Raw genomic sequence first — 57,671 nt, 5'->3', positions numbered from 1 at the left:
TGCCGGCACTGGAAGCATATTTCAGGCTGGTCCTGTTTAACTACCTTTTCTCCAACGGAGATGCCCATTTGAAAAACTTCTCCATTACGAGGACTCCATATGGTGATTATGGGCTGACACCTGCTTATGATCTTATGTGCACGGTGTTGCACACCGAGGGTGAAAGTGATACAGCTTTGGAACTTTACCAGGATGATATGGAAGATCCTTTCTATCAGAGCTATGGATTTTACGGGAGACCGCATTTTGAAGAACTGGCGAGGCGTATTGGTATTTTGCCCAGAAGAGCGGCTGCTATTATAGACCACTTGCTGAGCAAGACGGATAAAGTCATGGAGATGATTGAAGGATCTTATTTATCAGCATCACCGAAAGAGCGGTATACCCATTATTATTTGGATAAGGTAAGGCGGTTTGAGGTAGAAAAAGGAATTATGTAGCAGAAATTCTTTAATTTAAGGAAGTGCTTGCCTATTTTTTCATCAACACCAAATTCAACCCTTATGACCATTACCTTAAAAACCAAGGAAGTAAAAGATATTATATTCGATAAACCTTCTTTACTGATTAGTGCCAATACCATTTTAGAAAAGGCTAAAGAGATCATTGTTGAAGAGATCAACCCGATCAAGGTGGAAGTATTACTTGAGGAAAATGACTATGTTAATGAGACCGTAACCATCTATATTACTTGTGAAATCGGCAAAGAGGGATGGATCGACCTTGAAATGATCGTGCTGCCTAAGCATATCGAGATCTAAAAAGTTATAACGCCCGCCTAGTATCTTTCAGAGAAGAGGCGGAGCGGCTGAAGACAAAGTCCTTTTCGGAGCTTGATTTGTCCAGTATACGGGCTAAAGTTGCATTTACGGTCGCTTTATCGTCGTCAAAACTTCCATGTGACCGGCAGGTAGATTGGCGGGCAGAGCCTTCGGCGGCTGTATTCGGAGCCAATACCAGGTCTATCTTTTTATCTTTGATGAGTGCTGATAAGTCCTTGTCTTTCCTGATGAACTTTTCCATGCCTAATATGGGTATTCCGTCTTCCCGGAAGATGGGAATGCGCTGCTTTTCTTCGAAGGCGTTAGAGACCAAATACAGGAGTGATTTGTTATAGATCTTTGCGCAGTTATCGTCCCGCTCTGCTTTGTCGGTCAAGGTAAAGAGCGTGCACCGTTCTATCGTATTGTTTTTAATAGCAGGCAGGTAGGCTTGTTTGAACAAATCAACTGTACAGGCTGGCGCCCAAAGGGTGCAAGAACTGATCTTCAGTCCATAGCCCTTCGAGCCTTTTGCAGTGAGCAAGTTAACGAGCGGCGCATGGAAAATACTCCCTGCACTATGTCCTACGACATGGATCTCCAATGCATTTTTAAACTTTTTGGCCAAAGCTGCCAGGTAGTCCAGGGCCAAACGGGCACCGCCATTTTGCATTTCGGTGGCCAGCATGGCATTTTCTTTCATTTCATCCCACTGCAGTTTTCCTGTCAAGGTCCTGGCCAGGGGCTCCAGCGCGTCGTCCAGGCGGTCCAGCATAAAATCCTTGGTCGCATCCAGGAAGCCTTCCGGGCGTCTTCTTTTAATGGCATCCTGCAGTATGTTCGTGATCGTTGTCCATGCATCACTATGCCAAATAAACGAAACAGGATAGACCTCTGCTTCCAGCAGTGCCTCCCTGTAGTCTGCCAGTCGCTGTACCGCAGCCGTTTCTGACACCAGGCCTCCATGAGCATACAACAGGATCCGCTTTGTCTTCCAGTCCTGAGTCACGCGCGGAATGTCTTCTTCAAAAATGGTTCTCACCTCATCGGCTGTTGTACCAAAGTCGCCACCTGCGTTGAGTTGGCCGTTATTACCGAGGCTAATGATGTGAGGGCGCAAATCTGCATAAGCATAGGCATCGGATTGACCGGCAGCTGCGGAATGACTGATGGCCGCTGACTGCACTTTGCGCATGGTAACGGGAGCGCCTAGCCGGGCCACCCAGACATCTGTTCCATTTTGCAGCCAATCGTCGTAGGTGATCAATGCGTAGCCATCCATGCCCCAGTCCGGCCCCCAGGAGTTCTGGATCCAGAAGCCCTGGCTGTCATAGGCTACAATTGCAAAAGCATGTCCTCCCAGGAAAGTTTCTTCCAGTGGAATAAGTCCGTCTTTGCCTATTTTCTGCCAACCCGAATGTACCATTCCAGTGACGTATAAGATGCCCACTTCGGCCATAGCGCTGTGCATGGCCACCAGGTCTTTATGATTGACGCGGTAGTAAGCACCCAATGGACGACGCAGTGCATCTGATGTTCTTTCATCCGTGAGTCTCCGGTCCTTTTTTTTGAAGTCATATGGCCAACACTCATGCCCGCATACGCCGTGTTTGTGCCAGCCCTTCATGGCGCCCCGGGCACTGGATCCACTGTAGGTTTCTCCAGGCCATTCGTCATAACGCTTTGCCATTTCATAGAGCATGCGCGGGCTGACCGGTTTGGGATCGGGCACGACCTTTCTCCGGCGGAGCAAATAATTGGCTACGGTGGCCAAGCCAAAGCCGGTACAAGCGCCTTCCTGCCCTTGGTCGAGGATGGGCACTTCCCATTGTCTATACTCGTCAAGGCTGATCATTGATGGGACTTCGAAAAGGGTCGCTTCGTACATCCTGTCCCTGAAGTCCAGAGTATCCGGGCGGGCGTCGAGGGTGCGCTGGGGTCTCCTGGTATTCTTTGCCATTTGATTCGTTAATTGGTTATGGGAGGAATACAAATTGAAGGTGTTTTCAAGTGTTGTAGATTAAAGAAAGGAGATATCAATAATCAATTGATAATGTGATCATCATTCTGTTATTATGAAGTTAAGCAGGTGGTTTTTAAAAAACAATAGTAATTCTACGTTCCAGCCATCGTATATTATTCACGACCAGTAAGATGTGCCGGTTGTATTTAAAAATTATTATGGTTGTTTTTTGGTTATTTCAATAAAAAATCATAAGCTTTATATACGAATATTGTTCCCCGTTTATTAACGGTTGCATTTCATACAACTCTTTAGATCCTGCCTATTACATCCTTATTCCTGCCCTGTTTACAGAAGAGAACATTTAAACAAATAAACTATGCCTAATTGGAAAGGAATTATCGGAACAGGATTCTTGCCGAAGGATTTTGACAGCTATTGTCATGAGCTTGCATGGACTGCCTGGCGGCCTTCTTTCATTGTTTTGCACAATACTGCAGTGCCTTCTTTAGCACAAAGGCCTAACGGGTTTACACAACAACATATGAAGAACCTGGAGCGGTTCTACAGGGACACCCAGCGGTGGAAGGCTGGTCCTCATCTTTTTATTGACGATAAACTGATCTGGGTGTTTACTCCGCTCACTGTTTCGGGTACGCATTCTCCCTCCTGGAACAAAGTTTCTTTCGGTGTTGAAATGCTTGGTGATTATGAAAGGGAAGATTTTGACAGGGGCCGGGGTTTGAAAGTGTTTAAGAACACGGTGGCTGCACTGGCCACTTTATCGGCGATTCTTGGATTGGATCCTAATACGCTTAAGCTACACCGGGAGGACCCGTTGACAACTCATGCTTGTCCCGGAAGCAGTGTCCGTAAACTAGAGGTGATTCAAGCAGTACAGGATTTGCTTGTTGATCGGCATGCAGGGGAGCATTCTATGGGACCGGGTGGTTGATCGATGGGTGGGTTGGTACCGATAAGCTTGTGTAAGCTGGTCATTATAAAGCGTTTATTTATGATTAATTTTTGTTATTAAATTTGGAAATCAGGCTCGGAAAACCATAGCTTTGTGGTATCTTACTAGAAAGGACAAACGATGTGAACCTTACTTTATTTATTCATCTAAAAACCGTCTTTGGTTCTCTATCCGGATAGAGTTTATAATTTCTTTAAATCATCTACCCTTCCCGGCATAATCGAGTGCATTATGCCTTTTCACCCTGTCAAGACTATTGTTGCCCTGTACAAGGGCCGGGGATCCTATTACCCTGTAAAATCGTCATCTACTCTTTGGAAATGCAGAAATTCTAAATATTCAACCACAAAAAAGGAGGCTAAAATGGCTGATCCAGTTGGACCTGTCTTTACAGGAGGATTTGAAGAATTCGTTATTAATGACGAAACCGGGCAGCAATACACTATTCTGTACTTGCCTGACCGCAATAATGACAAATTACAACAAGAAGGTAAAGCACCTCACTATTACTGGGTACCAGGAAGTGTACGGCTTGCCCGTTTTGGTGATACGGGTGACTTTAAGTTCCGCCACATTCATTTTGTAGGGGTATTTGATGAAGACATTCATGTTGGTATTGAAGGGAAGTCTGAAGTGGTGGGAGGCCTGCTTTCGTTCACCACTACGTCGCGTTATCCCACAGCAGTACTGAAGCAGGCAGAAGAGCAGCTGCTGAATAAGTTCAGGGGGGATAACGACCGTTATTGGGGTTGGCGAACCCCTGCAGCACCTATGTTCAGTATGATCCCGATCCGCAGTAACCAGATGGTGGTGACCAACCTGGCACCTGGCCGTAACGGGACGGCCCCTGTAGAAAACATACCTACAGGCGGCGGCGCAGCCGGAGGAGGAGGCGCTCCTGGAGGTGGGGCTCCGGGTGGTGCTCCCCGCAACCTGGTGCGCAGGGCCAACCTGAATCGTACCGTTATACATGGCCGTGATAACAATGTATCCAACCTGGATGCCTGGGCCTGGGAGTTGCAGGGCCAGGGACCGGGCTCTGTAACCGGAGGGGAAAATGCTTTCTCCGGGTTGATGGGGGCTTTACCCAGCGAACTGATCTGGGCCGGCTTCCAGGGAGGCGCCAGTCCTATTACGGTTGCACAGAACCTGATGATGCCTGTATGGAGCCAGGAACTTTACCTGAAGATCACCGGCAACTGGGACCGGATCTTCCAGCACTTCTCTGCTCATGCCAATGCCCAATACCTTTGGTTTTCTGCAGACATCAAGGCTGAATTCAACAACCTGCGTATTAGTGGTGGTATCAAGGTAGAGATCGCCATCGACGGCACCATACCTGGTGCAGATAAGATGGAACAGGAAATCAACAAGCGGATAGATGCTATTACCAAGGTGTTTACCGATCAAGCTGCTCAACGCATTTTTGCGCCACCTACCCCGGATGTAAAACCAGCCGAGGCGCCCAGTGGTGGTATCCTAAGCAGTCTCTTCGGTGGTAGCGGTGGCTTGGCGCTTAAATACAGGCGTGATGAAGCCCACCTGAACCTGGCTTACGAAGAAACCCAATACATCCGCTATTTACAACCCAATACGATCAGTTCTTCCTTTGAAGGGTTCTATAACGTGTTGAAAGCAGACCCGGATGCCATGAAGAAATACTTCATCCGCCTGGTGATGGGTGATATCAGCCGCAAGATCACCAGGATCGTGAAGCCGGTGGTGAACTGGCCTAAGCCTGAACAAAGCTGGGTGGGAGAACCGGTGGCTTTTCTTTCCGCAGAAGTTGGATATCCCAGTGAGAATGGCAGCATTGTATGGGACATGAATGCCTTTCAAAGTACGGACACCACGGAAGAAAGCAACTGGCGGCCTGCTTTTGCAAGGCGGGAGGAAGATGAGGTAGAAAATGCTCCTTCCGGTTGGGAACCCGATGTGACCTTTGTACGGCGAAGGGTACACCTTACCGAGCCAATAGGTATGACCGACAACCTATATGTGAAAGTAGATGTAGAAAAGAATGTCATAGACCTGGATCCTGAAGGCGGTACGCCTTCTACCGATAACGTGATCGAGGTACGTGCAGATTCAGCAGGTAAGTTGGAAGTAGGGCCTATTGATGTTGACGTTATGCTACAGGATGCTACCCAGGTAGTGACCGTTGAATTCAAGGCTTTAGGACGGAAGCATGATGGCAGTGAGCGAGGCATCGTTAGTTTGCAGTGGCGTTCCAATGATATGGACCAGCCCCGGTTCTGGGAAATCTTTACCGGCCAGTTGGACTATGTGCCGGAATACCAGTACAGGGTTACGGTTTCCGTGAAGGGAACTCTATTCAGTGCCGGTATGTCGTGGACAGGTCCATGGATGGACGGACAGGGTAATGGTCCACTGATGGTGCATGTGCCACGCCAGGACGAAACTGGTGTAATCACCCGTCGTATGACACCGCGTGAAATTGCATTGGAAGCATCGGATGGCAAGCCTGTCGGTGAAGAAAGCAGGCCGCCGGTACCAGTGCCTCCAGGTAGTGTTCCGATTCCAACGCCCAAGCCACAGGTTTCTACCCCTCCGGGCGGACGTACCACTAAAGACAAGCCTATGGCAGGGAGCATGGAAAATGAACCCGGCGCCACAGGACGTTATGTAAGCGGTTATGGCCTCGAAGCGCCAAAGCCAAAAGCACCGCCCAAACATTATGAAGAAGTGGTGCCTGCTTCCGGACCCAAAGGAAAAGCCAAAAAGAGCGAGTCCAGGCAAGAGCGATCAAGGCGGATGAGTAACGACCAAGGGTGGGTAAAATTATAAGACCTTTTATAAGCCTTTTGTCAGCACAGTACAACCAGGCAGCAGGCTGCGGGTATTAACACCTGTGCCTGCCGGCCTGCGCTGTAGTATTGCCAGTGTTCAACCTACTTAATCGCTTCGTTATGGCACAGATACAAACTTCCGAGGATGTAAAAAAATCCCGTAGCGATCTTATTTCCCCTCCCCCGGTAACCAAACCGGATAAAGGACCTCCCAAAACTACCAACCGGGAAGCCGCATGGGTATCACAAACTATTACACTTACAGATGGCAGTACCGAGACGGTACTCATCAACGACCAAATTGAGGCTGGGGTTACTTACGTATTGCCACAAGTGCCGCGGCTGGTTTATGGCAGCGGCGGCGGTCCCATACTAAACTTATCGCTTATTCTCAACAAGGCGCCGGCACCCAGTGAAACCAATATACAGCCGCTGATCGAGGGCGGTATGCTGGTGATAGAGCTGCAGACCGGTGTAGACAAGGCTGTATTGGACAGCCTGGCATTAGGAAGTAACAGGAACTACCAGCGTCTTTTTGCCCGCAAGGTTGTTTATAGCGTGAGCTGGAGCGGAGGCATTCGACCAGAACAACTCGCCCAGGCGGAAGGGCAGGGAACTGAAGCCAGGGCTGCGCTCAACATCCGGCTGAGCAGGGAACAGACCCTGGAAGTTCTGGATGCCCTGGATCAAAATCCTTCACGCCTGCGGTGTTCGGCCCAAATCTCTTACCGGATAGCCATAGCCGCACAAACTGTTCATCTTTCCGGATCGTGGGCGGCTATACACCGATTTCTCAGCCGCTACCAGGATGCGGAGGGGCAGCTTACAGAAGCAGACCTGTACCGGCTGATCCCTCAACTGGCTGCGGAGGGCATTGTACTGGTAGAGGCGGAAGGCGGTAGTACGGAGGCCATAGCCCCGGAAACGCTGGCACGCCTCTTTATGCGGCAGTCGTCCGTGATCCTGCAGCAGGCCCCTTCCTTTAGTGGGGCTGAAACTGTTTATACGCTACGCCCGGAGCCTCATGAAAGCTTTCACCTTGATTATACCGAAAAGGTCAGTGGATGGGGCCTGAAAACCGTTGAATTGGGTATCTCCTTCAGCCAGCTCCTTGGCGGCGTTCTTGTACACCAGAACTGGGACGATTATGTACACCTGGTTGCCCAGCAGCCGGGTAATCCAGCTGTTACTGCTCCTGTAGCCCGGCGGGTACGTGCTGAACAAAGCCGGCGTGCTCCGGGTAACAACAACCTGGAGGTGGTTGCCAGCGGCAACAAGATCACTTCTGTTTCACTGGCATCAAAGCCCAACGCCACGGCCTCCATTGCTGTGCGGCCCTATGTGAAGCCCCAGGTGGAAACGGCGGTTATGCTTGATGATGTCTATATAGCAGTGGGGGAAAAGGAGCCTTTGCGGCACCTTCCTGTTGTCGTCGACATTAATGCACCTTACTGGCCAGACCGGATCGCCCGTCTTGAGCATTGCTGGTATGCGCCGGAGTTTACCCTGGTGACACCTGCTGCTGATGTAGCTACAGACAGCAGTCCTTTTCATTTTTCCTTTGAACGTACCGGCGTCACCAGCAGCGGTAAGCCAGCGCTTAAGGGTACCATCCGTTTTACCCTGCAGCCGGATAAAAGCAGCCAGACTGCTGAAGCGCTTAGCAATAATGGCATTGCTACAGCCAGCGCGGTACCGGTGATCAGGATGGTGGTTTTCCTGACGATCCCCTTTGTAGACGAGAGCGACGGAACGGTGAAGCAGCATGCCTTTTCCACAACCATGAGCAGAAGCGGTGAAGCTGTCATTTGCGAAGTGGAATTGCTCAATGATTGGGTACGCCTGGCCTATGGGGCCTTGTCGGTAGCAGGCTTCCAGTCCGAAAAGGTTGGTGTACAAATCACTTATGCATTTACGGCTTATGTGCCTGTGCAGAAAGATGACCTTGTCTTTACTTTCGGGGGCAAGGCCCTTTATACGCCCATTGTCTATTCCAATGAAGAAAGAGAAAAACGCCGTGGCACATCCTACCTGGATGCCACCACGATGACCTATGTGCAGCCGGGAGCTGAATTGCGCTACCGGGCGCTTAGCGCAGAGGAAGAACAAGCCCGTGCTCCGGGCCGCAGGGCACGGTTTCCAAAAGCTATTCCCCTGCATGCCGCTACCACTGCCGCAACCAGTGTTGCGGTTTCCACAGTAAGGCCGCATGAGACCATAGTCACTGCCAGGCCAGAAGTGGCAGTGGCGGTTCATGAGCAGCTGACCCTTAATGCCAGTATTGCTGCCCTGGTTGCGCAAGTGGAATATGGTATCTGCACCCAGGTACGCCGGCAGGCACAGGAGCTTTTTTTTCCCTGCAACCTTTTCGGCCGTTTTTACCAGGAGGTACAGAACGGTACTGCTACGTCCATAGGCTGCCAGGAGGCCCTGACCCTGGGGCAAACGAGGTACCGCCTTTATGAAGAAATCACTGAAATTCAGGATCCGGACTATAAAGTATACCGGTCCCTGCCGCAACCAGGGCAGTTCCTGGTAGTACCAGACCAGTTCTGTATCAGCCGGCGGGAAAAAGGGCAGGAGGATGCATACAGGCCATTAATTTTCCTGAACGCCCTGCTTGATGTTGACACACCGGCCAATAACCGTGTGGAATTACGGGCCACCCTGCAGCCTGACTTCCCTGAATTTAAGCGGGCAGCGTTGCTGGAACGATTAAAAGCCTTTGACTCTGCACCCAGCTTACATTACCTCACTGACCTGGCGGCAGAATCGGTCACCTTCAACTGGGCATTGGATCCCGGTATGGCTGCCAACAGCCAGGCCAGCGTGCTGGACACCGAGGGACCTTTTATCAGTACCTATTTCGGGATGGACCTTGCCTCCTGGCAGCTGATGAAGAAAGTGCTGGAGACGCCTGGTCTTTCCGGGAGTGTTTCTTTTACCCTGGCAGATGAGAGTGTATTTCATTCCAATTTGCTGTTGAAGTTGGACAGGATCCTGGGGCCCTGGGAAAATGGTCCCCTGGACACGCAAGCTGCCGATGGGCAGGTAAAAATTACCAATTGCATCGACCGTGCCATTGAGGTCAGTGACCTTGTGCGCTATGCCGGATCTGCGGTAGCTGAACGGGTACCTGTGGAAGCTTCCATAGCAGCCGGCGGGACCTACCAGGTGAGTACCGGAAGCACCGGCCTGTTGCCGGTTTACAGCCTGCCCCCTGGTGACCCGGTGGCGATCGAGGAAGTCCGCAGCTTTGTGGAAGAGATCTACAGGAATGTTGTTTTTATCAACCTGCTCAACTTTTCCAATCACCAGCTTCTGCGCTTGGATGTAGAAGCAAGGGTTCAGGGTGTAGAAGGCACCTATACCGGACAGCTCACAGAACAAGCAAGAATATTTGATATCGAGATCATACTGCCGCTTACTACCTACCTGGAGCGGCACACACTGGAAGTCCGTGTCACGAAGCTATTCAGTGACCGGGCGGCCGAAACCTCTGACTGGTTCCTTTGGGAATTGGATCAATCCGGGCCTGTGAGTTTAACGAAAGAGATACTAAACCTTTAAAAAGTGTATCATGAAAAATGTAATTGCGCCTCCTGCAAACACTACCAACAGAACTTCTGGCAACCAGGAAGACAAAAATTCCTATTACTACACCAATGGCCAGAGGATCCCCCTGGTGAAGGATCCTTCTGTTTTTGCGGTGCGCTATAAAGTTGGCCGGGATTCGCGAGATGGCTCCTTATCACAAGAAGCTTCCCGGTTGTTGCATGAAGTTTCTGAGAATATTGGATTTATTCCTTACTACGCTTTACAGGTATACCGTGCAGACCATAGCCGGCTAGGTGCCAGTTTACCAGCTTATGGCAATGGGGAGCGGACTTTGACTGCTGCCGTCAGGAACCTGAAGTCAGAATCCCCTGTTGAATATGCCGCCATTGCCTTCCGGCGTAACAAGGATGTTCCTGTACGCAACCTTGACGACCTGATGTTCATTACCAGGGAGTTTGCCGTTCAATTCAAGGAGAACATCAGTCGCAGGGAGATCGATGAATTAAACAGCCGCTACAGGGTGGAAATCGTGAAAGAGCTGGATTATGCTCCTAATGGTTACGTGTTGCGGGCACCGGAAGCTGAAGGCGATAACGGGCCGGTAGTGCTTGCGAATCTTTATTATGAATCAGGTATGGCGGTATTTGCCCATCCTAATTTTGTACAGCGCCACCACTTACGGCAAGGCATCCTCGAAAAAGAAAAGAGCAAGGTCAAGAAAATTGTCACGCCCCTGGCTGTGCGGGAAGTGCAGCCGCGTACAGAATTTTTATCGCAGCAGTGGCACCTGCAAACTGCAAAAGTGACGGATGCCTGGAATATCACCAAGGGCAGTAACACGATCAAGGTGGCCATCCTGGATGATGGCGTTGATACCGGGCACCCTGAATTTGATGGAAAGGTGGTTGTCCAGTTTGACTTTGCTACCGGTGATTCGGATGGCAATCCCAATTTGAGCAGTGAAAATCATGGTACTGCCTGTGCCGGTGTGGCGGTGGCCAAAGGTGTCAAGGCTTCCGGTGCTGCACCTGACTGTTCTCTCATTGCCATACACACGCCTGACTTCCTGGGTACAGTAGAAGAAGCCGAAATGTTCCAGTGGGTGGCCGACCAGGGTGCAGATGTGATCAGTTGTAGTTGGGGGCCTGCCGATGGTACGGGGGCTGTAGATCCGTTGCCTGATAACGTGCGGGCTGCCATTCACTATTGTGTGACCAAGGGAAGGGGCGGAAAGGGTATTCCTGTGTTCTGGGCTGCAGGTAATGGTAATGAATCTGTGAGCAATGATGGTTATGCTGCCAATCCTGAAGTGTTTGCCGTAGGAGCCTCTACCAACAACGAGCGCCGTGCGTGGTACAGTGATTTTGGGCCTGAGGTCTTTATCTGTGCGCCTTCGAGTGGAGACAGGAGTGAGCGCCGGATCTTTACAGTAGACAGGCGTGGCAATAACGGCTATAATCCTGACCCGGATACGGGCGTATCCCACCCGGCAGGTGATAACGATTATACCGATGATTTTGGTGGTACCTCTTCAGCCACACCACTGGTGGCAGGTATTACAGGGCTAATCCTTTCTGTAAAACCAGAACTGACGGTTCAGCAGGTACGGGAGATCCTGCGGGATACAACCGATAAAATTGACCAGGCCAATGGCAATTACGACAGTAATGGTCACAGTAACCTCTATGGCTATGGTCGTGTGAATGCCCTCAAGGCTGTCGAAAAGGCTAGGGGAACCAGTGGTGGAGGCGGCGGTGGTGGGCAACCCACAGGTCAACTCTTTATCACCGGACCTAGTAGTATCAGCAGGCAGGATGCCGCCCCAACGTTCCAAATCGGCATGGGTGGAAGGGCGATGTACGCTGTGGAAGTAGCCACACGCTCTGACCTGTTTGACTTTGATGGACATGGCAGCGAACGCAATGACGGTAACTTCTATGCCTCCTGGCAGGAAGCCATGTTGACGCAGACTCCATTCACCTTACCGAGTGCTGCCTGGGATCAATTGAAGCAGGCCAACCAATTGTTCTATCGTTTGCACGTGGCTGATGATAACAACTGGAGCAATCATGCCGCAACGGTCAATGACAGTGATGCCAGCAGTGCTCCGAGCATGCAAATTACCGGAGGTGGTGGAGGCGGCGGTGAGCAGCCCAATACCGGCCAGTTGTTTATCACCGGCCCATCCAGCATCAGCAGGGAGGATCCAGCCCCCACTTTCCAAATCGGTATGGGAGGAAGGGCGATGTATGCCGTAGAGGTGGCCATACGGGCCGACTTGTTTGATTTTGACGGACATGGCAGCGAACGCAATGACGGTAACTTCTATGCCTCCTGGCAGGATGCTATGCTGACGCAGACTCCATTCACCTTACCGAGTGCTGCCTGGGATCAATTGAAGCAGGCCAACCAATTGTTCTATCGTTTGCACGTGGCTGATGATAACAACTGGAGCAATCATGCCGCAACGGTCAATGACAGTGATGCCAGCAGTGCTCCGAGCATGCAAATTACGGATGGCACCAGGTTGGGACGGAGGGAGATGGGTACTCCAGCACCGAGGAAAGAAGGCTCACTTACTTATTTTAACATCTGGAGTGCCAAAAAAGAAGATGAATTATTATGGCGTGGGCAACCGCTTTACCAGTAAGTATGATGTAGTCGATGTCTAAACTGTCCTACTGCGATGAAGACGATCCGTTGATTACTTATGCCTGTCCTGGCAGCTGAGTGCGCAAACTTGAGCTCATTCAAGCTGTCAGGACTTGCTTACTTCTTCTTCATACCAGAACATAAGTAATTTATGAAATGATCAGCGATTGTGTTTGGTGGTAGTCATTTTTGAGGAGCCACAGGCCTTACATAAGGTATCTATCATTTGATCGTATCCCTCTTTTGAGAAGGGTTTTGACAATACGACGCAGGCACCAAGGGCAGAACCATTTTTAATGAGTGTCTCATCCGTATAAGTAGAATAAATACATACGGGTATACGTGCATACCGCTCACTATTTTTCAGGTGTTGCAGGGTTTGAAGACCATTCATTTTTGGCATATTCTGATCGAGGACGATTATGTGTGGCAGTTCATCGGTGTTTACAATACTATCCAATAGTTGAATCACCGACTCGCCGTTTTCAACTATGGGCATTAAAATAACATCATCCCGGTCTTGCATAAAGTCGCTAAAGAATTCCTGATCGTCCAGATCATCTTCTGCTAATAAAATTCTTGTTTTCAACATAACTTTAGGCAAGATACGTGTTTAATTCATGGGCAGGATAATTTGAAATTCGGTACCTCGACCTTCTTTGCTTAAAGCTGTGATCATTCCATTGTGTTTTTCCACAATTTTTTTTGCTATCGCTAATCCAATGCCTGTTCCCTCATAATTATCTTTTGTGTTCAGCCGTTCAAAAAGGGAGAATATACGATGCACGTACTTGTCATTAAACCCGATCCCGTTATCCCGGATGCTGAGCAAACAGAAAGGGCCGTCCTGCTGTCCGGGACTTTCAAAACACTTTTCAGCTATTCGCCTGGAAGTGATCTCTATGACAGGAGGGACGCCAGCTTTGGCAAACTTTAAGGCATTGCTGATGATGTTTTGAAAAACCTGCCTGATCTGACCTTTGTTTACTTTGAGGTAGGGCAATTCTGCTACGTTAATTTGCGCATTTTTTTCTTCGATGATCAATTCGAAGTCTTCTTTTAATTCATTGATGATCTCATTGATATTTGTACATTCCAACTGCAAGTTGTTGGCCGAAAGTTTTGAATAGGTTAGCACATCTATAATCAGCGTTTTCATACGTGCCGCGGCGTCATTGATTTTCTGAAGATGCTTTTTTGCGTCATGGGGCAACCTATCCGATTTATCTTGCATGATACTGGTAAACATCTGGATCTTACGTAACGGCTCCTGGAGGTCGTGGGATGCAATAGAGGCAAACTGTTGCAGGTCGTGATTACTTGTTTCCAATGCACGGTTGATCTCTTCCAGTTGAATATTGCTTTCGAGTAATTGCTGCTGCGTTCTTTTCTGGGTCGTCAGATCTGTAAGAATGATGCTTAATGATACACCTTCCAACAGCTCGAGCGTGGCTAATGATAATTGTACAGGAGTTTTGTGCTCGCCGGCCAGCAGCCATACTTCACCTTTGCAATCATTTTTCCAGCATTTTTCAAAAAGTACCTCATACTCGGCCCGGTTCTCAGCAGCTATAAAACTTTCAAAGGGTGTTCCTATAATTTCTGAAATTGAATGTTGGACCATATTGGCGAATTGCGTATTGCAATAAAGGACCAGGCCCTGCGTACTGATGGTGACGGCACCTTCAGCCATTTTTTCAATGAACATCCGGTAGGCATGATCTGCAGTTTTCAAAGTATACAACTGATGGCCCTCTTCTCCCTGCACCACAAGGGCATCGATCTGGCCGGTCCGGATCGCTTCAATGGTTTCATTTGCCTCATTCAGTTGAAACCGAAGCTCTTCCAGCTCCTTCAGTAAGTTTTTATTCGTTTTATCTATTGGTTCATTCTTCACAATTACTGTTTGAGCCCAAGACCTTTTAGAACTTTATCGGTATCCGAGAGATCGCCGATCATTCTTTTTTCGGGCAAGGGTAGTTTTTTGATTAAAAGTGGTAAAGCGATCAATTGCTCCCGTTCTGCTATATCTGCTTGCTGGTATACATCGATAATTTCCAGGCTGTATTTTCCTTTGAGATAAACTTCACAAAGTTTTTTGAGATTGGTCAGCGCCCGTACGGAATTAGGTGTTGCACCCGTAATAAACAGCCGAAGAACATATTCTTTTGTGCTCTTTTGCGGAAGCTCTTTTTCATCTAAATGTTCTTCTTTTTGTTGCATTTCAGTTTTTTAAAGGGCGAATGTTTAATCCCACCAGTACTTTTTCTTCATTAGAAAGGTCTCCTATTATTTTCCGTATAGGGACGGGCACCTTTCGAACCAGCGTCGGAACGGCCAGTATCTGGTCTCCTGCAGCCAGTTGGGGATGGATGAGCAGGTCGATGACTTCGATCTGGTAAAGATCTTTCAGGTGCTCTTCACAATACCTCTTCAGGTTGTTCAATGCTGTAACTGATTTGGGCGTGTTGCCTGCTATGTATAGCCGTAGCTCCCACTTGTATTCTTTTTTTGCTGTTGTCTTACTTCTTGCTGCCATTGCCTGTGTTTTTGGTTTGCCTGCTTTGCATCATCTTCCGCCGGTTCTTTGCCATGATCTCTTTTGTCAGTTCTTCTTCCACGTACGATTTATTCAGTTCATCCTGAACGGACTCAAACTCCTCCTGCAGAGAGGCGATTTTCGCTTCCAGCACTTTTCTTTTTCGCTCTATTTCCAGGTCCTTCCTGCTTAAGGCGTGTTTACGCAATACCTGTCCTGTAGCTTCAAGCAATTGCTGCGCTTCTCTTGCCGAGCCGGTCAATACGCCATCCGTTCCGAGGTATACATCCACCAGGTCCAATCCTTCATCTGTAATTACAAATTCCCGTACCTGGTTGGAATGTTTCATGCCACGTGATTTCATGATGTACATGCCGCGGTTTCTTTCTCCATTAGATTCAATGTCACGCACCAACAGCCAGGCATCCACCAAAGAAGATACGCCTTCATCAGTTTGCTCTGTGACAATTGTATTCAGCGAGAGCGCGGTAAATAGTACGGTGATCTGTTCTGTTTGCAGGAAGTCGATCAGCCTGATCAGCATGGCCTTTACTTCGCTTACTGAGCCCACGGTAATTAAATTGGTAATGGGGTCGAGGATGACCGTTTTGGGCTTGAATCTTTTTACATGTTTATGAATGGATACCAAATGCATTTCCAAGCCATTCAGGGTAGGCCGGGCAGCATGCATTTCGAGCAAACCTTTATCGATATGCGCTTTCAAGTCAATGCCAATGGACTTCATGTTTCGTATGATCTGCTGTGGCGATTCTTCGAAAGCAAAATAGAGGCAGCGTTCTTTTCTTTTACAGGTTTCATTCGCAAAATAAGCGGCCAGGCTTGTTTTACCGGTTCCTGCCGTTCCTGAAATAAGGATAGAACTGCCGCGGAAGAATCCTTTACCGCCCAGCATTTTATCCAGTGCAGGAAGGCCAGAGGAAATCCTTTGCGAGGATACATCACTGTTTAACATCAGGGAGGTAATAGGAAGCACAGAAATGCCATCTTCATCAATCAGGAAAGGGTATTCGTTGGTGCCATGAATAGAGCCACGGTATTTGACAATCCGCATCAGCCTTGTTGAGATCTGGTTGACCACCCGGTGCTCCAGCAGGATCACACAGTCGGACACGTATTCCTCTAATCCCTGTCGTGTCAATGTACCTTCACCTTTTTCGCCCGTAATGAGCGAGGTGACACCTTTTTCTTTGAGCCAGCTGAATAGCCTGCGTAATTCGGTACGAAGAATGGCCTGGTTGTTTAATCCTGCAAAGAGATTTTCGAGGGTGTCCAGCACCACCCGTTTGGCACCGATGCTGTCAATGGCATAACCCAGGCGGATAAATAAACCATCGAGGTCGTATTCTCCTGTTTCCTCGATCTCACTTTTGTCGATATGGACATGATCAATTTTAACAAGCCCTTCTTTTTGGAGTTTGGGCAAATTAATACCCAGCGAGGCTACATTCATTTCGAGTTCTTCTGCCTGTTCTTCGAAAGTCATGAACACCCCTGGTTCGCCAAATTCCAAAGCACCCCTTACAATGAATTCGGTTGCCATGAGCGTTTTGCCACAGCCTGCGGCCCCACACACAAGGGTCGGCCTTCCTTTGGGCAGTCCACCCCTGGTAATCTCATCCAAACCTTTGACCCCGGTTGGGGTTTTGGGTAGCTTTTTTAATTGGGTAGTATTGTATTTTGATTTTGGAGGCATAAAAGAAGCGCTATATCGTTGTTATTTATATAATTGCTAGGCTAGAAACAAGAATCGTTCCCAAGCATCAAGTAATAGCTTTCCTCCATTCATGCTGCACGCTGGTACAGATATTTTGCAGGTTTCTTAACTTCAATAAATCTTTGACCATGGGCAACACAAAGTCACAAGACTATCTACAAGAACTGAACATGGAATACAGGGCCACCCGCGCCTGCCTGCAGAGAATTCCTGAATCTTTATTTGACTACAAGCCGCACCCTAAATCGATGACGATGGGTTACCTGTCCTTGCTGGTGGCTGAAATCCCTTTATGGATCAAATACATGGTGACCGATGGGGAGATTGATTTTGTAACCTTCCATCATTTTCAACCTAAAACCAATCAAGAGCTGGTGGATCATTTTGAAGATAACATGGCAGCAGCAAGGAAGGCATTGGAAGCAGCTACAGATGAAGCACTGGAGGAGTCGTTTTCCTTAAAGGCCAATGGGAAGCTGTTGTACACTTCAAAGAAGATCATAGATATTGGTATTACCATCAATCACTGGGTGCATCACCGTGGACAGCTGACGGTGTATATGCGTTTGAACGACATTGCTGTACCTTCTATTTATGGTCCTTCGGCTGATGATCAAAACTTTACAGCGTCGAAGTGAGGGGAAAAATATGTGATTATTTTCTAATGGATATTTAGTATATTAGCTATACTAATTAATCCTTCCTTCCGAATACTTAGTGGTGAGTAGTAGTGAGCAGTCCTATGCCTTATTGTTGTCTCTGTTTTGTAAACGTTATCATCAAAAAACTAACCTATGGCAAAAGCAAAAAGAGCAAAAAGTAAATCATCCGCCAGGAGAAGCGAGAGCAGCAGTTCTAACGTTGAAGTGTACATGGCCAGGGCAAATGCTCAAGTTGCCTCCGCAATAGCGAACACCACTTCCCCTTTTACGATCGAGGTCCGATTTTTAGGTGGCCTCACAAGGGCGCAGAAACAAGCCTTCAAATCTGCAGCGGACAGGTGGAGTAAGGTGATTGTTGGAGACTTGCCCAGTGTCCAGATAGACGGCGAAGTGATTGATGATATCCTGATTTTAGCGCAGGGTATCAATATCGATGGCCCAGGCCGTATTCTTGGGCAAGCTGGTCCTACCAGGTTACGCCCTGCATCAGCCGGTGCTTCGGCCTTCCTTCCTGCTAAGGGTAAGATGGCATTTGATTCGGCTGATTTGCAGCAAATGGAGCGGGATGGAACGCTCAAAGATGTGATTACACATGAAATGGGCCATGTGCTGGGCGTTGGTACTGTCTGGGGATTTAAATCACTCTTAAAGAGAGCCGGTACCTCCAACCCGACATTCATTGGACCGAATGCCATGCGCGAGTTTGGTGTGTTGCGTGGGAGCAGGCCTAAAGCGGTGCCGGTGGAAAATACGGGTGGACCAGGTACTGCGGATTCTCATTGGCGGGAAACCGTTTTTCGTAACGAATTGATGACTGGTTTTGTAGGTGCGGCCGGTAATCCATTGAGCCGCATGACTGTTGGCAGTCTAGAGGATATAGGTTATGTGGTAGACATGAATGCGGCCGAAGCATACGGCCTGCCGAACCTTATGGCGCTTGCTGAATCGGGAATGATGTTGGTTGCCAATGGAGCTCTGGATAAAGGTATAATGCTTCCCAATATTCCTTTAATTCTACCTGACGATAGCCTTGTATAATGAGATGAGGAGCAACTTGTATATAATGTAGGAGGAGCGATGAAAGGAAAATTTATAAGGCCTAAGGCCGAAATACTGAGTGCGAAGGCGATGATCCCGGAGCACAACCTTATCATTCCCCCGCCTAACCAGTTTACACATGAAGTGGTTGAGGATTCACCTTTTTACTACAGTGAACCGGGAGCCAGCGGAACACCGGTCGGAGCATTGAAGAGCGGGACTAAAGTTGTGCTCCTGGTTTATGACGAAGGAAGTTACTGTCGCGTTGCAGACGGACAGGGGCTGTATGTAGTGGTGGAGTACGGCAGGTTGAGGAAACTATAGTATCCTACTCTGTGTGGGATTGGTCTGTGTTTTGTAGCATTTACTTTCACGTTCACTCTGTCAATGAAGAACAATACCTCGCATCCAGCTTTTATTTTAGGCATTCTTAGCTACTTTCTGCTCATTGTAGGTGTAGGCCTGAAAGCAAATTCGTTCCGGGCGGGTTACTACGTGCTGGCAGTTGTCCCCATACTTGGCGCCGTTCACTGGGTGTGGAGCCTGTATAGTGTGATACGAGATCCCCAATTGAAAGGAACCGAAAGCCGGGTACTCTGGCTCCTGGTCGTCATCATCATCGCGCCTTTGGGCGGCATGATGTATTTTTTCATGAGACGAAAGCGGGTTAGCTTCTGAGTGAGCAACCGGCAGGACTTGCCTATTCAATTACCGGCACTGCCTGTTCAACTGCACCAGCTTTTTCTTTTTGCTGCCCTTTTATCATACGGCTTACACGATACACCATATAAATGCAGATCAGTGTTAATGCCACAATTATATAGCCTAAGGTGTTATAGTGTTCGAGCGGACTGAAGCTGGTTTTTTGTTTTACGATCATGCCGCCAACGACTGCAGCGAAACCTCCTGCTATTTGCTGCAACGATGAATTTACACTCATGAAGGCGCCGCGATCCTGCAATTTGGGTAAGGCAGATACCAATGCCATAGAAGGCACCATGCGGCTCATGATCCCCATCATAAAAAATATATTCATCATGATCACAAACCAGAATGGCACTACAGAAAGATTGGTGTAAATGATAACCATGATCATCATCCAGACAGAGGCGAGGGCAAAAATGGTGAACTTGTCTTTTTTGTCGCTTAACTTTCCTATTACCGGCATGATGATCAATGTGCTGATGCCTGCTACCATAAACAATAGCGGTAATTGTTCTGGTGTCACGTGAAGATTATTGATGGCGAACGCGCTGCCCCAAGGCATCATCATGAAACCACCAAGCGATAGCATGGCTGTTGCCAAAAAACCAATACGGTAATTACGTATGGAAACGGTGTGCAGCAAATGCGCTAAAGCATTGCGATCCGTTTGCAGTTCGAGGTGTTTGGTGATGGGTTGCATTCTGATTAAAATGGCTAACCAGATAAGGCTTGCCAAACCAACGATCATGAGGAAAGGAGCCTGCCAGTGCCAGTAATTGGCCAGGTACAAGCTGATGGGAATGCCCAATACCTGGCTTGCTCCAAAGCCCAATTGCAGAAAGCCCATGACGCGTCCCCGTTGTTCCAGAGGAAACAAGTCTGCCACGATTGCCATAGATATAGAACCAATCACACCGCCAAACAAACCTGTAATGATGCGTGCAGCAACCAGCATTGTATAAGATGTTGTGATACCACACAACAAGGTGCCCAGAATAAATCCTACATAAAAGAAAAGTAGTAATTTTTTGCGGTCGAATTTATCGGCGAAACCTGCGGTAAGAAAACCCGCAATCCCGGCACTGAAAGCATAGCTGGATACTGCAGTTGCAAACTGTGAAGGCTTTAGGCTCATAGATTTCATCAACATATCACCCAATGGCGACATGACCATAAAATCGAGCACTACAGTAAACTGGGTAAGGGCGAGCAGTATAATGACCAGTGCCTGGTAGGCTGAAAATTTTTTAATTGGTGTTTGATGGGTTGCAGTCATAAAAATGTTTATCGAATGGTTCTCTGTTTATGTTTGTCTCTTCAGCTCAAGAAAAAGATGACAAATATAAATGAATGATCATTCATTCGAAAGGCCCGGTACCGGAACTTCTACTGTTGCCAGGGGAGGGCGTTTACATGAGCGCCCGGAAGACATTGAGGATCTGGTTAATAGGAATGATTTTTCAAGTGGCGTATCCTCATGAGCAGGATCAAATAAACCAGGTCGGCAACAAAACAGCCTATCCCCAGGAATAAAACAAAGTTGGATTTGAGCCCATAAATTATAGTGGGGGCCAGCGTGCCAATCATTTTTAAAAGAGCTATTCCCACGGACTGGCCTTCTAAACTTTTTCTGCGGTTGAGCATGGCTATAAACAGCCAGGACATCATTAGGTTCTGGATAAAGGCTGCATACATGCCTTGTGAATGATCCAGTTCCACTGAGATCAGGTAAACAAAAAAATAGCCGGTCAGGAGTACCAGGAGTGAATAGGGATAAAATAGTTTTGGGGAAAGATAGGACGGCCATTCTTTTTTGCCATACATAAAGTAAGTAACCAGGATAAACACATCAAAGACCAACCAGACCCGGTTAATCGTTTCTTGCAGCCCTATGGGAGGAGTAGCCAGCACAAAGGAAAAGATCAATTCCCAACTAAAGTTAAAAGCCAGTGCCCAAAAAGGCATACCATAGGTTTTATCCCGGTAGGAACGATAAATGATCAGCAGGTACACCAGCGTCCAGCTAATGCCACTAACCAGCGTAAGCACAGTGGTAAGTGATTTTCCCATTGCCTTTTATTGTTGCTTTAAAATTAAATATTAATGGCTGGTATAAACAATTGATTATTTACAACACTTCTGTTGATTTATCGTACGGTTCTAAAGGAGCAGAAGGACTTTGCCGTGGCGTATCTTCAATTACCAACTATATAAGTCGCCAGAACTATATAAAAAACACGAGTTTTAGCTAAATATAATAACCAGGTTCAATCATCGGAACTTCACAGTGTCGAAGTGAGATGGGGAGTAAGTGCAAGAAGTTGATAACAAAAACCCCGCTCACTTAGGAACGGGGTTGAGTATATATGGATTGGTTAAGGGCTATGTGATAATGACTCTTTTACCACAACACCACTATAGGTGCGTATTTTGTTTACCCCGGAAGTACGGTACACAAAAGCCAGCTTTTGACCATTGGCATAATCCGGATCAGAGGTATTGGGCGCCAGGGAGTAGAAGTTTGAAACAACAAGAGCATACCCAGGCATGGCGTTCACAATATTCTGGAGGCGGGTAATGTTCACGATCTCTGAAAGCGCATATACATCCGCGTTCACATTTTGCATTACCGTTTTCACATTGGTTTCCTGCAGGTTGTCATCCTCTGGTCCATTCTGGGTGCTGCCAAACCACTCTACATTCCAGTTCATGACCTTGAGGGTATCGCTTGTGGAGCCTCCTCCTTGTGTAAGGGCGGTAAAGTTTTAGCTGGTGGTACCACTGCTGCCTGCAAAGTTGTTGCCGGCAGCATCACGGAAAGCGCCTGCACCTACTTCTACATAGTAAGCTGTTGCGTTTGCCAGGTTTGCGTATGGGATGGTTGCAGTTGAATCTGATACCAAAACACTTGAAGAAGCTACATCAGTGGTTTGGACGATTGTGTTATCGTTACTGCGCTTGATCAGCAGCGATCCTGTTCCTTTTTAATCAATCTACAAAATTGATTAAAGGAGCAATGGGTATTTTAATATGATTACCATTCATCTATATTTATAAATGCAGAACATCTTTGGATAAAAACAATAAGGTATCCATATTAAGTGTAAGTTGCCAATAAATATCAAGTGTAAGCATTTGATCACAGTATAAGTTTTATCTTCAGCATACACAAACAAATATTTTTCCGTATTCAACAATGAAAAAAGTTATTTATTTTTCTCTGCTGAATTGTCTGACTTTTACTGTTTTCTGTCAAAAAGGTTCTTATAAACAGGCTTCAATATTAGATATACATTGTTTTATCAACAACTTCAAGATTAGTCAGAAAGCCTACCATTTTAAACAATTTAATCCAGGTATAGGCATTAGCTTTATTAGTGGTATAATTAAAAGTCTGGATTTGCAAATTCAGCTAAACGGTTCTTTTCCCGATAGTAGTTTTAAACGTTCCAACTTACAGAAAAATCAACTCTTCTTATTAACAAATGATATTTGTTTAAGAGCAAGAATACTTCCTGAAAACAAATGGATACAGCCCTATGTTTCATTTGGTTCAGGAACAGCATTATATAACAATGAATATCAGGTCTATTTGCCTTTTGGCACGGGAATGCAACTTAACTACAAAGGCATGTTCTTATTGCTGACAGCACAATATCATCATACATTGAATCAAAGCTTTAACTCTGGATTTTATTATAGTTTAGGAATTGCAGGTGCTGTTGGTAAAAAAAAGAAGTTAAACGAATCCAGAAATGTAGTTTCAATGAAGAATGTACCTGTTGATAAGGACCAGGACGGCATTCCTGATGATCAGGATGCTTGTCCCAGTGAAGCGGGCACATTACTTTTATCGGGATGCCCGGATACAGACGGAGACGGGATAATCGATAGTAAAGATAAATGTCCAAAAAAATTTGGCCTTGTAAAATACAGTGGTTGTCCGATACCTGATACAGATAATGATGGACTCAATGATGAACAGGATCTGTGCCCTGAATTGCCAGGTTCGGTTGCTCACAAGGGATGTCCTTTTCCTGATAATGATCTGGATGGTATCAGTAATAATGAAGACAGTTGTATTAATCTATCTGGAAGTAAGGAAAACTTTGGATGTCCGTTCGCACCAAGAAAAATAGTAGAGCAGTTAGAAACTGCGGCTAAAAGAATTACATTTCAAACTGGCCGTTACAAACTTTCTCCTAAATCATTTTCAGTTCTTGATGAAGTGGCTGGTTTATTGCTCAGCAACCCTGTGATTAAAATAAAAATTGAAGGACATACTGATGATAAGGGTAGCAAAGAAATGAACAAGATCTTAAGTGAGCTTAGAGCAAAAGAAGTACTACTGTATTTGAAAGGAAAAGGCATTCAGCAATTCAGACTTCAAGCAATTGGTTATGGAGAAATCCAACCACTAGTTGATAATTCATCCAAAGAAGGTCAAGCTAAAAACAGACGTGTTGAATTAAAGATAATGTATGAATAAAAAGGATGTATCTGTCTTTGTAGCAAGCTAGCAGTATTTAAAAAAAACAAGAAAAAAAATAATTTACTTGGCAGTATATGCTAAGATGTGTTATTTTGCTAACGTAATAGCACAACCGAAACTAATTCCTGAACTATGAAAACAATCAGACGGCCATGTCTGTTTTTGTTATTGTTTCTACTTTTATACTTTTCATTGCCAATAAAAGCGCAGTATATTCCAGCTTTTGGTAAGAATAGTTCTGATTCGGTTTTTTGCCTGCACTTATTAGACTCTATTTACCATCTTCAACTATTTAAAGGACAGTTTGCAACTTATGATTCTGTATTCATGAAAAGGGTAAATAGTTTTCCCCTATTAGCAAAGGATACGTCTCATTATTACAGTAATCAATATAAAATAGCAAGTCATTTTTCTAATCAATTTTCAAAATCAACCCTGCAGTTTAACGGAGGAAGCATAAATTATAGTTGGAACTATCGTTCAGGAGTTGACACGCCATTTATCGAGCGTGATATCTCTCAACACATGCTCAACATTGAGGTAAATGTAACAGTAGCGCAAAAAATTCCTTTCCGGCTCACTTATTTTCAGAGAGAGAGCAATTCTTCACTCTTCAGAGATTATCGGGACTTTCGAATAGAGTATAATGAATCTGAATTTCAGCGTTTGCGTGCTGATAATGTGCGTAGATACTATAAGCAGTTGTTAGAACAATTGAAGAATCCTTACATCAAACCTGCCCTTAATGTGACCGAATATAGACTCTCAAAATATACGCACTGGCTAAATGATTCATCAGTTATAAGGGAGCTTGTTGAGTCTAAGGAGTTGATGATCAATGCTAGTACTTTTTGTGCTATAAATGATAAGACAGATTCTGCATTGAATAAGGCTAAGGCTTTTGTTATTAATTATAATAGAGTTGAAGAAGAAAATGATCATTATAAAAAGTTATATGACTCTTTATTTCAGGTATACATAAATAATCAAAAAGAGGTAAGAAATCTACAACTGTTGCTGAATGGAGATCTTAATGATTTACGAGCTCAGGAAGAAATTGACAGGATTGCTCAAAAGCATGGCATATCAAAAAGTTTTATCAAGCAGATTGCTAATGCATCAAGAGGAGTTCAATCTTTAGCTATTGGCAGAACATTACCCAATTTCAGTAATCTTACATTAAGGAATACAAATGTCCGTGGTGTACATTATGAATATAATTATCATCAATTATATGCGGCGGTTGTAGCTGGTGCTATTGATTTAAGAGTAAGAGACTTTGTTTATAATAAAGCGAAACGTGTTCCTCAATCATTAATCTCTGCAAGGCTAGGTTATGGAGAGATCAAAGGCACTCATATCATACTTACAATGCTTAAAGGAAAGAAACAGCTGCCTTCACCTAATAATTCCAGGGCAGTAGGTATATATGGATTCAGTGCAGAACTTCAAAAGATCGTTGGAAGAAATCACCTTTTTAGATTCGAAGTGGCGCAGTCAGCTGTGCCTGAAATGACAGCTTCTACAGCTCAAAAAGAAAGGGGAGCTTTCGATTTGAAAGATAAGAAAGACAGAGCTTATTCAATTCAGTTGCAGTCTAATTTCCCAAAAACCCGTTCAAAAGTGTACGCAAATTATGAGCAGCGTGGAATCAATTACCAGGCGTTCACATACTATCATTCTAACGCAGCATCAATTAGCTGGAATATAGGGCTTGACCAGTATCTATATCGAAAGAACGTTCACTTGCAGGCTTCTATAAGAAAAAATGATTTCTGCAATCCATATATACAACAAAAATATAGCGCTAATACTGTTTTCAAAAGTGTCGTATTAAGTTTTCAAAAACGTCGTTGGCCTGGAATCTCTGTTGGTTATTTACCGTCTTCTCAATATGCGGTAGTGGACAGTCTGGTTGTAGAAAATAGATATCAGATCTTCAATATGACTGTGAAACACCAGTATCAATTAGGAGCAGCTAAGGGTTCTTCCATATTGATGTTCAACCGATTTTACAACGATGTTCAAGATAGTGGGTTTGTATACTTTAATTCAACAAATTATTACTTCAATCAAAGTTTTCTGTTCGCATCTCATACTGCTAATTTAAGTATAGCTCGTACTGCTAATGGGATCAATACATTGAATGTTGTCGATGCCGGAGTTGCTACCAAAGTAAGGAAGCAGGATGCATTAGGATTCGGAGTTAAGGTTAATAATTTAAACCGAAATTTTACAAAGATTGGATTTTATGCTAATACTCAAATAGATATTCCTAAAGTCGGAGCTCTTAATTTATTGCTGGAAAAAGGCTATTTGCCGGCATGGAATCAAACCTTGAGAAAAAATGAGTTTTATAGCATCGGATTCACAAGGTATTTCAAATAATAAAATGAAACAATGAAGAAATTAATGATCTTAAGTTCGTTGCTTGTTAGTCTTTGTTGTGAAGCACAATTATTGATCAACCTGCAGACAGCACCAGTAGGAATGGTCCAAAAAAGTCAATTGTGGAACATGGCAGTCTCCAACATTAATAATACCAACCTTACTTTTCATATTGAAGTGATCATGTCAGATGTCTCAGCTGGCAGACCCGTTCTAAGTGCAGTGACCGAGCCTTTGACGCTACCGTCCGGAACTAAGCAATTGAATGCTTCATCATTTGCGCCTATTCAATATAATATCCTGAGTGCTGCATATAATATTGATCAAACACCAAGTGGTTTGTTGCCAGTTGGCAACTTTGAGGTTTGTTACAGGTTTTTAAGGCACCTTCCGGAGGATGTTGAGAATATTGCTGAAGAATGCCAGGAAATAACGGTTGAACCGATAAGCCCTCCTCAATTGATATATCCATATGATCAGGCAGCAATTGAAGTAAGCTGCCCCCAATTGAGCTGGCTGCCACCCGCGCCGGTAAGTCTTTTTACCAACCTTACATATGATTTACAGCTAGTTGAAATATTTGCCAGTCAAACAGCAGAGGATGCGATACAAAAGAACCTTCCTGTTTTCATCCGGCAAAGTATTCCTGCAACCAACTTATTATATCCCTCTTCAGCTCCAGCCCTGCAAGCTGACAAGCAATATGCCTGGAGGGTCACTGCAAAAAATAATAGCGTTCAGGTTGCACAAAGTGAAACCTGGCAATTCAATATGAAGCAATCAAGAATGGTTGATAATTTACAGAGGAACTTGCCATACGCAAAACTGGAGAAAAATGTTGAGGGCGGTTTTGCGCTCTTTTTTGGCGAGATCAGGTTCGATTACTTTAATGATTCAGAAGATAGCGTATGGCATATCTCATGTCTTGATTTGACGTCAACTAGGCAACGACCCTTTTCTTTTGATATCGATTCGATACCCTTAATAAAAGGTCAAAACCTTGTTAAGTTCAACGTGCGTGATCATTATGAATTCATAGACAAACACCTCTATTTACTTGAAATAAAAAATTCACGAAATGAAATTTGGCATTTGCGATTTGAATATCGTAAGCCAGAGGAATAAATACATATTGCAGAATTGCGACTAAACCAAAACTAAGCCATCATATCAATCTAAACCCTTTGAAAAATTATGATTCAGTTCTTTGCCGGGCAGCATCGTAAGATCGCTGGCTTATTATTCTTTGTGCTTTATTTCGAATTAGTGCTGCCTTCCATTGCGTCGGCAATGACACCACAAAACTCAATTTGTAGACTTAAATCATATCCATCAACTCCTTTAGATGCATCATTCCGCATTCCCGCTCTCACAAAAAAGTACATCGGGCAGAAGGGAATATTGAATGGAAAAAATGATTGGAACCATGAGACTGCTATTCATCTCGAAAAGCCAGTAGAACAGCCAAACCATACCAGTATTGGTGGCCCAGGCCAACCTGAAATGCAAAGCTTCCAAAGTGTCAATTCCAACAATCTGGTTGACTTATTTACGGGAGATTTTTCCTATAATATACCTCTAATGGATGTGGGTGGCTATCCAATCAACATTCATTTCAGCAGTGGAATATCAATGGATCAGGATGCAAGCTGGGTAGGTCTGGGATGGAATATCAATCCCGGAACCATCAATAGAAACATGAGGGGGTTACCAGATGATTTTAATGGAAAGGACAGCATTACCAAAACGCAAAACATCAAGGAAAATAAGACTGTGGGTGTAAGCGTGGCTGGAGGTGCAGAGGTAAAAGGCACACCGATAGGTTTGAATGCAAATACTGGCATTTTTCACAACAATTACAATGGTTGGGGATTGGATTATGGTATCGGTGCCAGTATCAACAGCGGTAAAAATGCTTATGGTCCGCTCACAGGCTCTTTGTCCATAAGCAACAATTCGCAAAGTGGTCTCAATATCGGTGGAAGTATTGGGTTTAGATTGGATCAGGAATCAAATAACCAAACCGGAAGAGTTTCTATCGGATCAAATTACAACTCAAGAGCAGGTATATCTTCACTGCAACTGTCAGCAGAGTATAGAACTAATAAATACACAACCCAAAGCCAGCAAAGGAATGGTTATCAGAATTCCAGTTCATGGGACCTGGTGGGGATGTCTTTTGCTATTCCTTCTTACACCCCATCTATTTCCATGCCCTACACCAGTTATAATTATTCATTTACCCTTAAAGGTGGTGGAGAAGTTTATTTGGTGCATCCCAGTTTGAACTTTACTGGTTATGTAAGCAAACAATATATCGATCCTGTTGATCAAAAGCAGAAATTGCCAGCTTACGGTTATTTATATTTTTCCGATAAAGGAAATAACAAGAGGGCACTGCTGGATTTTAACCGTGAAAAGGAGCTTCAGTTCAATGAAAAGTCTACACCGCACATTGCCATTCCTCAATATACATACGATATCTACTCGATCAGTGGTGAAGGTACGGGTGGAATGTTCCGGCCCTACAGGGGTGATGCGGGTTATGTACATGATCATCTGATGCGCACAAAAAGCACTGGTGGAACAGGCTCAGTTGATCTGGGCGGCGGAGGCATATTGCATACAGGTGTTGAAATCATTAACTCCTCTGTTTATTCCCAAAATACTCCATGGACAGGACAAAATGGAATGATTTCAAGAATAGGCTTTCAAAGTAGAGACACCACCTTCCAGCCTGTTTATTTTCGGAATCCGGGTGAAAAGACAAGCAATACAGTTGCATATTATCAATCGATCGGTGATGATTCTTTGATAAGGGTAAAACTGGATGGAACAAAAAAAGGCATAACCGCAACTGATAAATTACTGGTATACAATGGCCTCAATCCTGTTCGGGAAATTGAAGTCAAGGATCCCATTGTTAAAAAGCAAAGGGACAAAAGGAGCCAGGTGATTTCTTATTTAAATGCAGAAGAGGCCAGTCAATTTGGCTTAGATAAGCTGATACAATCATACCAGGAAAATGCAATACCTGTTGGCGATTGTAAGGATATCGTTGCTTCTGAGCCAAGGATAGATGAAAACAGAAAGCCTCATCACCTTTCTGAAATCGATGTTCTCAATGGTGATGGGAGACGCTATGTTTATGGACTTCCTGCTTATAACCTGGAACAGGTAGATGCAACTTTTGCAGTAAAGAAAGAAGAAGAACCTCAAAACTTGGCAGCTGGGTTGGTAAAATATACGCCAGGGACAGAGAACAATGTTAATAATCCGGAAGGTAAGGATGGTTACTTTTCAAAAGAGATTATTCCTGCCTATGCTCATTCTTTTTTACTGACTGGTATTGTCTCCCCTGATTACGTGGATATCAAGGGTGATGGCATTACAGAAGATGATTTGGGGGACGCTGTAAAATTCAATTATACCAAAGTATATGGAAAAGCAAATCCTTACCAATGGCGGACACCTTATCAAAGTGATAGAGCTAATTATAATGAAGGGCTAAAATCATATAACCGCGACGATAAGGGCACTTATATATTCGGAAAGAAAGAAGTGTGGTACTGGCATTCTGTTGAGTCCAAAACTATGATTGCCTTGTTTAAGACATCGTCAGATCGTAAAGATGTGTATTCTGTTAAAGGTGAAAATGGTGGGCTGGATGATACAAAAGGGTTGCGAAAACTTGATAGGATAGAACTTTATGTGAAGTCGGATCTGCTAAAAAACGGAAAGAATGCACGGCCTGTTAAAACAGTGCATTTTGCCTACAGTTATGAACTGTGCAAAGGAGTCGCTGGTGATACCAACAATGGAAAACTGACCTTGCAGTCTATATGGTTTACATACAATGGTAATGAAAAAGGAAAGCAAAACCCTTATGTTTTTCATTACCATGATGGTGCAGATAAAAAACCTCTTGATTTGTACAATCCAAAGTACAATGTAAAAGCTTACGACCGTTGGGGAAACTATAAGGATCCTCAATTCAACCCTGGAGGGTTAAGCAATGCTGATTATCCATATGTGTATCAGGATAGTGCAACGACAGCTCGTTATGCAGCAAGTTGGAGTCTGGATGAAATTCAGCTGCCTTCTGGCGGACGGATGAAGGTTACATACGAATCGGACGATTATAGTTATGTACAGGAGAAAAGAGCAACAGTGTTTACTGAAATCGCAGGTTTTGGTGAAAGTGAAACGGGCACACCTGTTTCAAGCCTTTATCCGGTAAAAGGGAAACCTGTGGATGATTATGATTTTGTCTTTATCAAATCGAAAATTCCTTTGGAAAGCAAAAATGATGTGTTCACTAGATATCTTGAAGGCAATGAATACATTGGTTTCAAACTGGCAGTCAAAGTTCCTAAGGACAAATGGGGTAGTGGGTATGAATTTGTACCGGTGTACGCTAAAGTAAAAGATTATGGTCTGATGACCGGCAGCAGCATGTTTTGGCTGAAATTGGAAAGGGTAGGCAATGAAAGTCCATTGGCAAGAGCCGCTATTCAATTCCTGCGCCTGAACCTGCCATCCAAAGCTTATCCATCTTCCGAACTGGGCGATAAAGTTGATTTAGGTGATGCTGTTAAAATGCTGGCCTCTTCATTTGTAGAAATACAAAATTCAGTTAATGGTTTTGGCTCGGAAGCCAGGGAAAAGGGCTGGTGCAGGGAAACTGAGTTATCCAAATCATTTATCCGCTTGAACGTACCAACTTATAAAAAGTATGGTGGTGGCCTGCGTGTAAAGCGCATTGAAATTTTTGATAACTGGAATGCTATGACCAAACGGACTAATTTTCCCGCTGGCATGAAAGAGTCTGTATATGGACAAGAATATTCCTATACCACAACTATAAAGGAAGGAGGGCAGATACGTTTGATCAGTAGTGGGGTGGCCAGTTACGAACCTATGATTGGTGGGGAAGAAAACCCATTCCGGACACCCATCGCTTACGCGGAGAAAATAGCGCCAATGGCACCTGTCAATTATATGTTCAGTGAAAATCCTATTGGTGAAAGTTTTTTTTCTTCCGCTTCTGTAGGCTACAGCAAGGTTCGGATAAGAACCATCAATGATAAAGTTAAATCTGCAAATGGCTGGGAAGAAACAGAGTACTTCACCACAAAAGATTTTCCTACCCTTGTGACGCATACTTTACTGGATGATGAAGCTAAAAGAAAATACAGGCCAAAATTGAGCAGTTTTCTAAAGATCAATTCAGTAAGCTTTCTTACCGTTAGCCAGGGTTTCAAAATTGAATTGAATGATATGAACGGCCGCGTAAAGGCCCAGTCCGTGTATGCAGAAAATGATCCTGTCCATCCAATACATTACACCAGGAACTATTATAAGGTGGACAATAACCAGGCAACGGTACAGCATTTAAATAATAATGTATGGGTAGTTGATTCTGCTAATGGATTGATCAATCCAAATGGTATCATAGGAAAGGATGTGGAAGTGATGATGGATATGCGGGAGCAATATTCCCTTTCCACTTCAAAAAATGTTTCACCAAATATTGACCTTATTCCTGGTTTTGGGATTATACCAGTAATCCCGTTCCCCTCCTTTTTGAGGCCTGCTCAACGAGAGGAAACTCGTTTCCGGTCGGCTGCTACAGTAAAAGTGGTACAGCGTTATGGTATTCTGGATAGTGTTGTGGTAGTTGATAAAGGTAGTGTAGTATCTACCAAAAATCTGGTGTATGATGGAGAAACAGGTGAAGTGATCCTTTCGAGGACCAACAATGAATTCAATGATCCTGTTTACAACTTCAGTTACCCGGCGCATTGGGCGTACAACGGTATGGGGATGGCCTACAAAAATATTGATGCTGTTTTTGGCAATTTGAATCTAATCAATGGAAAGCTGTATTACACAAATAATCAAGAGTTTCCGACAGAGCAATTTTTCGAGAGTGGCGATGAGATCCAACTCAAAGGAGTAAAACAATTCATTAGCCCGTTTAATTGCCTTCAGTTGGTTCCTCCAATATTTACATTGCCGTTGCCCTCAAAGATTTGGGCATTAGACGCAGCAAAAGGAAAGGAAAGGGCAAAGGGTATTTATTTTATTGATGAAAATGGAAGGCCTTTAACTGGCAGAGTGAATTACATGCGTATTCTCAGGTCTGGTAAAAGAAATATGCTGGATGCCAGTGCCGGAAGTATTGTGTCAATGGCTAATCCTGTTCGGGAAATTAGCCCTGGCCAATTTAAAATCGTTATTGATAGTACTACCAAAGTGTTCAATGCGTCAGCCGCTACTTACAAGGATTTATGGGCCGTGGAAAACAGTTTGTATCAGGAAGACAGTTGTTATACTACTACAAAAGATACCTTGATTCCGATTAAACCAACAGTGCGATTGATTAAAAGAAGGTATGTGGCAGGCAACTCTTCTTCTGATATTATTTCGAACAATTCCAATTTATTGATCGCAGGTACAGAAGTCATCAAACCCCAAACAGACCGGCATACCTATGTTTACAATACAAAAGCCCTTCTTCAGTTTGATTTGAATATACCCGGTAACAGCACGATTACTTCCGCATATATTGAGGTGTATGGCAGAGAGCCGAGGAATCCGGTTCCGTTATGGAGTCAGGAGTGTGTTGATAGAAATGTCTTTGGAAGTTGTGTTAGGCGAAATAATGATTGGAACAACGAAAAGTTGTTCTACCGAGATGTGACTGCCAATCATTCTTCTCTTTTTAAGAGAATGACTGTTGCTCCAGGAAATAGCAACAATTATGACAACTACGTTGGAACCAATACAAATGCTGTGGAAGTTGATTATAAATCTCCAGTCCAGGTAAGCATCAAACAGCTGATGCAGGATATTGTCAATAATGGAAATAATGGGATTTTGTTCCAGTTAAAAAACGAACCGCCCTTTGGTTCGTTGAAATATGACAGAATTGCCTTTTTATGTTATGCCGGAAATAATGAAAACTATCAGGGTTGGTGTAGGGAAGCCAAGTTTCAGAATGGTAATTATTTCCTTTGTAACAAAGGCGCAACAGGCCCCACCATCTGGATCAATGCAAAGATCCCCAAAGATACTTGTGTGAAAGTCTGCAGGTTCAACATCAATGATACTTCCATAAACCCTTACCGTTGGGGTGTGCTGGGTAACTGGCGAACTGATAGAGCCTTTACCTATTATCACGACCGGGAGCAAAGCGATGCTGCCATCACGCAAACAGATATCCGTCGCGACGGATTGTTGAAAATCTTTGAGCCTTACTGGAAGTTTTCAAGCACTGGATTATCTGCCACCACAGATACTGTAAAATGGGTATGGAACAGTGCCATGTCTCTCTACAATCGCAAAGGTTTTGAAGTGGAAAATTATGATCCGCTCGGTCGTTATAATTCAGGTTTATATGGATATAACCAGACCCTTCCTGTTGCAGTTACGCAAAACAGCAAATATAGGGAAGCTCTCTACGATGGATTTGAAGACTATGCATATAGAACAAATAACTGTGCAAGTTGCTCCAGTCCGAAAGAATTCGACTTTATCAAAGGGAACAAGGGTGTAGAGCAAAGTAGTGCAGAAAGCCATACAGGGAAATATAGTATGAAAGTGCTGGCCGGTTCAGAGTCCAGGTTAACCATGCCTGTTGTAGATACGACAACTTTGAAGGTATCTACAGCTTTATCTGTACGGGTGGACTCCACGCCGGTTTATACGCAAACTGTTGTTGGTAAAGGTACAGGTCTCACTGGAACTTATAACGGTTACCCGGTGAATAAATGTTCACTTGGACAAATTATTTTGACGGGTACCAAAACAATAACACAAACAACGGTGGAAGGGCCTATCAATATGGCCTGGGGTAGTACGGCTCCTGTATCCGGTATGTGTAATCTGATGTATGATGTTGCATGGACTGGAAAAATACAGGTTCCCTATACAGACAACTATACTTTATATGGCGTTTCAGATGGAGGCATGATGGTAAAGATCAATGGTGTAGTTGTAGTAAATGCGATGAATGCAAATGTGGAAGCAGGTGGTCCCAAAATTTCATTAGAGGCCGCTAAATTGTATGATATACAAATCAGCTATTCACATTTTACCAGTAGCAATGCATATGTTCGATTTACGTGGTCCCGTGAAGGCGATTTGATCAAGTCTGTGGTACCCAGGAACTTTCTTTATCCTGCTTCTATGACAACTGTAGATACTGTAGGATCGGTCATTCGCAATATTAAATATTACTGTGTCAAGCTTAATAATCCAAAACCTCAGAATATCATTAGGCCGATGTTCTCACCTGTTCAGGGTAGCAAACTGGTTGTAAGTGCCTGGGTGAAGATAGAAGGCACAGATTGTAATACGGCACCGGCACTCAAGGATGTCATTGTGGTGAGCTTTGATTCAAGAGGCAATAACACTACTGTGTCGCTGGAAAAAACCGGTGTGCGGATAGAAGGATGGCAACGATATGAAAGTGTTGTAAGCATTCCGGAAGATGCTACGAAACTTTACTTAAGTGTCAAAGGCACTCAGAGTCGGACAATATATCTGGATGACATCAGGGTGCAGCCTTTCAACAGTAATATGAAAAGCTACGCTTATGATCCGGTAAATCTGCGTCTGATGGCTGAACTGGATGAAAACAATTACGCTTCTTTTTATGAATACGATGATGACGGCACCTTGATCCGGGTGAAAAAAGAAACCGAGAGGGGGATTATGACCATAAAAGAAACCAGAAGTGCGCTTCTGAAGGATAGCGAATAATAAGATTTGATGATACATATAGAAATTATCTGTTACCCATAAAACAAGATCAGACTGATGAAATACTGTAAATTATTATTGATGATACTGGCATTGCAACTCATAAATGAGACCGCATATACCCAGGTGGTAGAGAAGGGATTTGAGATGATGGAATTATTGAAAATATCTGAAGTGTACCGCCAGGTGCCTGATATAAGTTTCCAGGTACATTATACCTATACGGATAGCATCAAACCATCCGAGATCCTGGAAGAACTCGATGGTAGTTATAAAATCCATAACGGCAAGTTCTGGGCGATGCTGGATAGTGTAGAATATGTTCAGGGGAACCTTTACAATCTTACCATTTATCACCAGGACAGCACAATTGCCATAGGAAACAGGCAGGAGTATAGAAATGTGTTGCAGGCACCTCTGATGGATTCACTGTTCCGGGAAGCAAATGTTCAAAGTATGCAGGTGGGTCAATTAGATGGCGCTACCCGGATATTGAAAATGAGATTCAAGCCGGAGTCTTCCTATAGTTACTACGAATTGCAATATGACCGGAATAGTTATCTCATTCGCAAAGTAAAGTTCTATATGCGGGAGCCATCGGAAGAAAAGCCAGGAAGTGGAACCCATTGCATCAGCATTGAGTTTTCAAATTATTCGGATGCAATGATTAGTGATGAATATTTCAGAGAGGACAAGTTTATATTCCAGAAAGGAAAAGAGTTTCTTACCCAACCAGCTTTTAATGGCTATCAATTATTAGTGAACATCGCTCAATAACCACCTGCAATTAACTGTTTTATGAGACCCTTCAGAAAAGTTGCTTTGTACCCTTTTGCTGCACTTGTCTGCTTGTTTTTAACCCATTTTGCACAAGCGCAACAGGAACCGGTTTATACATATGCTTTGATTGGTGATTCTATCAAAGTGGGCAAATCAATTACCGTTCTAGATACTGTGTTTTTCAATACGATGTTGAAGCCCTCTATTTTGCGTACCAGTGCAGTCAATAATGTCCTTAGCCTACGCATTAACGAAAGTACCGGACAGATCATGCCAGACTCTTTTAGGGTAACCCTCAAGGTGAGTGCAGTATATACTGATAAAAACAACCTGGTGGATACTGTGAAAGAAAAGATGTTTTCAGTGGATTACAACAGGAACAATACTTACAAGAGTAGGGATGTTTTCTTTTTGCAGGGTGCTTATTCCATGCAATTGAAGATTTTGGACATAAGCATAGAATATGCTCCTTCCAGTGTTGTTATTCCTTTGCTTACACTCGAAAACAAAATACAGGTGGACAGGGACTATGTGATGAATCCTGTTGTAAATGGCTCTATGTCCTGTACTCCAAATGCAGTTAAGAAAGTTAATTATGAGGGAAGTACCGTAGCTGAATATGGAGAGTTAAAAATTACCTGGACGCCTAATCGTGTATCAGAAGCATATGACGTGGAATGGACCTATATAGATAAGACCGCTTTAGATAATGGTCGCTATTTGTCAGCAGGTCGGTTAGATCCTCAATTGATTTTTAAGAATAATGCTTCTCGGATTACCACCAAAGCAGCCTTTTGCCAGGTGCCTTTGCTTTATGATGGGGAAGGTAGTTTATTTTACAGGGTAAGAGGTGTGCAACAGAATCCGGATGGAGAATTGTTGTATACCGCCTGGAGCTCAGATTTCATCAATGAGGGCGGCTTGGGACGATATGACTTTACTGGTCATGAACGGACGCTCAACTGGCAGGCTACTACTACTTTTGCTGAAGAAGGCAAACGTAAATCAGTAGTTCAATACTTTGATGGCAGCTTGCGCAACCGTCAAACAGTTACCCGAGATAATACAACGGAAACTACTATTGTGGCTGAAACCTTGTATGATCACCAGGGAAGGCCAGTGATACAGGTGATGCCGGCACCCACTTTAAATAAACTCATTGGCTTTACTCCTAATTTCAATAAGGCAGATATCAATAGTGGGGAATACGACAAAAATGCCTACGATCCGTTGCAGACAGCGTCTAATTACTGTGATAAGGGAGCGGGAGCCATGAGCACATCCAGCGGTGCGGCGCAATACTATTCAACGGACAACCCCGAAAAGGATAATGGAGTGCATCAATTCATTCCCGATGCTAAAGGTTATGTTTTTACAGAAACTCAATATACACAGGATAATACTGGTCGTATTTACCGTCAGGGTGGCGTAGGCAGGGATTTCCAGATTGGGAGTGACCATGAAACCAGGTATTATTATGGTACTCCGGAACAAACCGACCTGGATGCTCTTTTTGGAACAGAAGCCGGCGATGCCTCGCACTACCAGAAAAACATGGTACGTGATGCCAACGGGCAATACAGTGTTAGTTATGTTGATATGCATGGACGCGCTGTTGCTACTGCCTTGGCAGGTAAAGAGCCGGAGAACCTGATGCGGTTGAGCACCTATCGCGATTCCATCCAAACGGAAAGCCTGCTCAGTCCCAGCAACAACCTGTTGAAAGGCACCTCGGTTGAATTATCCAAATCATTGCTGGTTACAAAAGCCGGTCCCCATATCTTCCGATACGATTTAGGTGCTACAAGCATGACGATGGATGATTGCCAGAAGAAAAAAATCTGTTACGACTGCCTGTACGACCTTACTATTACCATAAGTGATGATTGCAACAATCAGCAATTTGGAGGAAGTCCTAAGGTCATTTCAAAAAGCAATTTCAAGCTCTTCGAAATTGATACGGTATGCAGTGTGGTTCATCCTCTGAATATAGAGTTTAGCCAAATGCTGAACGAAGGCAGCTACAATATCACCAAAACTCTTTCCATCAGCCAGGAAGGCCTGCAGTATTACCAGGACAATATATATCTGAAGCAAAATACCTGCCTTACATACGAAGAAGTGCTGCGGCAACAATTAGATGTCATTCGTCAGCGCATGACTGATTGTGACCAGGGCACTGAGGATATGGCAACGTTGCACATGTACCGCGAGCAAATGATGGAAGACCTCACTCCGGGAATTGGACAATACGCTGATCCTGATATCATCCCTGATGTTACTCCTGGCTGCACCGGCTTTTCCATTTTTAATACGTTTGATGCTACTGGTAAGAAAATCTGGCAGGATCCTGCCTTGCAATACAGGGATGAAGAAGGAAAACTGGATTTTGTAGATGTAAATGGCGTTCCTACTAAACCCAATGATTTGGACCAGCAGACTTATATTGATAATTTCCAGCAAAGCTGGGCAGAAGCTTTGCTGGAAAGGCATCCTGAATTTAAATACTACCAGCAGTATGAAAAATACGCGGATAGCCACTTATGGGATGAAGACTTTCGGAAAACTGATACCTATGAACAGGCTATAAAGAAAGGTTACCTGAATCCGCTGGCCAGTACTTTTTCTCCAGCGAGTCAATTTTCCGCCGGCTCCGATCCATTATACACAGCTCATCACTTAAGTGTTTTCAAAACAGAGATGGAAAACTACATGCAGCAACCCTTTGCTGGTGTTGACAGCCGTTTAAAAGGCATATCCCTGTGGAGCGTAACCACTGTTTTGTCTAAATGCACGGAACCCATCGACAATAGCTGTACCAACTTCTACAGCCTGCCATCCAATGTATTCAATAATCAGTTGCTGTGTGTTGGCGATCTCGATATGGCATGGCGGATCTTCCGTGACATGTACCTGGATAAAAAGCAACTTTGGCTTGATCAATTTATCCGCAGCCAGATTGGCGTACAGCCGTATCCCTGCAAGCCACTGGTTCCCGTGTTCCCAATTCAGGAAAAGGTTAAAAGTGAAGAGGGCTTGGTAGCCAATGCTAGCAGTGAAGCGGATGGAAAAAATATAGCCGATGCCAGGTTGAAGGCTATGGTCGAGGAGAACTGTAAGGCCTATACGAAACGCTGGTTGGACCAGCTAGGTGCTTGTAACTATACTGAGGCGCAGTCTAATACCATATTGCAGGAGTTGATAGAGGTTTGTAAAGAAGGTGGTGATGAACAACATATAATGGGTGCCAGTACGGTTAAACCGGCCAGCACACATAAATTCCGCAGTTTTGATGAAGTAATCAGGTATTATAATGCTCAGTGGGGCATCGCTGATAACAATTGCAATGCTTATCTGATCGATAAACCCCTGCCCAACAACCAGCCTATGTTCCGTGTTCAAAAGCCGCTGTGGAGCAAACCGGAAAATTGCGAATGTGAAAAACTCAATGCCCTCTTCAATCAGTACTCGAATGTTGCAGGGAACTATAACAACTTTAGCGATTACCTGCAGAAAAAATGGAATACTCATATCAGCCAGTCCGCGCTCGACAGCCTGCGTGGCTTGTGCAGTGGCACTATTAATTGCAAGTATATACCCCAGCCAATATATCTGCCGTTTGCCCTGCAATGCAATACGGGTGAAATTTGTATAGACTGCTCACAGTTCAAGCAGGCTTATGATAGCTTTAAAGTTCGCTTTCCTTCATTGGTACCAACCTTTACAGAAGAGGATGAGGTGCAACAACAAATAAACAGGATTTTTGCCAACTATTTAAACCAGAAATTTGGCTTTAACTACACGGCTGCAGATTATTTGAACTTTTCTGCAGGCTGCGATAGCATGAAAACTGTTCTGGGTACCAATGCTACTACTGATACCACCTTACTGAAGCTTGCAGAAGCATCCTGTGCTCAGGTGGTAGTCCCTTCTACCGGCACCAACAGACCGTATAACATCAGTTGCGAACAGCTCATTACCACATATAAGAATTTTCTGGCTGACTTTCCTTATCCTGAAAAAGGAGCAACGGTTAAAGTATACAAGGAAGCAGATAATAATGTGCCATTGAGCCTAGCAGACGCTCCGGCAATGAGCATCATGCAGGAAAAAGAAACAGCTGACAACTTATCGATTGCAGTTTCCGCACTTTCGAACACTCAGGTGAGTGTATTGGCAATGCCCGACAGTATCATAGCGCCACTCCCCGATTCTATACAGGCGTTTTCAAAAAGCAGTGTTCAGACATTATCTAAAAGTTACGGATTCAATACCTTAAGCGCATCCGGCACTATGATGCTTGCTGCCCCCCCGAACCGTATTCTGGTTGACTCATTGCTCTCTGGAAAGGCGCTGTTTGAATGGTATTTCAATACGAACTTCAAAACAAGTGGTTACAGTTATGAGCAGTTTATGGACTGGATGGTAAATGGCTGTGGATACAAACTTCGCCAACTGCCATTCAGCGATGAGGTAGAGGCTTGCTGCGATACATTGCAGACGCTGTTCAATGATTTTCTGAGAAAGTATCCTCAAAATGGCGGCGCTTCTATTACAGAAACCAAAGTGGTTCCGGTGCAGAAGATCAACCACTTGCTCCAGTATTATAATTATTATGGACAGGTGGTACAGGAAGCTACCGGCCCTTCTGCAGGAGCTTTAGCTGCTATGGTATGGACGAATGGCAGCTGGTTTAAATTAAGGGAAAATGTAGGTTTCAATTTCAATGTGCTGCCACAGAATGCCACCATTAACAGTGCCGCTTTGAATCTTTATGCCAAGCCGGAACATGTGGAGTTTTATCCTTGTTGTGGAGCCCATTACAGGAAGGGGACTGATTCGGTATATGGAATTTTTGAAAGACTTGACGGTCCTGTAATACCGAATCAAACGCTTTGGAGCAATCTCCCGTCCACAAGTCCTATTAATGCACTTACACTGGTGCCTGTTAGCGGTAACGGCACAGGCGACGTGTTCAGTAATCAGGATTACCTGAACCAATCCTGTACTGGTCTGATTCAGGATTTGTACACCAGTGCGCAGGAAAACCAGAACTATGGTTTGCTGTTTCGCCTGAATCTTGAAAATCTTGGCTATAAGGGATATACTTTCTGGGGCATAACTGCACAAACGCCTGTAGGCAAAATGCCTTATCTATCCGTGAACTACACGGCTGCCCGTTGTGATGTGTTCACTGCATTTATCAACAATGCTTTAGGTACACATTTGAATTTAGAACAGATTCGCAGTCTTTACAATCAGTGTGGTATTCCACTTGATGTTTGTCCGAAACCGGAATATGATCCTGTGTTCACTCTTTGTGGCAAAGCGGAACCTATGGATGAAATTGTTCAACTGGATGCTGACGAGTGTGCCGACAGCTTGCAGATCGCCACGGTTTTAGCTACCGAACGATATCGCCTGTATGTGGATTCATTAAATAATAACTTCAGGGAAGCCTACTCGCAGAAATGCCTCAACATTCTGGACCTGGAAAGCTTTACAGTCAGCCATCCGGTCAGTGAATATCACTATACACTCTATTATTACGATCAGGCAGGAAACCTGGTGAAGACGATTTCACCCGAAGGCGTTCACCCCAATCGTAATAGCGCATGGTTGCAGCAGGTAGCCCAAAAACGTAAGTTGGGTGAAAGGCTGGTGCCCGAGCATGGCTTACCTGCCGTATACCGCTATAACAGCCTCAACGCTGTGGTTAGTCAAAGCACACCGGATGCAGGCCTTAGCCGCTTCTGGTACGACAGGCTGGGCAGATTGGTGGTAAGTCAGAATGCACAGCAAAAGCTGGAAGGCAGCTTCAGCTATACCCGGTACGATGGCTTGGGCAGGGTCACAGAAGTAGGCAAAAAGCCACAACCTTCTGTTATGACTAATGCCCTGGCACGTAACAGCAATCAACTGGCCGCCTGGTTTGGCTATACCTATACGGGTACAGATGGCCAGCGCCTGATGGCCGAAGAGGTCACACAAACAATATATGACTTTAAAGACCTCACACCTCAATTAACACAAGGTGTAGCAGGTGTGGTGCCGGTAAATCAGAAGGAATATACATTGCGTAACCGGGTAAGTTATACCCGCTACTTCAACCGCCTGTTAGTAAAAAGAGTGGGTGGAAACTTGACCATTTATACACCCCGCTATGAAGAATTTGAAAGCAGCACTACTTATGGTTATGACATTCACGGCAATGTAGATACTCTTTTGCAAACCTACCGCACCGGTGTGATGGCCAGCCATAGCGGCAATCGATTCAAAACGATTGCTTACAAATACGACCTGGTTTCCGGCAAAGTGAACGAAGTACATTATCAGCCTGGACTTAGTGATGCACTTTACCACAGGTACAGCTATGATGGCGACAACAGGTTAACTGACGTGTATACTACGGACAATAAATCCCTGATCGGCGACAGGGATCTGGAAGAGCATGAAGCACGTTACCTGTATTATAAACATGGTCCCTTAGCCAAGGCAGTCATTGGCCACCAGCAGGTACAGGGATTGGATTATGCCTATACCTTACAGGGCTGGTTCAAAGGAGTGAACAGTATAGGGGCGAGTCAGCAGCAGGATATGGGCGGTGATGGCCTTTTAGTAGCAAAAGACGCCTTTGGATTTTCTTTAAATTACTTTACCGGTGATTACAATCCTATTGGTACTGGGGTAAATCCTTTCCCCGGTCATTCCGCTTTCCTGGATGCAAATGCCTACAAGCCGTTGTACAACGGCAATATTTCTTCTATGGCTGTGAGCATTGACAAACTGGGTGCAACACAACTGTACAACTACAGGTATGACCAGTTGAACCGCCTTACAGGTATGGATGTTTACCGTGGCTTTGATGCACAGAACAATACATGGCTAGGGCTGAGTACTACCGAAGATTACAAAGAGCAGGTTACCTATGATGGCAACGGCAATATTCTTTCTTACTTAAGAAATGGAGCTGAGAGAGAAAAAGGCCTGCCCATGGATGATTTGAAATACAGTTATAACAGGGATGCTGCTGGCCAACTGTTGAACAATAGGTTAAGACATGTTAAGGATGAAGTGATTGCCAGTCTCTACACAGAAGATCTGGAAGGGCAAAAGAATGACAACTACATCTATGATGCAATTGGCAATCTGGTTCATGATGAAGCAGAAAATATTGAAAAGATTGAATGGAACGTTTATGGCAAGATCAGGAACATTTTGAAAAATGATGGCACTTCAATCACGTACAGTTATGACGCTTCAGGCAACAGGATCAGTAAGCAGGTAAGCAAGGTAGGAAGCGGTGCTGCTACCACCTGGTATGTAAGGGATGCCCAGGGAAATGTAATGGCCGTATATGAAGAAAAAGGTGGCAAACTCAACCTCACCGAGCAACACCTCTACGGGAGCGCCAGGCTGGGGCTATGGATCAGGAATATAGATATGGATGTAGTGCCCACTGCCAGTAATATTTCTTTACTGGGACCTGTAACAGTTGGTACCCTTCAAAGAGGATGGAAAAGGTATGAATTAAGCAATCACCTGGGCAATGTGTTAGCTGTAATGAGTGATAAGAAGAATGCTGTACCTTCACAGCCAAACAGTTCTTTGATTGACCACTATGAGGCTGATGTGGTAAGTGTGCAGGACTACTATTCCTTCGGTATGCAGATGCCGGGGAGGATGGTGGCTTCGGGCATGTATAGATATGGGTTTAATGGGAAGGAGAATGATAATGAGGTGAAGGGAACTGGGAATCAGATAGATTACGGTGAAAGAATCTATGACCCAAGAATAGGACGTTTTTTAAGTACAGACCCTCTTAGCAGAAGTTTTCCATGGTATACTCCTTACCAGTATGCAGGTAATAATCCCATCTTATTTATTGATATTGATGGCTTAGAACCAATAACTCCAGAACAGTTAAAAAGAACAGTCACATGGCTTGTAAGTAATAAGCCCATGTATATTGGTAATTTCAAGCGAATCCATTATGAACTATTTACAAGACGAGTATATTATGGTGAAGGTTCTTTAAATATAAGTGAACAAAATATTCTTAGAGGAGCTGTCGGTGAAGTGGTTTTTGCAGGGAGGGCAACAGTCGGATTCTTGCCATATAATAGAACTACATATAGTTTCAATAAAAACCAATCTTCTATATCTTCGCTTCGTCATGATGTTAAGTTAACGCTTACACCTATCAGGGCAGCTCAAAAGCCAGGAGAAAGAGGGGTGACAGAGCCGTTTACAAAAAGCAGAATGACATGGGATCCTGCTATTGAGTTTAATAATGCAGATGGCTCTACATACAAGTATTTAACTGATAAAAAGAATCAAACAACTTTATATGTTGAAGTAAAAACTTTAGGACAAAATTCATACAACTTCACTAACATAGTTGATGGTTTTGACCAGGCTATTAAAACAGCTACAACCTTAAAAGGACAAAAAAATAGTCTTAGTGTACTAGCTGTGGACAGTGATGCATATATGAATGCGATAAAAGATCCGGCACAATTAGGTATTTTAACTGAAAAGTTATCTGAGTTGAAATTAGCAGGAGGTCATCTCATGTTAATTAACAACCAGTATAAGAAAACTGAAAAGGAAATTAATGGTGCAACTGAAAAAGCTAAAGACAATTAAGTTATATAAATTGATTGCTGCTATCGCTTTTATGGCGATGTTGCTTTATTCATGTAAAAATAAGTCAATGCTAAACAAATTATATAAGGACAACTCACAATCAAACGTTCACTGGCGTTATTACTTATACGATAAAACAAATTTTTTTCAGGCGTTAAATTTGTTTGATTCACTACAAAATAAAAATGATAAAAATGGAGTTTTAAATGTTGTTGATACTTTATTGACCAACATAGACAGGGATTACGATAGTATTAAAACAGATAGCAGCTTTTTGCTTTTTATGCAATATGTAAACAATAGTGATAGTACTAAGAAATACGTCGATTTATATTATAATCTTGCAAAATATAAACTATCAAACTTAAAAGACAGTATTAATCAGAGTGACGAAATAGGCAGTCTGGATGAACTGAGGGAGTATTATGTTAGATATAAAGCTTCTGTTTTTTTTAAGGAAGCATGGTTTTATGTAACCAAGTATCACGTAACTGAAGTCTTTTTTAGGTTGTTTATAGATGATAAAGTTTTTAATCATCTTTTCAATCCAGATAAAACCACAGAATACCTAGAGACAGATATGTATTTGAGTATTATTTTAGGTAAATCTGTTGCAGAAAGGATTACTAAAAATGTAATTTATAAGAAGATTGTTACAAATGACTTTCAAATAAATGATTCTATTTTTTTTGAAGGATTACAGGGCGTTATAGATGATAAATACATAGTTGTTTACAGCAATGAATAAAGGTCTGGTGTAATCAATTAAGAATCCGCTGCAATCAGATATTATTACTATTGTGACACCGGCGTATAATGGAATAAATGATATTGAAAACCCAGCGAATGCAAGAGGGTTAGAAAAGTATTATCGATATGGCTTTAATGGAAAGGAGAATGACAATGAAGTGAAAGGAGATGGGAATAGTTTAGACTTTGGAGGAAGAATCTACGATCCACGCTTAGGAAGGTGGCATTCTACTGATCCGGTAGTAAAGCCTTTGGGGGTAGAAGAAAGGGTGGGTCATATGTAGATATCACTGCAGTAAAAGACGGGAGAACACTAAGAATAAATACAGTTGATGTTTACAAAAATGGAAAGCTAACAGCAAGAGAGCTTCGTAATGCAGCAAGAATAAGACAGCAAACACCTGGTGATCATTTACTTTTAATTCCAAAGAGATAAACAATGAAAAGCAAACAAATATTTTTTTTCGCTGCTGCTTCAGATATTCAATCTGTAATTCAAAAATTTGAAAATTCTTAGACTGTTCAATATTTTCAGACAGGTATGTTTGATGACTCGTTAACACCTAAGTTCAATTCGATGTCTGAATATAAAAATTTGGGTTGTGTATCAAATGGAGATTGGAATCAAATAGACAGTTTTTTGATATTGCCTAAAGAGGTAAGGATAAACATTAGAGAAATTCCTCAAAAAAAGGAGGCTTGAAGTTTGCAGTTGATCAGATGCAGAATCCGCAAAGCATTGTTATTGAAAAAGGAGGTATATTTAAAGAGGGTATTTTAATTGCGGGTTCAATTGGGACAATATCTGAGAATGAACATTCAATAATATTTTTTAAGCTTTTATCAACTTTAATTAAGAAAGAATTTATAAAGGTTGGAACTTTTTATGTAGGCAAATATGCAAAACAAAAACTCGATCATGGATGGCGATTAGTTACGAATGAAAAATCACCAAAGTAATATGATTTGGCATTAAGTTGAGTAGTTTCAGCTATCGGTAGTGTTCTATAAATAGTAAACGCTATTGTCCGGATGTATATGACTCCGGACATTTTTCTTTTTATAGTGCTGCTACATTTTTTTGGAAGAAGTCTTTGAATTTGGTTTTGGTGAGCATGCCTTCGATGATGCGGAAGATGGCCTGCTCGAGTTGGTCAATGAGTTGTAGTTTTTCTGAAACGGTTTTGTCTTTGATCTTCACTTCCATGGGCACCTTGCCTTCAAAGTGGATCACCTCGTCCACGGTCATGCCAAAGAGCTTTGCGATTTTATCCAGGGCCTCAATGGAAGGTTTCCGTTCCCCTTTTGCGATTTTGGAGTAGTTGGAGGCGTGGATGCCGGCTGCGGTGGCCACTTCTTTTTGCAGGATGCTTTTTATTCCCTGATCTTTTTGATGTTTTTGCCGATGTGCATGTTGTAGAGGTTTGCTTTGAGTTCTACAGTTAACTTCTGCAAAAGTAGTCAGGCTGACCTTTTTAGAAAGAATAGTGTTCTTTTTGATAAAATTAAATTGTCAAAATGATATTTAGTATTTTGTTTTGCACTTGTCAAAAAGACCAAAAATAGTTTTCTGATCGAGATCACCGACATCAAACGCAGCTTGCCCTTGCCCAGGTGTTGCAGCATTACGGACTGAAGTCGGATAAACACCTGCGATTGCACTGCCCCTTTCACGAGGACAAAACCCCTTCCTTGCAGGTGTATTATAAAACCCATTCGAACTGTTACGCAAGCGACTCCATGCTGGACTGTAAAGGGTATTGTAAATCAATTGGTTCTAAGTTATCACTAAAACATTGCAAATCATGGTAAATGGCTGTCATCATTTTTCTATTCTAATTACCTAAATAATTAAGCCTACCAGTTAACCCAGCTGAAATCTTGCAACTGCTTGTTGCAAAAATTATCGCTTATACAGGAGCGATAATAATTTCCGTTTTCCTATTTTCCTTTTCATTACTTTGGAGCTATGCCTGAACATCAGAATATAGAATACAAAGAATCATGGCGGGATGAATACCTGAAATGGATTTGCGGCTTCGCCAATGCGCAGGGTGGAAAAATTTATATAGGCATAGATGATAAAGGAGCAGTAAAAGGCATTACTGATTGCAAAAAGCTTCTGGAAGATATTCCCAACAAATCCATTACCCATCTTGGCTTGGTGGTAGATGTAAACCTGCACAAAAAAGAAGGAAAACATTACCTGGAAATTGTTGTGCCCACTAGCGATGTGCCCATTTCCTACCATGGCAGCTATCACTACCGGAGCGGAAGCACCAAGCAGGAGCTGAAAGGACAGCACTTGCATCGATTCATTTTAAAAAAGATGGGTAAAAGCTGGGATGATATTCCGATGCAGAACACCACCTTAGAAGACATAGACGAAGCCTCTGTTCAATTCTTTTTAAAAAGAGCACTGGACAAAGGACGCATTTCCCCGGATGCTGCCTCTGACGATCTAAAAAGTTTGCTGGAGAACCTGGAACTGTTCAATGAGGAAGGCCGGCTAAAAAGTGCAGCCATTCTGCTGTTTGGTAAAAAGCCAAAGAAGTATTTTACCACCGCTTATTTTAAGATTGGCCGCTTTGGCACTTCTGACCATGACCTGCGCTTTCAGGATGTAATAGAAGGCAATATCTTAACCATGGCAGATAAGGTCATCGAAGTGCTACGCTCTAAATACCTTGTTGCCTCTATTTCCTATAAAGGCCTTGAGCGTCTGGAACAACTGGAATACCCCGAGCCAGCCCTCAGGGAAGCCATATTGAATGCCATTGTGCATAAGGATTATACCGATACTTTTATCCAACTCAGTGTCTATGATGACAAGCTGATTCTTTGGAATCCTGGTTCGCTGCCGGATGAACTAAGTATCGAACAATTAAAATCAAAACATCCATCAAAGCCCCGGAATAAAAACATTGCTGAAATCTTCTTTAAGGCTGGATATATTGAAGCCTGGGGCCGTGGCATTACCAAAATGATTGAGGCCTGTGCTGCCGCTGGACTACCTGAGCCCATTATAGAAGAATTGGCTGGGGGTATTCAGGTAACCTTTCAAAAGGATATTTATACAGAAACCTATCTGCAGCAGCTTGGTTTGGAAAGGCGTCTAATTGAAGCTCTTCTTTTTATAAAACAAAATGACAGTATCACTAATACCCAATATCAGGAATTATTAAAAGTTTCCAAAAGAACTGCTACAAACGACCTCCAATTGCTCATGGAGAAAGGTTTGGTTACTAAAATTGGGACAACTGGTAAAGGTACTTCGTATATGCTGCAAAGGGGCAGTAAAGGGGCAAAAAGGCTTGCAAAGGGGCAGTAAAGGGGCAATTCATTCTTATAAAAGCAGATCTCTTTAATCTCCTTCCTGGTACAGATACTTTGCTTGATTGTTTAACTTCAATAAATCTATAGCCATGAACAACACAAAAGCGCAAGAATTTCTCCATGAACTTTATCCCAAAAGGAGCTTTAAGGCAATTGACGCATGGCGTTTATTATATTTTCGCAACTGGAGTACCTTTTAAGCTTTGAGCTACGAGGTACTCCAAAAACTTTGCAAATGGTTTGATATCCTGCCCAACACTTGCGCTTTCAAGTGCTTCCATATAAGTGGCTCTTGCTTCTACCGGTATTACAGTCCAGGGATATCCCCCCGAGGCCAACATAACATTCATTAAAAAGCGACCCATGCGACCATTGCCATCCATATAAGGATGTATAAAAACAAAAATGAAATGACCAAGAACAGCACGCACAGATGCCTCCGGCTCCTGCTTTAGCATTTCAAATAGCGCAGGCATTGCTTCTCTTACGGCATCCTTGTTTAATGGAACATGCTTCGATTTGCCAATATAAACCTGGTGTTTTCTATAACCAGCCAGATCAGAAGGTTTTAACAGGCCTGCTGTTACACTTGGTGCAAATAACTCCCTATACCAATCTCCATGATCTGAGTCTGCCACCTCTCCGGGATTTTCTCCATTAAGTATTTTCCGAATACTATTTTCGACCTGTTGAAAAGCTTGCCAGTAACCCCGGGCGGCCATTGCATCCCGTTGTTTTCTGTCTTCTTCGTTTTCATAATGGTTCCAGGCTCCTGTACGCACCCGCTCAATCAATTCGGGTGTGACCCGATATTTTTCTATGGAAAGTGAATGGTATGCATCGGTTAAATAAATTTCTTCAACTTTTTTGAGATAGGCATCCTTATCTGATGGAAGACCGGGAGCCTTTGGAAGAATCTCTATAACTGGCATACGCATTTGATGCCACATCAATTTAATCCGGTTTACATAAGGCGATTTTTCACGTACCGATAATTTTATTTCTAGTTTACTTTCAAACGGATCAGTTTCCCGAATATCAAAGCCAGCCGATTTCATTGTTTTCAGAATATCATCGGCTATCCTTTCCTGCCCATTATTTCTAAATGCTCCTACCAATCGTCCGGCAATGGTACTGTGACCACCATCTAATAAAAGACTTAATATTTCGGAAGCATCAGCAACCAGCGAAAGGGCAGTTCTTACATCGGTCTCGTTTTGTGTATAGGTGTTGGCAGAGCAATGAATCAATGATGCCGGCAAAGTAAGCATCCGCACACCTTCCACCACCGTAGTTTCTCTTTTGACCGGAAGTTGTGATTTCATACTGAACAAGGATGTGCCATACAGAAGTTCAGTCTTAAAATTATTAGCTTCAGGAGATTTAATTATCAATTGTGCGGGAACACTCCAGTTACCTGCATGTAGTTGGATAGATTGTTCAGCAGATATACACCAATTCTCATTATATTTTTCATTCAGAAATCTTGAACAGAAATGCCAGAAGTTGCTATACCATGACGTGCTATCCCCTGGCTTTTCATCGGGCCGGCTAATTATATACCATCCCCTGACTACTTCCTTCAAAAACCCATTTTCAACAAGCCGTTCTCTATGGGTCCTTGATAATTCATCGGATTTGATGGCCACTTTTCCTTCCTCCTGCAACTTTCTAAGTTCCTCAAGAGAATCCGCCAATCTTTCTGCAGGTGTTGCCATACTAATTGGGTATTAAAATTATAATTTAATGTTGAGGCAAAATTATAATTTAATGCTGTATAAAAATTATAAAATAATGCTTTAAAAGTTATATTAAATGAAAATCATTGCAGGCAAGCCATTTTACCCTCCATAAGTTTTACTGCCGTAATCCCAACTGTCCAAAGAGAACAGGGAACAATAACAGTGCTGCATTAGTGCTCATCGTAATACATGCCGCCAACGACTGCAGCGAAACCTCCTGCTATTTGCTGCAACGATGAATTTACACTCATGAAGGCGCCGCGATCCTGCAATTTGGGTAAGGCAGATACCAATGCCATAGAAGGCACCATGCGGCTCATGATCCCCATCATAAAAAATATATTCATCATGATCACAAACCAGAATGGCACTACAGAAAGATTGGTGTAAATGATAACCATGATCATCATCCAGACAGAGGCGAGGGCAAAAATGGTGAACTTGTCTTTTTTGTCGCTTAACTTTCCTATTACCGGCATGATGATCAATGTGCTGATGCCTGCAACCATAAACAATAGTGGTAATTGCTCCGGTGTTACATGAAGATTATTGATGGCAAACGCGCTGCAGTCATAAACGTTTACCGTACACCCCACCTGCAGCATTTAATGTCGTTTAAAGTATTGTATTTCCCTTTCGTGCCTTTTTGCGTCTTCCAATGTATCAAAAGTTCCTAGGTTCCTGCGCTTATTGGTGTTAGGGTTTTTCTTCCGGGAATAGAGCCGGTATTGCCCTGATTTCAATTTACGTATCATAAGTTATATTGGTAATCAAACCTCTGAAGTTCAATCAGCATGCCAGATTAGCTAAATCATCATTCACCATTTTTCACTATTTTGTTACTACACATACTCCACCCTTAAACAAACCAGTCATGAAAAGAAGAACATTTATAAAGTTATCTTCAGAAGTAACAGCCGGAAGTGCCCTTGCGCCTTTAACTGACTGGGTGCCTGGTGACCGGCTAAAAAACTGGGCGGGTAATATCGAGTACAGTACGGACAAAGTTTCTTATCCCAAATCGGTTGCAGAGGTACAAAGCCTGGTAAAAAAACAGAACAAGCTAAAGAGCCTGGGCACGCGCCATTGCTTCAACCGGATTGCAGATAGTAAATATCATCTTCTTGCTACAAAACACTTAAATAAGGTAATTGAATTGGATGCGCAAGCACGCACTGTAACCGTAGAGGGTGGCATGAAATATGGAGAGCTGGCTCCCTACTTGCATCAAAACGGTTTTGCCTTACACAACCTGGCTTCATTACCCCATATTTCTGTTGCCGGTTCTATTATTACTGCTACTCATGGTTCAGGAGTAAAGAACGGCAACCTGGCTACGGCTGTCCGGGCATTGGAATTGATGACCGCTGATGGAAGTATTGTTCGTCTTTCCCGTGAAAAAGATGAGCAGCAGTTCCTGGCTGCAGTAGTGGGGCTCGGTGCCTTTGGCGTGATTACCCAAGTTACCCTTGCCCTTCAACCTACTTATGAAATGCGGCAAAACGTTTTTGTCCAACTGCCGATGAACCAACTCCAAGAGCACTTTGAAGCGATCATGTCGGCAGGCTATAGTGTCAGTTTGTTTACCGACTGGCAAACTGAATCCATAAACGAAGTCTGGATCAAAAGCAGGGAGGATGAGGATAATAAGCCCGGGCAGGAGTTCTATGGGGCAAAAGCCGCCACAATAAACCTGCATCCCATTGCCGAACTTTCTGCCGAAAACTGTACGGAACAAATGGGAGTGCCGGGACCCTGGTTTGAACGGCTCCCTCATTTTAAAATGGGCTTTACACCCAGCGCAGGCAAAGAATTGCAGTCAGAATATTTTATTCCTCGCCAAAATGCCGTAGAGGCCATTGAGGCCATTCAAAGATTAGGGAAACAGATCGGTCCCCACCTTTTAATTTCTGAAATTCGCACCATTGACGCCGACGATTTTTGGATGAGTCCTTGTAGACAGCAGGCTTCCGTGGCCATTCACTTTACCTGGAAACAGGATTGGCCTTCCGTCAGTAAACTGTTGCCTTTGATTGAAAAAGAACTCTCTCCATTTCACGTTCGGCCACATTGGGGAAAACTATTCACGCTGGCACCTAACGTGCTAACCTCCCGTTATGAAAAACTGGAAGAGTTTAAAAAGGTGGTAACTGCATTTGATCCCAAGGGTAAGTTCCGAAATGATTTTTTGAATAAATATGTCTTTCAAAATGCCTGATACCAAACCGCTATCAAGTAAGGTTAAGTTTAACTTCGGATGTATGCTATACTTACCAATTAAGTTAACATGTAATAAACTACCTTAGTAAAAAGGAAATGTACATATGAGAATAGCATACCTTACACTTTTAAGCATTATAACGTTAATGAGTAGTTGCAAAGAAACCAAAGATCAGTTGGGAGACGATTGCCTGGTCAAACTGCCTAAAATAACTTTCACCAAATCGCTCAATAATGCTGCAGGACTTTATGGTTTTGAAAATGAGCGGCTCACGATTCGAAGCAAAAAAAGACTACTTTAACGATCCCGGTGGGAAATTCTCAAATAATTCCGCGCCGGTTTTATTATCCAGGGTAGATAATAAAAAGCCGTTTACATTGACTGCTAAAGTTACACCATCCTTTAAAGAAACCTATGATGCAGGTGTACTTTATATTTTTTCAACTGAGAAATTATGGCAGAAATTTGCATTTGAAAAAGATGAACGCGGAAGAACAAGAGTCGTTAGTGTAAGAACAATAGAAACTTCAGATGATAACAACCATGATATATTGACCAATGAAAGCGTTTTTTTGAAGGTGACCTCTGATACAAAAACTGTTGGTCTTTATTATTCGATAGATAATGTCACCTGGAATCTGGCAAGGCTTTATAAAAACAATTATCCTGATGTTATATGGGTAGGCCTAAGTACGCAAAGTCCCATCGGTAATGGCACTACCGCTATTTTCGAAAATTGTTCATTAACAGAAAACAGTATCAAAAACTTTCGGGAAGGTATCTAATAATTGAACTTCTTATTTCCTTAATGATTGTTTGGGTTCTGGCGATTTATACTAACTATATAAGTCGCCAGAACTATATAAAAAACACGAGTTTTGGCTAGATATAATAACCAGGTTCAATCATCGGAACTTCACAGTGCCGAAGTGAGGTACGCATTATTTACGTTCAGATATAAGGATATTAACAGAAAAAAGAGTTAGGGGAAAGCCATAAAACATATTTTTCCAGTCAATGGATTATAATTCGTTACTTGCCTTATATTTTGTACCAAGAAAACTACTGCTATGAGTAAAAGACTCAACCTATTCCTCTTTTGTACCATCCTATTGCTCTATTTCAGCTCCTGTGTGAAAGAAGGAGTGAATGTAAAAGGCTCCATTAAAGAAATTGTTTCTTTTTCCTTGAAAAAAACAGATGGTACTGCCCTTAGTGTATCTGAAGCCAGTGTTTCTATCCATAGAGATACCATCACCATTTCTGTTCCATTTCTTACCGATATTACCCGCCTGGCTCCGGAAATTGAGATCAAAGGCGTGACAATTTCGCCTGCCAGCGGTGTGGTCCAGGATTTTTCCCAACCCCTTACTTATACCGTGAAGGCAGAAGATGGCAGTATGGCCGCTTATAAGGTGATTGTAAAAATCGACAATCCCGGAGGTTTGGTGTATATAGGCAGTAGTGATCAACATTTTTATGCGCTGGACGCTCAGAAGGGTACAATAATATGGGAATATGCCAGCACTGCTTCCTTTGCTTATTCCAGTGCTACCTACGAAAATGGAACGGTGTATGTCGGCGGCATTGATAATTACGTTTATGCTTTTGATGCCATTTCGGGACGTGTAAAATGGAAGTTCCTGGCTGGCACAACAGGAGTGGAGTCGGATGCAGTGGTGGTCAACGGGACCGTTTATGTAGGCTGCAATGATGACTACCTGTATGCATTGGATGCGGGTACGGGGCAGCTCAAGTGGAAGTTTACCACAGGCGGTAATGTGAGCTCCAGTCCTACGGTATGGAACGGTGTGGTTTATTTTGGCAGCTCAGATGGCAGGCTCTATGCCCTGGATGCGGGCAGCGGGCAGTTAAAGTGGAGCTATGCAACGGGAGGAATGCTGAACCAGTCTGGGCCTGCATTGGCTAACGGAACGGTTTATGTAGGCAGCAGGGACGGGTATTTGTATGCTGTGGACGCGGTTAGCGGGATGCTGAAGTGGCGTTTTTCTGCCAATGGGATCTCCCTGGAGCAATCCAGTCCAACGGTTGCAGGCGGCATTGTTTACATTGGTGCCTGGTACGATGTGCCCAGCTTTACACGCAAGGGCAGCTTCTACGCGGTGAATGCGGCTACCGGTACTTTGGTTTGGGAGGCATTGACCAATACCGGCATCAGTTCGAGTCCTACGGTTTCGAATGGGATAGTATTTCTTACTGCTGATGATCTTTACCTGCATGCACTGGATGCAGCCACTGGAGCAACGTTATGGAAACAACGGATATTGGCGAATAGCGCCAGTCCTGCCGTTTCGAATGGAGTTGTTTATGTAGGCGGTGGGGGCAGTGGATATATTTATGCATTTGATGCTAATAGCGGCATGGAGAAATGGCGGTTGAAGACTACCGGCCTTATGACTTCCTGTCCCCTGGTCATTACGTTAAAAGGGAAGGCTGATTATGCGGGTGATTCGGGAATGATGAATTAATAAACAGTATAGCGGTATGCACTATGTAAATATTTTTACTATAGCTGATTTGATTCGTTATATGCAGCAGTAGCACTGATGCAACAATAAAAAGTACTCCTGTTTATTTTTTAATTTGTCTTGGCGTAACCAACTCCTAAGTTTGTACCACAAAAACACTCATGGCGTTCTCTCCAAACCAGGTAAAGGAGATCACTTCAATGATGGGTACACTCATGCAACAGATGCGTCCGCCGGAGCATATCAGGCATCAATTAGACCTGGGCTGGAAGGTAGAAAGGCAGTCAGTGTTCCTGTTTGAAATCCGTCCTCGATGGGATGATCCTTCCATAATTGAAAAATACGATTTTGCCAAAGCAACATGGGTGCAAAAGGAAAAGGAATGGCATGTGTACTGGATGCGAGCCAACGGCAAATGGGATCGGTACGCACCCCTGAAATCTGTAGTAAACCTGCAGCGTTTTATTATAGAGATCGAGAGAGATCTATATGGCTGCTTCCGCGGTTGAAGATTAATTACCTTCAAAATTCTATGCAGTAAAAGGGAAAAGCCTCTTAATTTTCAATAATCTTGTCAATGGGCAGCATGTCGCAACCCTCTTTAATTAAGAAATTCCATATGCAGCAAATAAACAACCTGGAACGCTTGGCCGGCCTGATTACGGAAACCAATCAGTATTTCCTTCATCAAGTTCAAAAGCAAGTGAACACGGCACTCACCTTACGAAATTGGCTGATTGGCTATCACATCTTTCAGTATGAACAGCAAGGAGAAGATCGCGCTCAATATGGAGAACAGCTCTTTAAAAAGCTTGCGCAGCAACTAAAGGACGCCAAAATCAAGGGGCTGTCCTTTACGAATCTATACCTCTGTCGGCAGTTCTACTTGGCTTATCCACAAATTCTTCAGTCAGCGGCTGAATATTTACAACCTTCCCAAAATCAACTGAATATAATTCTTCAGTCACCGACTGAAAAATCTGCCGGGTTACCACAAACACCTGGAAAACTGCTCTTGGAAAAGCTTTCCTTCACACATTTTGTAGAGCTTGTCAAATGCGAAGAACCCTTAAAACGGCTCTTTTATGAAACCCAGGCACTCAAAAATCAATGGTCTGTACGAGAGCTTCAACGGACTATGAATAGTATGCTCTATGAACGAACAGGGCTCAGTTCAGATAAGAAGGCAATAGTTAAAAGCTACAAAGTTGGATCGGAATCGCAAATCGACGATGTCTTACGAAGCCCTTACGTCTTAGAGTTTTTGGGATTGGAAGAAAAACCATCCTACTCTGAAGGCGATTTAGAGCAGGCCATCATAAATCATCTTCAAATTTTCCTTTTGGAGATGGGCAGGGGATTTTGTTTTGAAGCTAGACAAAAGCGAATCACTTTCGACAATACGCACTACCGGATCGACCTGGTATTTTATCATCGGGTCTTAAAATGCCATGTTCTGATTGATCTGAAATTGGGAGAATTCAGCCATGCAGACGCAGGACAGATGAACGTTTACCTGAATTATTACAAGGAAAACGAAATGGAGAAAGGAGATAATCCACCGGTAGGTATCATTCTGTGTGCCGGAAAGAATGAAGCTCTTGTAAAGTATGCTACCACTGGACTGCCGCAAAAAGTATTTGTTTCTAAATATTTGATCAATCTGCCCAGTGAAAAGGAGTTGGAAAAAATCATTCTGGAAGAGCAACAAAAGTCAGTTAGGTTTTAGGTTAAACTCTTTGATAAGGAGGCAAATTTGTTGGTGCTCTCATCTTCTGTGTTGGACACACAGAAGGATCTTTTGTGAGCTACAAAATCAACAATGATTGGCATCTCCTAGGTATTTCGATTGATCCGTACCAAGAAGAAAACGAACAATTGCAGGTCATGGATGAAAATGCAAACCGCCTGCTCGGCCTGGTCAACCAGTTGCTTGATTTCAGAAGGATCGAAAGTGATGCCTATGAGATCAAAAAAGAACAGGTAGACGTGGTTTCATTAGTACAGTCGGTTTATTCCCGGTTTTCTGCGCTTCCTTATCAGAAGGATATTGAATTTACATTGAGCACCAACATCAGTAAACTAGTATTGCAGGCCGATCCGGAAGTACTCAATAAAATATTAAGCAACCTGTTGATCAATGCATTCAAGTTTGCAAGGAATCATGTGCGGTAACCATATCCGAACTGGTCAGGAGGGAAGGTGCAGAGCAAAATATTTGCATCGGTGTGGAAGATGATGATGCCTGTGATGGATGGTATTGAGTTGTGTAAGGCAGTGAAAACAAACATTAATTACAGCCATATTCCATTGGTCTTACTGACCGCCAAGGGAAATAGGGAAGCGGAGATTGAAGGGGTAGAAGCCGGTGCAGATGCTTATATCCTGAAACCATTTAAATGGAAGCATTTGGCCGCTGTGGTGAAAAACCTGTTGGATTCCCGTGAAAGATTGATCCCCAGCTATCCGTGGAAGAGTTGAGTAAGGACATGACTATGAGCCGCTCCAACCTGTTGAAGAAGTTAACGTCCTTATCAGGCTATGGGCCCAATGAACTCATCAGGCTGGTACGGCTGAAGCATGCCGCCCGCTTATTAGTGACCAATGAACACATGATTGCGGAAATAGCCTATATGACTGGGTTTAATTCACCATC

Annotated in this window: 42 protein-coding genes (2 of these 42 cut by a window edge); 29 read left to right on the top strand and 13 right to left on the bottom strand. The window is 43.6% G+C overall.

The window, feature by feature from the left end; all coding sequences use genetic code 11:
- Both OCK74_RS12295 and OCK74_RS12290 read left to right on the top strand, forming a co-directional pair.
- A protein-coding gene (locus OCK74_RS12295) for a type II toxin-antitoxin system HipA family toxin (protein ID WP_279297343.1) crosses the window boundary here: on the top strand, positions 1-440 show its final stretch. 553 nt of this gene lie to the left of the window's left edge; only the last 440 of its 993 coding nucleotides appear in the window; its start codon lies off the left edge, out of view; it ends in the stop codon at positions 438-440.
- A 63-nt stretch (positions 441-503) separates the two neighbouring features.
- Positions 504-761 carry a hypothetical protein gene (locus OCK74_RS12290; protein ID WP_279297342.1) on the top strand — a complete coding sequence of 86 codons (258 nt, stop codon included), beginning with the start codon at positions 504-506 and terminating at the stop codon, positions 759-761.
- 4 nt (positions 762-765) lie between these two features.
- Here OCK74_RS12290 and OCK74_RS12285 read toward each other — a convergent pair whose 3' ends face one another.
- Positions 766-2,721 (bottom strand): C1 family peptidase, encoded by a 1,956-nt coding sequence (locus OCK74_RS12285; RefSeq protein ID WP_279297341.1) that lies wholly within the window; start codon positions 2,719-2,721, stop codon positions 766-768.
- A gap of 382 nt (positions 2,722-3,103) precedes the next feature.
- On the opposite strand from OCK74_RS12285, the gene OCK74_RS12280 reads away from it, so the two are divergent.
- The 4 genes from OCK74_RS12280 to OCK74_RS12265 all read left to right on the top strand — a co-directional run bounded on the left by OCK74_RS12280 (position 3,104) and on the right by OCK74_RS12265 (position 12,718).
- Positions 3,104-3,679: an N-acetylmuramoyl-L-alanine amidase gene (locus tag OCK74_RS12280; protein ID WP_279297340.1), complete on the top strand. Its 576-nt coding sequence runs from the start codon at positions 3,104-3,106 to the stop codon at positions 3,677-3,679.
- Positions 3,680-4,063: 384 nt separating this feature from the next.
- Positions 4,064-6,508, top strand: a complete 2,445-nt coding sequence (locus OCK74_RS12275; RefSeq protein ID WP_279297339.1) for a hypothetical protein — start codon at positions 4,064-4,066, stop codon at positions 6,506-6,508.
- Positions 6,509-6,630: 122 nt separating this feature from the next.
- The gene (locus tag OCK74_RS12270; protein ID WP_279297338.1) at positions 6,631-10,080 is read left to right on the top strand and encodes a hypothetical protein; all 3,450 of its coding nucleotides are present in this window, start codon (positions 6,631-6,633) and stop codon (positions 10,078-10,080) included.
- A 10-nt stretch (positions 10,081-10,090) separates the two neighbouring features.
- Entirely contained in the window at positions 10,091-12,718 is a 2,628-nt protein-coding gene (locus OCK74_RS12265; protein WP_279297337.1) for a S8 family peptidase, read from the top strand.
- 162 nt (positions 12,719-12,880) lie between these two features.
- Here the strand turns inward: OCK74_RS12265 and OCK74_RS12260 are convergent, their stop codons facing one another.
- The 5 genes from OCK74_RS12260 to kaiC are packed head-to-tail and all read right to left on the bottom strand — an operon-like array spanning position 12,881 to position 16,973.
- The gene (locus OCK74_RS12260; RefSeq protein ID WP_279297336.1) at positions 12,881-13,312 is read right to left on the bottom strand and encodes a response regulator; all 432 of its coding nucleotides are present in this window, start codon (positions 13,310-13,312) and stop codon (positions 12,881-12,883) included.
- A gap of 21 nt (positions 13,313-13,333) precedes the next feature.
- Positions 13,334-14,617, bottom strand: coding sequence for a sensor histidine kinase (locus OCK74_RS12255; RefSeq protein ID WP_279297335.1), 1,284 nt, complete (start codon positions 14,615-14,617; stop codon positions 13,334-13,336).
- A gap of 2 nt (positions 14,618-14,619) precedes the next feature.
- Complete coding sequence (locus OCK74_RS12250; RefSeq protein ID WP_279297334.1) at positions 14,620-14,943, bottom strand: circadian clock KaiB family protein; 324 nt, start codon at positions 14,941-14,943, stop codon at positions 14,620-14,622.
- A gap of 1 nt (position 14,944) precedes the next feature.
- Positions 14,945-15,259, bottom strand: coding sequence for a circadian clock KaiB family protein (locus tag OCK74_RS12245; RefSeq protein WP_279297333.1), 315 nt, complete (start codon positions 15,257-15,259; stop codon positions 14,945-14,947).
- Complete coding sequence (gene kaiC / locus OCK74_RS12240) at positions 15,243-16,973, bottom strand: circadian clock protein KaiC (protein WP_279297332.1); 1,731 nt, start codon at positions 16,971-16,973, stop codon at positions 15,243-15,245. The genes OCK74_RS12245 and kaiC overlap by 17 nt, the downstream gene beginning before the upstream one ends.
- 149 nt (positions 16,974-17,122) lie before the next feature.
- On the opposite strand from kaiC, the gene OCK74_RS12235 reads away from it, so the two are divergent.
- The 4 genes from OCK74_RS12235 (at position 17,123) to OCK74_RS27965 (ending at position 19,372) form a co-directional block, all read left to right on the top strand.
- Complete coding sequence (locus OCK74_RS12235; RefSeq protein ID WP_279297331.1) at positions 17,123-17,632, top strand: DinB family protein; 510 nt, start codon at positions 17,123-17,125, stop codon at positions 17,630-17,632.
- Positions 17,633-17,788: 156 nt separating this feature from the next.
- Positions 17,789-18,694, top strand: a complete 906-nt coding sequence (locus OCK74_RS12230) for a leishmanolysin-related zinc metalloendopeptidase (RefSeq protein ID WP_279297330.1) — start codon at positions 17,789-17,791, stop codon at positions 18,692-18,694.
- A 90-nt stretch (positions 18,695-18,784) separates the two neighbouring features.
- The gene (locus OCK74_RS12225; protein ID WP_279297329.1) at positions 18,785-19,018 is read left to right on the top strand and encodes a hypothetical protein; all 234 of its coding nucleotides are present in this window, start codon (positions 18,785-18,787) and stop codon (positions 19,016-19,018) included.
- 63 nt (positions 19,019-19,081) lie between these two features.
- Entirely contained in the window at positions 19,082-19,372 is a 291-nt protein-coding gene (locus tag OCK74_RS27965; RefSeq protein WP_423803157.1) for a PLDc N-terminal domain-containing protein, read from the top strand.
- Between the two features lie 22 nt (positions 19,373-19,394).
- Here the strand turns inward: OCK74_RS27965 and OCK74_RS12215 are convergent, their stop codons facing one another.
- The 4 genes from OCK74_RS12215 to OCK74_RS12200 all read right to left on the bottom strand — a co-directional run bounded on the left by OCK74_RS12215 (position 19,395) and on the right by OCK74_RS12200 (position 22,338).
- On the bottom strand, positions 19,395-20,675 hold the full coding sequence (locus tag OCK74_RS12215) for an MFS transporter (protein ID WP_279297327.1): 1,281 nt from the start codon (positions 20,673-20,675) through the stop codon (positions 19,395-19,397).
- Positions 20,676-20,842: 167 nt separating this feature from the next.
- Positions 20,843-21,469, bottom strand: a complete 627-nt coding sequence (locus tag OCK74_RS12210) for a transmembrane-type terpene cyclase (RefSeq protein WP_279297326.1) — start codon at positions 21,467-21,469, stop codon at positions 20,843-20,845.
- A 305-nt stretch (positions 21,470-21,774) separates the two neighbouring features.
- A complete protein-coding gene (locus tag OCK74_RS12205) occupies positions 21,775-22,110 on the bottom strand; it encodes an exonuclease/endonuclease/phosphatase family protein (protein WP_279297325.1) in 336 nt (111 codons plus the stop codon).
- Positions 22,111-22,164: 54 nt separating this feature from the next.
- A complete protein-coding gene (locus tag OCK74_RS12200) occupies positions 22,165-22,338 on the bottom strand; it encodes an Ig-like domain-containing domain (RefSeq protein ID WP_279297426.1) in 174 nt (57 codons plus the stop codon).
- A 257-nt stretch (positions 22,339-22,595) separates the two neighbouring features.
- Between OCK74_RS12200 and OCK74_RS12195 the strand changes: the two genes are divergently transcribed.
- From OCK74_RS12195 to OCK74_RS12155, 9 genes are all read left to right on the top strand, one after another.
- Entirely contained in the window at positions 22,596-23,888 is a 1,293-nt protein-coding gene (locus OCK74_RS12195) for an OmpA family protein (RefSeq protein WP_279297324.1), read from the top strand.
- Between the two features lie 330 nt (positions 23,889-24,218).
- On the top strand, positions 24,219-26,279 hold the full coding sequence (locus OCK74_RS12190; protein ID WP_279297323.1) for a hypothetical protein: 2,061 nt from the start codon (positions 24,219-24,221) through the stop codon (positions 26,277-26,279).
- 12 nt (positions 26,280-26,291) lie between these two features.
- Positions 26,292-27,404, top strand: coding sequence for a hypothetical protein (locus OCK74_RS12185; protein WP_279297322.1), 1,113 nt, complete (start codon positions 26,292-26,294; stop codon positions 27,402-27,404).
- 69 nt (positions 27,405-27,473) lie between these two features.
- Positions 27,474-35,048 (top strand): PA14 domain-containing protein, encoded by a 7,575-nt coding sequence (locus tag OCK74_RS12180; RefSeq protein ID WP_279297321.1) that lies wholly within the window; start codon positions 27,474-27,476, stop codon positions 35,046-35,048.
- A gap of 57 nt (positions 35,049-35,105) precedes the next feature.
- Positions 35,106-35,825: a LolA3 family protein gene (locus tag OCK74_RS12175; protein ID WP_279297320.1), complete on the top strand. Its 720-nt coding sequence runs from the start codon at positions 35,106-35,108 to the stop codon at positions 35,823-35,825.
- Between the two features lie 21 nt (positions 35,826-35,846).
- Positions 35,847-44,477, top strand: coding sequence for an RHS repeat-associated core domain-containing protein (locus tag OCK74_RS12170; protein ID WP_279297319.1), 8,631 nt, complete (start codon positions 35,847-35,849; stop codon positions 44,475-44,477).
- Complete coding sequence (locus OCK74_RS12165; RefSeq protein ID WP_279297318.1) at positions 44,446-45,225, top strand: hypothetical protein; 780 nt, start codon at positions 44,446-44,448, stop codon at positions 45,223-45,225. Before OCK74_RS12170 ends, OCK74_RS12165 begins: the two co-directional genes overlap by 32 nt.
- A gap of 52 nt (positions 45,226-45,277) precedes the next feature.
- Positions 45,278-45,511, top strand: coding sequence for an RHS repeat-associated core domain-containing protein (locus OCK74_RS12160; protein ID WP_279297317.1), 234 nt, complete (start codon positions 45,278-45,280; stop codon positions 45,509-45,511).
- A 415-nt stretch (positions 45,512-45,926) separates the two neighbouring features.
- Complete coding sequence (locus OCK74_RS12155; protein ID WP_279297316.1) at positions 45,927-46,187, top strand: hypothetical protein; 261 nt, start codon at positions 45,927-45,929, stop codon at positions 46,185-46,187.
- 100 nt (positions 46,188-46,287) lie between these two features.
- Here the strand turns inward: OCK74_RS12155 and OCK74_RS12150 are convergent, their stop codons facing one another.
- Positions 46,288-46,593: a helix-turn-helix domain-containing protein gene (locus tag OCK74_RS12150; protein WP_279297425.1), complete on the bottom strand. Its 306-nt coding sequence runs from the start codon at positions 46,591-46,593 to the stop codon at positions 46,288-46,290.
- 248 nt (positions 46,594-46,841) lie between these two features.
- On the opposite strand from OCK74_RS12150, the gene OCK74_RS27960 reads away from it, so the two are divergent.
- Both OCK74_RS27960 and OCK74_RS12145 read left to right on the top strand, forming a co-directional pair.
- Positions 46,842-47,039: a hypothetical protein gene (locus tag OCK74_RS27960; protein ID WP_423803156.1), complete on the top strand. Its 198-nt coding sequence runs from the start codon at positions 46,842-46,844 to the stop codon at positions 47,037-47,039.
- Positions 47,040-47,196: 157 nt separating this feature from the next.
- A complete protein-coding gene (locus tag OCK74_RS12145) occupies positions 47,197-48,558 on the top strand; it encodes an ATP-binding protein (RefSeq protein WP_279297315.1) in 1,362 nt (453 codons plus the stop codon).
- Positions 48,559-48,733: 175 nt separating this feature from the next.
- On the opposite strand, the gene OCK74_RS12140 is transcribed toward OCK74_RS12145, so the two are convergent.
- A complete protein-coding gene (locus OCK74_RS12140) occupies positions 48,734-50,281 on the bottom strand; it encodes a Fic family protein (protein ID WP_279297314.1) in 1,548 nt (515 codons plus the stop codon).
- Positions 50,282-50,475: 194 nt separating this feature from the next.
- Positions 50,476-50,910, bottom strand: a complete 435-nt coding sequence (locus OCK74_RS12135) for an MFS transporter (RefSeq protein ID WP_279297313.1) — start codon at positions 50,908-50,910, stop codon at positions 50,476-50,478.
- Between the two features lie 269 nt (positions 50,911-51,179).
- Here OCK74_RS12135 and OCK74_RS12130 point away from each other — a divergent pair, with 269 nt between their 5' ends.
- The 8 genes from OCK74_RS12130 to OCK74_RS12095 form a co-directional block, all read left to right on the top strand.
- Positions 51,180-52,523, top strand: coding sequence for an FAD-binding protein (locus OCK74_RS12130; RefSeq protein WP_279297312.1), 1,344 nt, complete (start codon positions 51,180-51,182; stop codon positions 52,521-52,523).
- A gap of 236 nt (positions 52,524-52,759) precedes the next feature.
- Entirely contained in the window at positions 52,760-53,311 is a 552-nt protein-coding gene (locus tag OCK74_RS12125; RefSeq protein ID WP_279297311.1) for a DUF1349 domain-containing protein, read from the top strand.
- A gap of 285 nt (positions 53,312-53,596) precedes the next feature.
- On the top strand, positions 53,597-55,015 hold the full coding sequence (locus OCK74_RS12120) for an outer membrane protein assembly factor BamB family protein (protein ID WP_279297310.1): 1,419 nt from the start codon (positions 53,597-53,599) through the stop codon (positions 55,013-55,015).
- Between the two features lie 161 nt (positions 55,016-55,176).
- Positions 55,177-55,524 carry a DUF3024 domain-containing protein gene (locus OCK74_RS12115; protein WP_279297309.1) on the top strand — a complete coding sequence of 116 codons (348 nt, stop codon included), beginning with the start codon at positions 55,177-55,179 and terminating at the stop codon, positions 55,522-55,524.
- A gap of 110 nt (positions 55,525-55,634) precedes the next feature.
- Complete coding sequence (locus tag OCK74_RS12110) at positions 55,635-56,744, top strand: PDDEXK nuclease domain-containing protein (protein ID WP_279297308.1); 1,110 nt, start codon at positions 55,635-55,637, stop codon at positions 56,742-56,744.
- 74 nt (positions 56,745-56,818) lie between these two features.
- Complete coding sequence (locus OCK74_RS12105) at positions 56,819-57,190, top strand: sensor histidine kinase (protein WP_279297307.1); 372 nt, start codon at positions 56,819-56,821, stop codon at positions 57,188-57,190.
- 27 nt (positions 57,191-57,217) lie between these two features.
- Positions 57,218-57,496 carry a response regulator transcription factor gene (locus OCK74_RS12100; protein WP_279297306.1) on the top strand — a complete coding sequence of 93 codons (279 nt, stop codon included), beginning with the start codon at positions 57,218-57,220 and terminating at the stop codon, positions 57,494-57,496.
- 14 nt (positions 57,497-57,510) lie between these two features.
- Positions 57,511-57,671, top strand: the 5' portion of a protein-coding gene (locus OCK74_RS12095; protein WP_279297305.1) for a helix-turn-helix transcriptional regulator. Its footprint extends 133 nt past the window's final position; 161 of the gene's 294 nt are visible here — the first part of the coding sequence; it begins with the start codon at positions 57,511-57,513; the stop codon falls past the right edge of the window.

The organism is Paraflavisolibacter caeni, assembly GCF_025628885.1.
Taxonomy (GTDB): domain Bacteria; phylum Bacteroidota; class Bacteroidia; order Chitinophagales; family Chitinophagaceae; genus Flavisolibacter; species Flavisolibacter caeni.
This window is presented reverse-complemented; position numbering and strand designations above follow the sequence as displayed.

What these genes read in the sequence shown, in the direction of transcription:
- OCK74_RS12230 (WP_279297330.1), top strand. Translation starts at nt 17,789, where the DNA reads ATGGCAAAAGCAAAAAGAGCAAAAAGTAAATCATCCGCCAGGAGAAGC.
- OCK74_RS12250 (WP_279297334.1), bottom strand. Translation starts at nt 14,943, where the DNA reads ATGCAACAAAAAGAAGAACATTTAGATGAAAAAGAGCTTCCGCAAAAG.
- OCK74_RS27965 (WP_423803157.1), top strand. Translation starts at nt 19,082, where the DNA reads ATGAAGAACAATACCTCGCATCCAGCTTTTATTTTAGGCATTCTTAGC.
- OCK74_RS12130 (WP_279297312.1), top strand. Translation starts at nt 51,180, where the DNA reads ATGAAAAGAAGAACATTTATAAAGTTATCTTCAGAAGTAACAGCCGGA.
- OCK74_RS12260 (WP_279297336.1), bottom strand. Translation starts at nt 13,312, where the DNA reads ATGTTGAAAACAAGAATTTTATTAGCAGAAGATGATCTGGACGATCAG.
- OCK74_RS12285 (WP_279297341.1), bottom strand. Translation starts at nt 2,721, where the DNA reads ATGGCAAAGAATACCAGGAGACCCCAGCGCACCCTCGACGCCCGCCCG.
- OCK74_RS12225 (WP_279297329.1), top strand. Translation starts at nt 18,785, where the DNA reads ATGATCCCGGAGCACAACCTTATCATTCCCCCGCCTAACCAGTTTACA.
- OCK74_RS12110 (WP_279297308.1), top strand. Translation starts at nt 55,635, where the DNA reads ATGCAGCAAATAAACAACCTGGAACGCTTGGCCGGCCTGATTACGGAA.
- OCK74_RS12140 (WP_279297314.1), bottom strand. Translation starts at nt 50,281, where the DNA reads ATGGCAACACCTGCAGAAAGATTGGCGGATTCTCTTGAGGAACTTAGA.
- OCK74_RS12165 (WP_279297318.1), top strand. Translation starts at nt 44,446, where the DNA reads ATGGTGCAACTGAAAAAGCTAAAGACAATTAAGTTATATAAATTGATT.
- OCK74_RS12265 (WP_279297337.1), top strand. Translation starts at nt 10,091, where the DNA reads ATGAAAAATGTAATTGCGCCTCCTGCAAACACTACCAACAGAACTTCT.
- OCK74_RS12190 (WP_279297323.1), top strand. Translation starts at nt 24,219, where the DNA reads ATGAAAAGGGTAAATAGTTTTCCCCTATTAGCAAAGGATACGTCTCAT.
- OCK74_RS12210 (WP_279297326.1), bottom strand. Translation starts at nt 21,469, where the DNA reads ATGGGAAAATCACTTACCACTGTGCTTACGCTGGTTAGTGGCATTAGC.
- OCK74_RS12120 (WP_279297310.1), top strand. Translation starts at nt 53,597, where the DNA reads ATGAGTAAAAGACTCAACCTATTCCTCTTTTGTACCATCCTATTGCTC.
- OCK74_RS12195 (WP_279297324.1), top strand. Translation starts at nt 22,596, where the DNA reads ATGAAAAAAGTTATTTATTTTTCTCTGCTGAATTGTCTGACTTTTACT.
- OCK74_RS12280 (WP_279297340.1), top strand. Translation starts at nt 3,104, where the DNA reads ATGCCTAATTGGAAAGGAATTATCGGAACAGGATTCTTGCCGAAGGAT.
- OCK74_RS12185 (WP_279297322.1), top strand. Translation starts at nt 26,292, where the DNA reads ATGAAGAAATTAATGATCTTAAGTTCGTTGCTTGTTAGTCTTTGTTGT.
- OCK74_RS12180 (WP_279297321.1), top strand. Translation starts at nt 27,474, where the DNA reads ATGATTCAGTTCTTTGCCGGGCAGCATCGTAAGATCGCTGGCTTATTA.
- OCK74_RS12235 (WP_279297331.1), top strand. Translation starts at nt 17,123, where the DNA reads ATGGGCAACACAAAGTCACAAGACTATCTACAAGAACTGAACATGGAA.
- OCK74_RS12125 (WP_279297311.1), top strand. Translation starts at nt 52,760, where the DNA reads ATGCTGCAGGACTTTATGGTTTTGAAAATGAGCGGCTCACGATTCGAA.
- OCK74_RS12215 (WP_279297327.1), bottom strand. Translation starts at nt 20,675, where the DNA reads ATGACTGCAACCCATCAAACACCAATTAAAAAATTTTCAGCCTACCAG.
- OCK74_RS12205 (WP_279297325.1), bottom strand. Translation starts at nt 22,110, where the DNA reads ATGAACTGGAATGTAGAGTGGTTTGGCAGCACCCAGAATGGACCAGAG.
- OCK74_RS12245 (WP_279297333.1), bottom strand. Translation starts at nt 15,259, where the DNA reads ATGGCAGCAAGAAGTAAGACAACAGCAAAAAAAGAATACAAGTGGGAG.
- OCK74_RS12175 (WP_279297320.1), top strand. Translation starts at nt 35,106, where the DNA reads ATGAAATACTGTAAATTATTATTGATGATACTGGCATTGCAACTCATA.
- OCK74_RS12275 (WP_279297339.1), top strand. Translation starts at nt 4,064, where the DNA reads ATGGCTGATCCAGTTGGACCTGTCTTTACAGGAGGATTTGAAGAATTC.
- OCK74_RS12135 (WP_279297313.1), bottom strand. Translation starts at nt 50,910, where the DNA reads ATGCTGCAGGTGGGGTGTACGGTAAACGTTTATGACTGCAGCGCGTTT.
- OCK74_RS12145 (WP_279297315.1), top strand. Translation starts at nt 47,197, where the DNA reads ATGCCTGAACATCAGAATATAGAATACAAAGAATCATGGCGGGATGAA.
- OCK74_RS12270 (WP_279297338.1), top strand. Translation starts at nt 6,631, where the DNA reads ATGGCACAGATACAAACTTCCGAGGATGTAAAAAAATCCCGTAGCGAT.
- OCK74_RS12115 (WP_279297309.1), top strand. Translation starts at nt 55,177, where the DNA reads ATGGCGTTCTCTCCAAACCAGGTAAAGGAGATCACTTCAATGATGGGT.
- OCK74_RS12290 (WP_279297342.1), top strand. Translation starts at nt 504, where the DNA reads ATGACCATTACCTTAAAAACCAAGGAAGTAAAAGATATTATATTCGAT.
- kaiC (WP_279297332.1), bottom strand. Translation starts at nt 16,973, where the DNA reads ATGCCTCCAAAATCAAAATACAATACTACCCAATTAAAAAAGCTACCC.
- OCK74_RS12170 (WP_279297319.1), top strand. Translation starts at nt 35,847, where the DNA reads ATGAGACCCTTCAGAAAAGTTGCTTTGTACCCTTTTGCTGCACTTGTC.